The 54,193-nt window shown below is 67.2% G+C and carries 61 protein-coding genes and 1 pseudogene; 28 read left to right on the top strand and 34 right to left on the bottom strand.

The features are described 5' to 3' along the window. Positions 1 to 53: 53 nt before the first annotated feature. The 4 genes from K2X73_RS14205 to rpsF form a co-directional block, all read right to left on the bottom strand. Positions 54 to 494, bottom strand: coding sequence for a DMT family transporter (locus tag K2X73_RS14205; RefSeq protein WP_294111884.1), 441 nt, complete (start codon positions 492 to 494; stop codon positions 54 to 56). Positions 495 to 852: 358 nt separating this feature from the next. Next, positions 853 to 1,434: a 50S ribosomal protein L9 gene (rplI, locus tag K2X73_RS14200; RefSeq protein ID WP_294111882.1), complete on the bottom strand. Its 582-nt coding sequence runs from the start codon at positions 1,432 to 1,434 to the stop codon at positions 853 to 855. A 12-nt stretch (positions 1,435 to 1,446) separates the two neighbouring features. Next, positions 1,447 to 1,671, bottom strand: a complete 225-nt coding sequence (gene rpsR, locus K2X73_RS14195) for a 30S ribosomal protein S18 (protein WP_010543816.1) — start codon at positions 1,669 to 1,671, stop codon at positions 1,447 to 1,449. Positions 1,672 to 1,685: 14 nt separating this feature from the next. Continuing rightward, positions 1,686 to 2,084 (bottom strand): 30S ribosomal protein S6, encoded by a 399-nt coding sequence (gene rpsF / locus K2X73_RS14190; protein ID WP_294111912.1) that lies wholly within the window; start codon positions 2,082 to 2,084, stop codon positions 1,686 to 1,688. Positions 2,085 to 2,287: 203 nt separating this feature from the next. Here rpsF and fabD point away from each other — a divergent pair, with 203 nt between their 5' ends. From fabD to K2X73_RS14150, 8 genes are all read left to right on the top strand, one after another. Further along, the gene (gene fabD, locus K2X73_RS14185) at positions 2,288 to 3,220 is read left to right on the top strand and encodes an ACP S-malonyltransferase (protein WP_294111881.1); all 933 of its coding nucleotides are present in this window, start codon (positions 2,288 to 2,290) and stop codon (positions 3,218 to 3,220) included. Between the two features lie 35 nt (positions 3,221 to 3,255). Then, entirely contained in the window at positions 3,256 to 3,690 is a 435-nt protein-coding gene (locus tag K2X73_RS14180) for a GxxExxY protein (RefSeq protein ID WP_294111880.1), read from the top strand. Between the two features lie 2 nt (positions 3,691 to 3,692). After that, a complete protein-coding gene (fabG, locus tag K2X73_RS14175) occupies positions 3,693 to 4,430 on the top strand; it encodes a 3-oxoacyl-[acyl-carrier-protein] reductase (RefSeq protein ID WP_294111878.1) in 738 nt (245 codons plus the stop codon). A 93-nt stretch (positions 4,431 to 4,523) separates the two neighbouring features. Beyond that, positions 4,524 to 4,760, top strand: coding sequence for an acyl carrier protein (locus K2X73_RS14170; RefSeq protein WP_294111876.1), 237 nt, complete (start codon positions 4,524 to 4,526; stop codon positions 4,758 to 4,760). Between the two features lie 107 nt (positions 4,761 to 4,867). Then, positions 4,868 to 6,130, top strand: coding sequence for a beta-ketoacyl-ACP synthase II (gene fabF / locus K2X73_RS14165; RefSeq protein WP_294111874.1), 1,263 nt, complete (start codon positions 4,868 to 4,870; stop codon positions 6,128 to 6,130). 14 nt (positions 6,131 to 6,144) lie between these two features. After that, positions 6,145 to 7,110, top strand: coding sequence for an endolytic transglycosylase MltG (mltG, locus tag K2X73_RS14160; RefSeq protein WP_294111873.1), 966 nt, complete (start codon positions 6,145 to 6,147; stop codon positions 7,108 to 7,110). 71 nt (positions 7,111 to 7,181) lie between these two features. Beyond that, positions 7,182 to 7,421, top strand: coding sequence for a hypothetical protein (locus tag K2X73_RS14155; protein WP_294111872.1), 240 nt, complete (start codon positions 7,182 to 7,184; stop codon positions 7,419 to 7,421). A gap of 68 nt (positions 7,422 to 7,489) precedes the next feature. Beyond that, complete coding sequence (locus K2X73_RS14150) at positions 7,490 to 8,011, top strand: hypothetical protein (protein ID WP_294111871.1); 522 nt, start codon at positions 7,490 to 7,492, stop codon at positions 8,009 to 8,011. A gap of 36 nt (positions 8,012 to 8,047) precedes the next feature. On the opposite strand, the gene K2X73_RS14145 is transcribed toward K2X73_RS14150, so the two are convergent. The 9 genes from K2X73_RS14145 to K2X73_RS14105 all read right to left on the bottom strand — a co-directional run bounded on the left by K2X73_RS14145 (position 8,048) and on the right by K2X73_RS14105 (position 16,832). Further along, positions 8,048 to 9,457: an HWE histidine kinase domain-containing protein gene (locus K2X73_RS14145; RefSeq protein ID WP_294111870.1), complete on the bottom strand. Its 1,410-nt coding sequence runs from the start codon at positions 9,455 to 9,457 to the stop codon at positions 8,048 to 8,050. 77 nt (positions 9,458 to 9,534) lie between these two features. Then, a complete protein-coding gene (eda, locus tag K2X73_RS14140; protein ID WP_294111869.1) occupies positions 9,535 to 10,140 on the bottom strand; it encodes a bifunctional 4-hydroxy-2-oxoglutarate aldolase/2-dehydro-3-deoxy-phosphogluconate aldolase in 606 nt (201 codons plus the stop codon). Then, complete coding sequence (glk, locus tag K2X73_RS14135; protein ID WP_294111868.1) at positions 10,137 to 11,102, bottom strand: glucokinase; 966 nt, start codon at positions 11,100 to 11,102, stop codon at positions 10,137 to 10,139. The genes eda and glk overlap by 4 nt, the downstream gene beginning before the upstream one ends. A 157-nt stretch (positions 11,103 to 11,259) precedes the next feature. After that, positions 11,260 to 13,074: a phosphogluconate dehydratase gene (edd, locus tag K2X73_RS14130; protein ID WP_294111866.1), complete on the bottom strand. Its 1,815-nt coding sequence runs from the start codon at positions 13,072 to 13,074 to the stop codon at positions 11,260 to 11,262. Next, positions 13,074 to 13,778, bottom strand: a complete 705-nt coding sequence (gene pgl, locus K2X73_RS14125; protein ID WP_294111864.1) for a 6-phosphogluconolactonase — start codon at positions 13,776 to 13,778, stop codon at positions 13,074 to 13,076. The genes edd and pgl overlap by 1 nt, the downstream gene beginning before the upstream one ends. Positions 13,779 to 13,824: 46 nt before the next feature. Beyond that, entirely contained in the window at positions 13,825 to 15,282 is a 1,458-nt protein-coding gene (gene zwf / locus K2X73_RS14120) for a glucose-6-phosphate dehydrogenase (protein WP_294111862.1), read from the bottom strand. Further along, positions 15,279 to 16,202 carry an N-acetyl-gamma-glutamyl-phosphate reductase gene (argC, locus tag K2X73_RS14115; protein WP_294111860.1) on the bottom strand — a complete coding sequence of 308 codons (924 nt, stop codon included), beginning with the start codon at positions 16,200 to 16,202 and terminating at the stop codon, positions 15,279 to 15,281. Before argC ends, zwf begins: the two co-directional genes overlap by 4 nt. Continuing rightward, positions 16,199 to 16,498: an SH3 domain-containing protein gene (locus K2X73_RS14110; RefSeq protein ID WP_294111859.1), complete on the bottom strand. Its 300-nt coding sequence runs from the start codon at positions 16,496 to 16,498 to the stop codon at positions 16,199 to 16,201. Before K2X73_RS14110 ends, argC begins: the two co-directional genes overlap by 4 nt. A 7-nt stretch (positions 16,499 to 16,505) precedes the next feature. Next, a complete protein-coding gene (locus K2X73_RS14105; RefSeq protein ID WP_294111910.1) occupies positions 16,506 to 16,832 on the bottom strand; it encodes a MarR family transcriptional regulator in 327 nt (108 codons plus the stop codon). Between the two features lie 277 nt (positions 16,833 to 17,109). On the opposite strand from K2X73_RS14105, the gene secG reads away from it, so the two are divergent. Both secG and K2X73_RS14095 read left to right on the top strand, forming a co-directional pair. Next, complete coding sequence (secG, locus tag K2X73_RS14100) at positions 17,110 to 17,565, top strand: preprotein translocase subunit SecG (RefSeq protein ID WP_294111857.1); 456 nt, start codon at positions 17,110 to 17,112, stop codon at positions 17,563 to 17,565. 89 nt (positions 17,566 to 17,654) lie between these two features. Next, entirely contained in the window at positions 17,655 to 19,289 is a 1,635-nt protein-coding gene (locus K2X73_RS14095; RefSeq protein ID WP_294111855.1) for a CTP synthase, read from the top strand. A 220-nt stretch (positions 19,290 to 19,509) separates the two neighbouring features. Here the strand turns inward: K2X73_RS14095 and K2X73_RS14090 are convergent, their stop codons facing one another. After that, complete coding sequence (locus K2X73_RS14090) at positions 19,510 to 19,959, bottom strand: Hsp20 family protein (protein ID WP_294111853.1); 450 nt, start codon at positions 19,957 to 19,959, stop codon at positions 19,510 to 19,512. Between the two features lie 461 nt (positions 19,960 to 20,420). On the opposite strand from K2X73_RS14090, the gene K2X73_RS14085 reads away from it, so the two are divergent. Genes K2X73_RS14085 through K2X73_RS14070 form a run of 4 tightly spaced genes read left to right on the top strand, consistent with a single transcriptional unit; the run spans position 20,421 to position 23,401 of the window. Next, positions 20,421 to 21,671 (top strand): lipoprotein-releasing ABC transporter permease subunit, encoded by a 1,251-nt coding sequence (locus tag K2X73_RS14085; RefSeq protein WP_294111852.1) that lies wholly within the window; start codon positions 20,421 to 20,423, stop codon positions 21,669 to 21,671. Beyond that, complete coding sequence (locus K2X73_RS14080; RefSeq protein WP_294111848.1) at positions 21,664 to 22,335, top strand: ABC transporter ATP-binding protein; 672 nt, start codon at positions 21,664 to 21,666, stop codon at positions 22,333 to 22,335. The genes K2X73_RS14085 and K2X73_RS14080 overlap by 8 nt, the downstream gene beginning before the upstream one ends. After that, positions 22,332 to 22,931: a GNAT family protein gene (locus K2X73_RS14075; protein ID WP_294111846.1), complete on the top strand. Its 600-nt coding sequence runs from the start codon at positions 22,332 to 22,334 to the stop codon at positions 22,929 to 22,931. Before K2X73_RS14080 ends, K2X73_RS14075 begins: the two co-directional genes overlap by 4 nt. After that, positions 22,928 to 23,401 carry a glutathione peroxidase gene (locus K2X73_RS14070; RefSeq protein WP_294111844.1) on the top strand — a complete coding sequence of 158 codons (474 nt, stop codon included), beginning with the start codon at positions 22,928 to 22,930 and terminating at the stop codon, positions 23,399 to 23,401. Before K2X73_RS14075 ends, K2X73_RS14070 begins: the two co-directional genes overlap by 4 nt. A gap of 9 nt (positions 23,402 to 23,410) precedes the next feature. On the opposite strand, the gene K2X73_RS14065 is transcribed toward K2X73_RS14070, so the two are convergent. From K2X73_RS14065 to glmU, 7 genes are all read right to left on the bottom strand, one after another. Next, positions 23,411 to 23,842, bottom strand: a complete 432-nt coding sequence (locus tag K2X73_RS14065) for a DUF4112 domain-containing protein (protein ID WP_294111842.1) — start codon at positions 23,840 to 23,842, stop codon at positions 23,411 to 23,413. 5 nt (positions 23,843 to 23,847) lie between these two features. Continuing rightward, positions 23,848 to 25,308 carry an ABC transporter substrate-binding protein gene (locus K2X73_RS14060; RefSeq protein WP_294111839.1) on the bottom strand — a complete coding sequence of 487 codons (1,461 nt, stop codon included), beginning with the start codon at positions 25,306 to 25,308 and terminating at the stop codon, positions 23,848 to 23,850. Between the two features lie 68 nt (positions 25,309 to 25,376). After that, a complete protein-coding gene (locus K2X73_RS14055) occupies positions 25,377 to 27,482 on the bottom strand; it encodes a S9 family peptidase (RefSeq protein WP_294111838.1) in 2,106 nt (701 codons plus the stop codon). A gap of 74 nt (positions 27,483 to 27,556) precedes the next feature. Further along, a complete protein-coding gene (glmS, locus tag K2X73_RS14050; RefSeq protein ID WP_294111836.1) occupies positions 27,557 to 29,380 on the bottom strand; it encodes a glutamine--fructose-6-phosphate transaminase (isomerizing) in 1,824 nt (607 codons plus the stop codon). Positions 29,381 to 29,392: 12 nt separating this feature from the next. Further along, on the bottom strand, positions 29,393 to 29,767 hold the full coding sequence (locus K2X73_RS14045) for a type II toxin-antitoxin system VapC family toxin (protein WP_294111833.1): 375 nt from the start codon (positions 29,765 to 29,767) through the stop codon (positions 29,393 to 29,395). Next, on the bottom strand, positions 29,764 to 30,036 hold the full coding sequence (locus K2X73_RS14040) for a ribbon-helix-helix domain-containing protein (protein WP_294111831.1): 273 nt from the start codon (positions 30,034 to 30,036) through the stop codon (positions 29,764 to 29,766). Before K2X73_RS14040 ends, K2X73_RS14045 begins: the two co-directional genes overlap by 4 nt. Before the next feature lie 30 nt (positions 30,037 to 30,066). Next, positions 30,067 to 31,413 (bottom strand): bifunctional UDP-N-acetylglucosamine diphosphorylase/glucosamine-1-phosphate N-acetyltransferase GlmU, encoded by a 1,347-nt coding sequence (gene glmU / locus K2X73_RS14035; protein WP_294111829.1) that lies wholly within the window; start codon positions 31,411 to 31,413, stop codon positions 30,067 to 30,069. Between the two features lie 78 nt (positions 31,414 to 31,491). On the opposite strand from glmU, the gene gph reads away from it, so the two are divergent. Further along, positions 31,492 to 32,160, top strand: a complete 669-nt coding sequence (gph, locus tag K2X73_RS14030) for a phosphoglycolate phosphatase (protein ID WP_294111827.1) — start codon at positions 31,492 to 31,494, stop codon at positions 32,158 to 32,160. 1 nt (position 32,161) lies between these two features. Here gph and K2X73_RS14025 read toward each other — a convergent pair whose 3' ends face one another. Further along, positions 32,162 to 33,118 carry a CsgG/HfaB family protein gene (locus K2X73_RS14025; RefSeq protein ID WP_294111825.1) on the bottom strand — a complete coding sequence of 319 codons (957 nt, stop codon included), beginning with the start codon at positions 33,116 to 33,118 and terminating at the stop codon, positions 32,162 to 32,164. A gap of 155 nt (positions 33,119 to 33,273) precedes the next feature. On the opposite strand from K2X73_RS14025, the gene lepA reads away from it, so the two are divergent. The 5 genes from lepA (at position 33,274) to K2X73_RS14000 (ending at position 37,748) form a co-directional block, all read left to right on the top strand. Next, positions 33,274 to 35,082 carry a translation elongation factor 4 gene (gene lepA, locus K2X73_RS14020; RefSeq protein WP_294111823.1) on the top strand — a complete coding sequence of 603 codons (1,809 nt, stop codon included), beginning with the start codon at positions 33,274 to 33,276 and terminating at the stop codon, positions 35,080 to 35,082. Positions 35,083 to 35,156: 74 nt separating this feature from the next. After that, on the top strand, positions 35,157 to 35,516 hold the full coding sequence (locus K2X73_RS14015) for a phasin family protein (RefSeq protein WP_294111821.1): 360 nt from the start codon (positions 35,157 to 35,159) through the stop codon (positions 35,514 to 35,516). A 171-nt stretch (positions 35,517 to 35,687) separates the two neighbouring features. Then, positions 35,688 to 36,446 (top strand): molybdate ABC transporter substrate-binding protein, encoded by a 759-nt coding sequence (gene modA, locus K2X73_RS14010; protein WP_294111819.1) that lies wholly within the window; start codon positions 35,688 to 35,690, stop codon positions 36,444 to 36,446. Next, entirely contained in the window at positions 36,443 to 37,132 is a 690-nt protein-coding gene (modB, locus tag K2X73_RS14005) for a molybdate ABC transporter permease subunit (RefSeq protein WP_294111817.1), read from the top strand. Before modA ends, modB begins: the two co-directional genes overlap by 4 nt. After that, the gene (locus K2X73_RS14000) at positions 37,122 to 37,748 is read left to right on the top strand and encodes an ATP-binding cassette domain-containing protein (RefSeq protein ID WP_294111815.1); all 627 of its coding nucleotides are present in this window, start codon (positions 37,122 to 37,124) and stop codon (positions 37,746 to 37,748) included. The genes modB and K2X73_RS14000 overlap by 11 nt, the downstream gene beginning before the upstream one ends. A gap of 17 nt (positions 37,749 to 37,765) precedes the next feature. On the opposite strand, the gene K2X73_RS13995 is transcribed toward K2X73_RS14000, so the two are convergent. The 4 genes from K2X73_RS13995 to secB form a co-directional block, all read right to left on the bottom strand. Further along, the gene (locus K2X73_RS13995; protein ID WP_294111813.1) at positions 37,766 to 38,413 is read right to left on the bottom strand and encodes a DUF4136 domain-containing protein; all 648 of its coding nucleotides are present in this window, start codon (positions 38,411 to 38,413) and stop codon (positions 37,766 to 37,768) included. 133 nt (positions 38,414 to 38,546) lie between these two features. Further along, positions 38,547 to 39,554, bottom strand: a complete 1,008-nt coding sequence (trpS, locus tag K2X73_RS13990) for a tryptophan--tRNA ligase (protein ID WP_294111811.1) — start codon at positions 39,552 to 39,554, stop codon at positions 38,547 to 38,549. Positions 39,555 to 39,562: 8 nt separating this feature from the next. After that, positions 39,563 to 41,134, bottom strand: coding sequence for a murein biosynthesis integral membrane protein MurJ (gene murJ / locus K2X73_RS13985; RefSeq protein WP_294111809.1), 1,572 nt, complete (start codon positions 41,132 to 41,134; stop codon positions 39,563 to 39,565). Between the two features lie 179 nt (positions 41,135 to 41,313). Then, complete coding sequence (gene secB, locus K2X73_RS13980) at positions 41,314 to 41,829, bottom strand: protein-export chaperone SecB (protein WP_294111807.1); 516 nt, start codon at positions 41,827 to 41,829, stop codon at positions 41,314 to 41,316. A gap of 169 nt (positions 41,830 to 41,998) precedes the next feature. Here secB and K2X73_RS13975 point away from each other — a divergent pair, with 169 nt between their 5' ends. The 6 genes from K2X73_RS13975 to K2X73_RS13950 all read left to right on the top strand — a co-directional run bounded on the left by K2X73_RS13975 (position 41,999) and on the right by K2X73_RS13950 (position 47,939). After that, positions 41,999 to 42,643: a Tim44/TimA family putative adaptor protein gene (locus tag K2X73_RS13975; RefSeq protein ID WP_294111805.1), complete on the top strand. Its 645-nt coding sequence runs from the start codon at positions 41,999 to 42,001 to the stop codon at positions 42,641 to 42,643. 102 nt (positions 42,644 to 42,745) lie between these two features. Next, on the top strand, positions 42,746 to 43,987 hold the full coding sequence (locus K2X73_RS13970; protein ID WP_294111803.1) for a murein transglycosylase A: 1,242 nt from the start codon (positions 42,746 to 42,748) through the stop codon (positions 43,985 to 43,987). Continuing rightward, entirely contained in the window at positions 43,962 to 44,519 is a 558-nt protein-coding gene (locus K2X73_RS13965; RefSeq protein ID WP_294111801.1) for a Smr/MutS family protein, read from the top strand. Before K2X73_RS13970 ends, K2X73_RS13965 begins: the two co-directional genes overlap by 26 nt. A 71-nt stretch (positions 44,520 to 44,590) precedes the next feature. Then, positions 44,591 to 46,264 (top strand): EAL domain-containing protein, encoded by a 1,674-nt coding sequence (locus tag K2X73_RS13960; RefSeq protein ID WP_294111799.1) that lies wholly within the window; start codon positions 44,591 to 44,593, stop codon positions 46,262 to 46,264. Positions 46,265 to 46,302: 38 nt separating this feature from the next. Further along, on the top strand, positions 46,303 to 47,217 hold the full coding sequence (locus K2X73_RS13955) for an ATP-binding cassette domain-containing protein (protein ID WP_294111797.1): 915 nt from the start codon (positions 46,303 to 46,305) through the stop codon (positions 47,215 to 47,217). Then, positions 47,214 to 47,939 carry an ABC transporter permease gene (locus K2X73_RS13950; RefSeq protein ID WP_294111796.1) on the top strand — a complete coding sequence of 242 codons (726 nt, stop codon included), beginning with the start codon at positions 47,214 to 47,216 and terminating at the stop codon, positions 47,937 to 47,939. Before K2X73_RS13955 ends, K2X73_RS13950 begins: the two co-directional genes overlap by 4 nt. Here the strand turns inward: K2X73_RS13950 and dapE are convergent. Then, positions 47,908 to 49,062, bottom strand: a complete 1,155-nt coding sequence (dapE, locus tag K2X73_RS13945; protein ID WP_294111794.1) for a succinyl-diaminopimelate desuccinylase — start codon at positions 49,060 to 49,062, stop codon at positions 47,908 to 47,910. The two genes, K2X73_RS13950 and dapE, sit on opposite strands and share 32 nt — an antisense overlap. Before the next feature lie 12 nt (positions 49,063 to 49,074). Between dapE and K2X73_RS13940 the strand changes: the two genes are divergently transcribed. Beyond that, positions 49,075 to 49,539, top strand: coding sequence for a cupin domain-containing protein (locus tag K2X73_RS13940; protein WP_294111792.1), 465 nt, complete (start codon positions 49,075 to 49,077; stop codon positions 49,537 to 49,539). Here the strand turns inward: K2X73_RS13940 and K2X73_RS13935 are convergent. The 7 genes from K2X73_RS13935 to K2X73_RS13905 form a co-directional block, all read right to left on the bottom strand. Then, positions 49,536 to 50,201 (bottom strand): glutathione S-transferase family protein, encoded by a 666-nt coding sequence (locus tag K2X73_RS13935; protein ID WP_294111790.1) that lies wholly within the window; start codon positions 50,199 to 50,201, stop codon positions 49,536 to 49,538. The two genes, K2X73_RS13940 and K2X73_RS13935, sit on opposite strands and share 4 nt — an antisense overlap. A gap of 34 nt (positions 50,202 to 50,235) precedes the next feature. After that, on the bottom strand, positions 50,236 to 50,889 hold the full coding sequence (gene yihA / locus K2X73_RS13930; protein ID WP_294111788.1) for a ribosome biogenesis GTP-binding protein YihA/YsxC: 654 nt from the start codon (positions 50,887 to 50,889) through the stop codon (positions 50,236 to 50,238). Then, entirely contained in the window at positions 50,886 to 52,631 is a 1,746-nt protein-coding gene (gene yidC / locus K2X73_RS13925) for a membrane protein insertase YidC (RefSeq protein WP_294111787.1), read from the bottom strand. Before yidC ends, yihA begins: the two co-directional genes overlap by 4 nt. Before the next feature lie 21 nt (positions 52,632 to 52,652). Next, on the bottom strand, positions 52,653 to 52,862 hold the full coding sequence (gene yidD, locus K2X73_RS13920) for a membrane protein insertion efficiency factor YidD (protein ID WP_294111786.1): 210 nt from the start codon (positions 52,860 to 52,862) through the stop codon (positions 52,653 to 52,655). Further along, the gene (gene rnpA, locus K2X73_RS13915) at positions 52,859 to 53,185 is read right to left on the bottom strand and encodes a ribonuclease P protein component (RefSeq protein WP_294111908.1); all 327 of its coding nucleotides are present in this window, start codon (positions 53,183 to 53,185) and stop codon (positions 52,859 to 52,861) included. Before rnpA ends, yidD begins: the two co-directional genes overlap by 4 nt. Beyond that, positions 53,182 to 53,316 carry a 50S ribosomal protein L34 gene (gene rpmH / locus K2X73_RS13910; RefSeq protein ID WP_294101983.1) on the bottom strand — a complete coding sequence of 45 codons (135 nt, stop codon included), beginning with the start codon at positions 53,314 to 53,316 and terminating at the stop codon, positions 53,182 to 53,184. The genes rnpA and rpmH overlap by 4 nt, the downstream gene beginning before the upstream one ends. Before the next feature lie 78 nt (positions 53,317 to 53,394). Continuing rightward, positions 53,395 to 53,646, bottom strand: a complete 252-nt coding sequence (locus K2X73_RS13905) for a hypothetical protein (RefSeq protein ID WP_294111784.1) — start codon at positions 53,644 to 53,646, stop codon at positions 53,395 to 53,397. A gap of 104 nt (positions 53,647 to 53,750) precedes the next feature. On the opposite strand from K2X73_RS13905, the pseudogene K2X73_RS13900 reads away from it, so the two are divergent. Then, positions 53,751 to 54,131, top strand: a pseudogene (locus tag K2X73_RS13900) (magnesium chelatase domain-containing protein); the annotation flags it as partial. Between the last annotated feature and the right edge of the window lie 62 nt (positions 54,132 to 54,193).

The following is a 54,193-nucleotide window of genomic DNA, read 5'->3' as shown; positions in this document are numbered from 1 at the left end:
CGCGGGGAGCGGGGAGCGTGAACCGTAACTTCCGCGGCTGTGCCTGAATCCGATCAAACCCGCCGTGCGAGCAGCACCCCGCCCGCCATCATCGCAAGACCAGCCGCGCGCATCAGCGTGAGCGGCGTGCGCGGCGCGCCGAGCAGGCCGAAATGGTCGATCGTCGCCGCCGCCACGATCTGGCCGAGCAGCACCAGCAGCACCGCCGTCCCGATGCCAAGCCTTGGCCCCAGATAAGTGATCGACAGCAGATAGAAGGCGATCAGCAGCCCGCCGAAATAATAGGGCCAGGGCGCCGCGCCGAGCAGCGCGCGTTGCGGTCCGCCCGTCGCCCACGCGACCAGCAGCGCGACCGCGAGCGCCAGCGCGAACATGATCGCCGCCGCGCTCGCCGGGCTGCCGAGCCGCGCGCCGAGCAGCGCATTAGCGCTCGCCATGATGGGAATGCCGATGCCGGCGGCGAGCATGATCGGGGCGAAAAGCGCGTTGTTCATGGGCGGCGATGCTAGCGGCGGGCCGCGCCGCTGGCGAGCGGGGGAGGCGCATCGCCGCGCCAAGTCGGTATTTGCGTGGATTACGCAATGACCGCCCCTGGAAACCATCAGGCCGGCTTCGCATTTAACCAGCGATTAACCGCGCCAATGCGGTCGACCAAGGATTTCCACGATGGCGAACAAGCTTCTTCCAGTCATCTGCGCGCTGATTCCGTTCGCCGGATTGGTGACTGCGGTGCTGATCGTTCCCTGAGCATTTGCCCGCGCCGAGTTTAACGGGCTCATTGCCGCGTTGGACATAAGAAAAGGGGCCGTTCCATCGCCTGGAACAGCCCCTGATCTTTGCTCCGCGCCGGGCTCAGCCCTGGGCGTCGCTCGCGATTTCGCCGACTTCCAGGTTGGGATCGCGCTCTTCGGTGAAGCCGGTCTGTTCGCGGCCTTCCTCGAACACCTGCGCCATCACGTCGACGCCGGCGGCCTGCATCTCGGCCTCTTCGGGCGAGCGGGCGACGTTCACCTTCACCATCACCGGCACTTCCGGATGAAGCGCCACCTTCACCTCGTGCAGGCCGATCGTCTTGATCGGGCGGTCGAGCACGATCTGCGCCTTGCCGACCTTGTGGCCGAGCGCCTCGAACGCCTCGACCAGATCGCGCACCGCGACCGAGCCGTAAAGCTGGCCGGTGTTCGACGACTGGCGAATGAGCGTCAGCGTCACGCCGTCGATAGTCTTCGCGTCCTTCTCGGCGTCGGCGCGGCGGGCGGCGTTCTCCGCCACGATCCGCTCGCGATTGGCCTCGAACACGCGGCGGTTCGCCTCGTTCGCGCGCAGCGCCTTCTTGCGCGGCAACAGGTAGTTACGGGCGAACCCATCCTTCACCTTCACCACATCGCCGATACCGCCGAGCTTCTCGACGCGTTCCAGCAGGATCACATCCATCTGCTCAGCTCCTTACTTAACGATATAGGGCAGCAAGCCCAGGTGACGGGCGCGCTTGATCGCCTGGGCGAGTTCGCGCTGCTTCTTCGCGCTCACGCTGGTGATGCGCGAGGGGACGATCTTGCCGCGCTCCGAAACGAAGCCCTGCAGCAGGCGCACATCCTTGTAATCGATGCGCGGCGCGTCCTTGGCGGAGAAGGGGCAGCTCTTGCGGCGGCGGAAAAAGGGGCGTGCCATGGGTCTAGTCCTCCTTATTCGCCGTCGAAGCCATCGCGGTCGCGGCGCGGGCGATCACCGCCTTCACGCTCGCGGCGGCGGCCGTCGCGGTCGCCCTTGCGCATCATCGCGCTCGGGCCATTCTCATGCGCGTCGACGCGGATGGTGAGATAGCGGATGATGTCTTCATTGATGCGGATCTGCCGCTCGAGCTCGGCGACGACGCCGGCCGGGGCTTCGATTTCCAGCATGACATAATGTGCCTTGCGGTTCTTGGCGATCTTGTACGCCAGGCTGCGCAGGCCCCAGGTTTCGGTCTTGACGATCCGGCCCTGATTTTCCTCGATGATCTTGGTGGCCATTTCGGCCAGCTGGTCCACCTGCGCCTGTGCCAGATCCTGGCGCGCAAGGAAGACGTGCTCGTAAAGAGCCATGCCTTGTCCTTCATTTTGGCCGATCGCTGAGCATCCGCACCATGCGAAGGCCCCCTCCGGCTGTCGTCCACGGGTAAGCACGGCGGCGCAGGGCGCCACCGAAGGCGCGGCACATACAGCGATCGCCGCGAAATGCAAGGCTGCTTGCCAAGTGGCGCCCCGATTTCTACCGCGACCGCTTTCGGACAAGCAGGGGACAGGCAGTGCGCGCTTTCATCTTTCCGGGCCAGGGCAGCCAGGCGGTCGGCATGGGCGCGGCGCTGGCCGACGCAAGCGTGGCCGCGCGCGAGGTGTTCGAGGAGGTCGACGAGGCGATCGGCCAGCACCTGTTCCGCCTGATGAAGGAAGGCCCGGCCGAGGAACTCACTCTCACCGAGAACGCCCAGCCGGCGATCATGGCGAACGCCATCGCGACGCTGCGCGTGCTGGAGCGCGAGGGCGGGGTAGCGCTCGCCGAGAAGGCGGCGTTCGTCGCTGGCCATTCGCTCGGCGAATATAGCGCGCTGTGCGCGGCGGGCGCGCTCGACCTGGCGACGACCGCGCGGCTGCTGAAATTGCGCGGCCAGGCGATGCAATGGGCGGTGCCGGTCGGGGTCGGGGGCATGGCGGCGCTGCTCGGCGCGACCCTGGATCAGGCGCAAGCGGTCGCGGCGGCGGCGGCTGAAGGCGAGGTCTGCGCCGTCGCTAACGACAATGCCGAGGGGCAGGTGGTGCTTTCCGGTCATGCGGCGGCAATCGAGCGCGCGATTGGGCTGTGCAAGGAATTCGGCGTGAAGAAGGGCACGGCGCTGCCGGTCTCCGCGCCATTCCATTGCCCGCTGATGGCGCCGGCCGCCGAGGCGATGGCGGCAGCGTTGGAGGGCGCGCGGATCGTCGCGCCTTTCGTCCCGGTGTTCGCCAACGTCACCGCCGCCCCCGTAAGCGACCCGACCGAGATGCGCGCGCGGCTGGTCGAGCAGGTTACAGGCATGGTCCGCTGGCGCGAATCGCTGCTCGCGATGGAAGCGGCGGGCGTTGAGCAGTTCGTCGAATTCGGCGCGAAAGTGCTGAGCCCGATGGTGAAGCGCACCGTGAAGGCCGAGCCTGTGAGCGTGGTGACGATGGCGGACATCGAGGGGTTGGCGCACAGCCTTTAGATTTTTGGTTCACGCGGAGACGCGGAGGCGCAGAGATGCGGGACATTGACGCGGTATCGGGTGACATAATTGACGTCGCCTTGAAGTTGCACCGGGAACTAGGACCGGGGCTGCTGGAAAGCGTCTATGAAACGCTGCTCGCCGCCCGATTGATCAAGGACGGTTATGCCGTTGCCCGGCAGCGGGCGATCGACATTGAATTTGACGGCGTTCGTGTTGAAAACGCTTTTCGCATCGACCTGCTTGTGGATCATCGTCTTATCGTCGAGATCAAATCGGTTGACCAGCTGCTGCCAGTGCATGGCAAACAGCTCCTTACCAATTTGCGTCTCACCAAACAGCCCGTCGGGCTGTTGCTTAATTTCGGGGGCGCCACCTTGAAGGAAGGGATCAGGCGCGTCGTCAACGACCATTTCTCCGCGTCTCCGCGCCTCCGCGTGAACCAAGATTCTTCTTCGACAAAGGAGTGACCATGTTCGACCTTACAGGCATGACCGCGCTCGTCACCGGCGCTTCCGGGGGGATCGGCTCGGCGATCGCGCGGGGGCTCGCGGGGCAGGGGGCGCGGCTCGCGCTGTCGGGCTCCAACCCCGATAAGCTCGCCGCTTTCCAGGCCGAACTCGGCGGCGATCACGTCGCGCTCGCCTGCGATCTGGGCGATGGCGCCGCGGTCGACGGCCTCGTTCCGCGCGCGGTGGAGGCGCTCGGCAAGCTCGACATCCTTGTCAACAACGCCGGCGTCACTCGCGACAATCTGCTGATGCGGATGAAGGACGAGGAATGGGACCAGGTGATCCGCGTGAACCTGGAAGCCGCCTTCCGCCTCGCCCGCGCCGCCGCCAAGCCAATGATGAAAGCACGGTTCGGGCGGATCATTTCGATCACCTCGGTCGTCGGCGCGACGGGTAACCCCGGCCAGGCCAATTACGCGGCCTCCAAGGGCGCGCTGACGGCGATGACCAAGGCGATGGCGCAGGAACTGGCGAGCCGCGGCATCACCGCCAATTGCGTCGCGCCCGGCTTCATCCAGTCGGCGATGACCGACGTGCTGCCCGAGGCGCAGAAGACCGCTTTGCTCGGCCGTATCCCGGCGGGCGCGCTGGGGCAGGGGAGCGACGTGGCGGCGGCGGTCGTCTATCTCGCGAGCCGCGAGGCGGGCTATGTGACGGGGCAGACGCTGCACGTGAACGGCGGTATGGCGATGCTGTAAGCGCCTCCGCTTATTCGCGGCCTCTTGTCAGCCGGGGGCGCGCGTTCTACGGCTCCCCGCTGTTGAACCCCAATTGAAAGAGGGATGGAAAGCATGAGCGAGACCGCCGATCGCGTAAAGAAGATCGTCGTCGAGCATCTGGGTGTGGAAGCCGACAAGGTGACCGAGGATGCGAGCTTCATCGATGATCTGAGCGCGGACAGCCTCGACATCGTCGAATTGGTGATGGCTTTCGAGGAAGAATTCGGCGTCGAAATTCCCGACGATGCCGCCGAAAAGATCAGCACCGTGAAGGATGCGATCACTTATATCGACGAGCATCAGGGCTGATCGCCCTGTTCTTCCGGGGGTAAACCCCGCTCAAGCGGCTCCGCGCGCTCGGCATCAACCGGGGCGACGGAGCCGTTTCGATTTTGACGGTTTAGGAGAGTGGAACAATGCGTCGGGTTGTCGTCACGGGGCTGGGGCTGGTCACGCCGCTGGGCGCCGATGTCGAGACGAGCTGGGCGAATCTGATCGCGGCCAAATCGGGCGCGGGGCACATCACCCATTTCGACGCGACCGATTATGCCTGCCGCATCGCCTGCGAGGTGAAGCCCAAGGACCACGCCTGGGGCTTCGATCCCGGCAAGCGCGTCGATCACAAGGTGCAGCGCCAGGTCGATCCGTTCATCGTGTTCGGCATCGACGCCGCCGGCCAGGCGATCGAGGACGCCGGCCTGCTCGACATGAGCGAGGAAGAACGGTTCCGCGCTGGCTGCTCGATCGGCTCGGGCATTGGTGGCCTACCGGGCATCGAGAGCGAATCGCTGGTGCTGGAGCATAAGGGACCACGCCGCGTTTCGCCGCACTTCGTCCATGGCCGGCTGATCAACCTGATCTCGGGCCAGGTCTCGATCAAATACGGCCTGATGGGGCCGAACCACGCCGTCGTCACCGCTTGTTCGACCGGCGCGCACTCGATCGGCGACGCCGCGCGGATGATCGCGATGGACGATGCCGATGTGATGCTCGCGGGCGGCGCGGAAGCGGCGATCTGCCCGATCGGCATCGCCGGCTTCGCGCAGGCACGCGCGCTTTCGACCGGCTTCAACGACACGCCCGAACGCGGCAGCCGGCCGTATGACCAGGACCGCGATGGCTTCGTGATGGGCGAGGGCGCGGGCGTGGTCGTGCTCGAGGAATATGAGCGCGCCAAGCGGCGCGGCGCCAAGATTTACGCCGAAGTGGTGGGCTATGGCCTGTCGGGCGACGCCTATCACGTCACCGCGCCGCATCCCGAAGGATCGGGTGCCTTTCGATCGATGCAGATGGCGATGCGCAAGTCCGGGCTTTCGCTCGGCGACATCGACTATGTGAACGCGCACGGCACCTCCACCCCGCTTGGCGACGAGCTGGAACTGGGCGCGGTGCGGCGGCTGTTCGGCAACGCGATCGGCACGCTGTCGATGAGCTCGACCAAATCGGCGATCGGCCATCTGCTCGGCGGCGCCGGGGCGGTGGAGAGCATCTTCTGCATCCTGGCGATGCGCGACCAGATCGTGCCGCCGACGCTCAACCTAGACAATCCGAGCGAGAATTGCGCCGGCGTCGATCTGGTGCCGCATGTCGCCAAGCAGCGGCGGGTGAAGGCGGTGCTGAACAACAGCTTCGGCTTTGGCGGCACCAATGCCAGCCTGGTGATGAAGGCGATCGACTGAGAAGGGGGCGCGGGGTGCGCAGGCTTGGCTGGCTGCTGCTGATCGGGATCGTCGCGCTGGTCGGCGGGGCGCTGTTCGTGGCGCAGGACTGGGGCGGGCGCGGCCCTTCCGCCCGGGCGCTGAGCTTCGAAGTGCCCGAGGGTGCCTCGCTCGCCGCGACCGCCGAGCGGCTGGAACAGGCCGGGGCGATCCGCTCGGCCGCGCGCTTCAAGCTCTACGCCCGGCTGTTCGGCGCGGCCGATCCGATCAAATCGGGCGATTATCGCCTGCCGCGCGGGCTTTCCGCCGCCGACATCCTGAAGCTGCTCCAGGGCGGGCGGACGATCCAGCGTTTCGTTACCATTCCCGAAGGCTGGCCGGCGGTGCTGGTGCAGGAACGGCTGATCGCGACTCCCGGGCTCGAGGGCACGGTGCCGGTGCCCGTGGAAGGCAGCGTGCTCCCCGACAGCTACAGCTTCCAGCCCGGCGACACGCGCGAGAGCGTGGTCGATCGGATGCAGCAGGCGATGGTCGCCTATCTCGCCGCCGCCTGGGAACGACGCAAGCCGGGACTCGCGGTGAGCACCCCGCGCGAGGCGCTGATCCTCGCCTCGATCGTCGAGAAGGAAACCGGCAAGCCAAGCGAGCGGCGGCTGGTCGCGGCGGTCTATTCCAACCGGCTGAAGCGCGGGATGCCGCTCCAGGCCGATCCGACGACGATTTACCCCATCACCAAGGGCAAGCCGCTCGGCCGGCGCATCCTGCTGTCGGAACTGCGCGCCAAGAACGGGTACAACACCTATGCGATGAGCGGCCTGCCGAAGGGGCCGATCTGCAATCCCGGGCGCGCCTCGATCGACGCGGTGCTCGATCCCGCCGACTCGAGCGCGGTCTATTTCGTCGCGGATGGCAGCGGCGGGCACGTCTTCGCCGACACGCTCGACCAGCATAACCGCAACGTACAGAAATGGCGCGCTTTCCGCGCGGCACACGGTATCTGACAACGCTTGTCCTAGCGTCATCGCATGATACACTCCCGCGCATTACCAGCGTGGATATTGCCATGCGCGAGATGGAGAGCCTGATTGCCGCCCCGGGAGAGACGCATGATTGCGTCTGGCGCAATCTGCCGCTGCTGGTGCGCCTCGCCTCGATCACCGCTGCCGGCCTTGCCTGCCTGATTCTCGCTTATGGCGTGCTGGTGGCGCCGCTTGGCGAGCAGCTGCAATTGCTGTGCGTCGCCGCCTTCGCCACCGCCGCCGCGCTGCAAGTGAGCAGCTTTTTTTACGCCTGCTGGCGCGCCCAAGACTAGCCGCGCGGAACGGCTGCCCCGGCCTGTGGTTGTCCCTGCATCGGCGGGGGATCAGCCAGGAGGCCAAGATGCACACAGTTTCCGCGATGTTCGATAGCAGCGACGACGCCCAGCGAGCGATCGCGGCGCTACGGGACGCCGGCGCGCGCGACTCGGCGCTCTCCGTGATTGGTCGCGACGGCGAGACCCAGAGCACCACCGATCTCGACGAAGAGGATAACGGCGGCAGTATGATCCGCGGCCTGCTCGGCGGCGGCGCGCTCGGTGCCGGGCTGGGCGTGGCGGCGCTCGCGATTCCAGGCGTGGGGCCGCTCGCGGCGGCGGGCGCGATCGCGGCGGCGGCGGTCCCCAGCGCGCTGGGCATCGGCGCGGCGGCAGGCGCGGTCGCCGGCTCGCTCAACGAGGCGCTGATGGCGCACGGCGTGAGCCAGGACGATGCTCGCTATTATGAAGGCCGGCTCGGCCAGGGCGGCGTGTTCGTCTCGGTCGACACGCGTGAAGCCGGGATCGATCCGGAGACGGCGCTTGGCATCTTGCATCGCCATGGCGGGCATAACGCCAGCCGCCAGACCGCCGCGTCGGGCTACTGACCCATCCCGCCGGCGCGTGAACGGCGCGCCGGCGGTTCAGGCGGCGAGCAGGCGCGCGCTGGGCACCGAGAGCGTGGCGATCAGGCCGTCCGGTGCCCAATCCTTGCGCACCATGCCATCCAGGCTGCGCGTGACGCTCTGCTCGATCAGCCGGGAGCCGAAGCCGCGCCCGGCCGGCGGCACCACCGGCGGCCCGCCTTCCTCCTGCCAGCGGAGCACCAGCTGATCCTGATCGATCCGCCAGTCGATCCGCACCCGGCCACTGGTGACCGAAAGCGCGCCATATTTGGCGGCGTTGGTCGCGAGTTCGTGCAGCACCAGCGCGAACGCCTGCGCGGTTTCGGGGGCGAGCGCGACCGGCGGCCCGCTCGCCGTGCAGCGATCGGGGGTGGCGCCGGCATAGGGTTCCAGCTCTCGCGCGACGATTGCCGCCAGATCGACACTGCTCCATCCTGCCTGCGCCAGCAGCCCGTGCGCGCGGGCGAGCGCCTGGAGCCGGTTGCCGAGCGCTTCGCGATACGCCTCGATCGTCGGCGCGCGGGTGAGGGTGGCGAGCGACTGGACGATGCTCAGCAGGTTCTTGGCGCGGTGATCGACCTCGCGCGCAAGCAGCTTCTCGCGCGCCTCGGCCTGCTTGCGATCGGTGATGTCGATGATCGTGCCGAGAAAGCCGGTGATGTGGCGCCCGCCGTCACGTAACGGGCGATAGGCGACAAGCCAGCTTCGCTCCGCCTGCGCCACATCGTCCCAGCCAGTGATCTCGATACCGCCCACTTCCTCGCCGGCCAGCAAGCGTGGCTGCATCGCACGCAGCGCCTCGCAGGTCGCGGGCGGCAGGATTTCCTCGATGGCGCGGCCATAATGTGCCTCGGGCGGCAGGCCGTTGATCATCGCGAGCCGTGAGTTGATCCGCTTGAAGCGGAAATCGGTGTCGAACAGCACGATCCCCAGCGGCGCGGCCTCATAGACCGCCGCCGCCTCGTGTGTGTTTTCCAGCGCGCGCTCTTCGCTCGCACGGCGCATCGCCTCCAACCGTTGCGGACAGCGCAGCAGCTGCACCGTGCCCTCCAGCCGTACCGCCTGCCGCCCCTCGAAAGTGACGAAGCCGGTCGCGAGCACGGCTTGTTCCGGCCCGCCGTCGCGTGGCAATACGCGGTACTGCGCCTCGTACATATGCGGACCGTCGGGATCGAGCGCGACCGCGACACGAGCCTCCACCGCGGCGCGATCCTCGGGGTGGACCGCGGCGCTCCAACGATCATACGTCACTGGTTCGCCAGCAGGCAGGCCCCAGACCCGGTGCAGCAGTGGATCCCAGGTGATTTCGCCGGTGCGAACATCATAGCGGTGGATGCCGACGCCGCAGCGCTCGAGCAGTTCGGCGAGCGGTCGCTCGGCCAGGCGATCATCGGTCGATGGCGAAGCCGGCCGCGCCTGCTGCGTCATTGGTTCGTTCCTGTTCCGCCCCCGCGGCTCCCCTTCACCTATCAGTTTGTTTCGCTCGCCCCAAGTCCCTGCAAGGTCTAGTCGCGGGGCAGCGCGGCGGCAGCACGCGCCTGGCGCTCGACGCTGGCGAGATCGCCCTTGTCCACCCAGCTTCCGCCGACGCACAGCACCGCCGGCAGCGCGAGATAATCGGGTGCGGTTTCGGCGGTGATGCCGCCAGTGGGGCAGAAGCGTGCCTCATGGAAAGGCGCGGCGAGCGCCTTGAGCGCCTTCACCCCGCCCGATGCTTCGGCCGGGAAGAACTTGAAGTGGCGCAGGCCGAGCGCATAGCCGCGCATCAGGTCGCCCGCCGTCGCGACGCCGGGCAGGAAGGGCACGTCGCTCGCGATGATCGGCTCGGCGAGCGCCTCGGTGAGCCCGGGGGAGACGATGAACTCGGCGCCGGCCGCCATCGCCTGATCGAACTGATCGTGGCTGACGACCGTCCCCGCGCCGACGATCGCGCCCGGCACCTGCTTCATCGCCGCGATCGCGTCGAGCGCGGCGGGGGTGCGCAGCGTCACTTCCAGCACGCGAAGCCCGCCGGCGACGAGCGCCTCGGCGAGCGGCCGCGCGGTCGCGACGTCGTCGATCACCAGCACCGGGATCACCGGGCTGGTGCGCATGATCGCCTCGATCGTCATTGGGCATGCTCCTGGGCAAAGGCGGCGGCGGCGCCGAACAGGCCGGGTTGGGGGTGAGTGATCAGCTTCACCGGAATGTCTTCCATCAGCGATCGGAAGCGCCCCTTGGCGGCGAAGCGCTCGGCGAAGCCCGAACGGGCGAAATGGTCCTTCAGCCGCAGCCCGAGCCCGCCGGCGATCACCACGCCCTTCGCGCCTTGCGCGAGCGCGAGATCGCCCGCGACCGCGCCGAGGCTGAGGCAAAAGCGGTCGAGCGCGGCGAGCGCGAGGCTGTCGCTGCCTTCCAGCGCCATCGACCAGATCGCCTTGTCATCGAGCCGGGGCACCGCGCGTCCCTCGATCTCGGCGAGGGTTTCGTAGATCGCGATGATGCCGGGGCCGGCGCAGATGCGTTCGGCGGAGACGCGCGTGTAGGTCTTGCGCAGCCGCTTGAGCATCGTGTCCTCAAGCGCGTCGAGCGGGGCGAAATCCTGATGCCCGCCCTCGGTCTCGATGACGTGATAGCCCTGCGCGAAGCGGTGGACGATCGCGACGCCAAGCCCCGTGCCAGGGCCGCATACGGTGAGGCTGCCATTTTCGGGCAAGCGGACATTGGGGCCGCAGAGATGATCGAAATGTTCGGGGGCGAGCTGGGCGACGGCGTGCCCCACCGCGCCGAAATCGTTGATCAGAACGAAATCGTCGACCTCCAGCCGCTCGCGCACCAGCGCCGGGCGGATGATCCAGGGATTGTTGGTGAGCTTGATCAGCTCGCCCCCGACCGGCGAGGCGACCGCGATCGCGGCGGCGCGGGGCAGGGCGCCGACCTGCGCGCCGAATGCCTGCCACGCGGTCTGAAGGCTGGCATATTCGGCGGTCTTGAGCGTGACCGGCACGCCCAGCGCCACCACACGACCATTCGCCACCTCGGCGAGGGCGAAGCGGGCATGGGTTCCGCCGATATCGACTGCGACGACGTTCACTTGGTTGCCTCTCCGTTCGTCATTGTAGCCGAGGCGCGATACCAGGACCGGCCCCTCTCCCCGACCCTCTCCCCTGAAGGGGAGAGGGAGTAAAAGTTTCAGCCCTCTCCCCTTCAGGGGAGAGGGTTGGGAGAGGGGTGGATGCGAAGCACCACCCTCACAACCCCATCGCCGCCAGCAGCGGCGAGGCGCCGGCCTCTGCCTCGTTCGCCGCCTGGCGGAACAGCGCGAACAGCTCGCGGCCCGTGCCCGTCTGGTCGTGATGGCATTCCGCGAGCGGGCGCGCGGCCCATTCGGCGGCATCGACCTTCGCCTCGAGCACGCCGGCCTCGGCATCCAGCCGGATTACGTCGCCGTCGCACACCTTCGCCAGCGGCCCGCCGCCCAGCGCCTCGGGCGAGCAGTGGATCGCGCTCGGCACCTTGCCCGATGCGCCCGACATGCGGCCATCGGTCACCAGCGCGACGCGGAAGCCCCGGTTCTGGAGCACGCCGAGCACGGGGGTGAGCTTGTGCAGCTCGGGCATTCCGTTGGCGCGCGGGCCCTGGAAGCGGACGACGACGATCACGTCTCGCTCCAGCTCGCCGGCCTTGAACGCCTGCTGCACCGCCAGCTGATCGTCGAACACCCGCGCCGGCGCCTCGATCACCCAGCGCTCGCGCTCGACCGCCGAAACCTTGATGCACGCCCGGCCGAGATTGCCGGTGAGGATGCGGAAGCCACCCTCGGGGGAGAAGGGCGCGCTCGCCGGGCGGACGATGCTCTCGTCGCGGCTTTCGCCCGGATCGTGCCAGACGAGCTTGTCGTCCTCCAGCGTGGGGCGCTTCGCATAGGCGCCCATATCCTCGCCCGACACGGTCAGCAGATCGCGGTGGAGCAGCCCGGCGTCCAGCAATTCGCGCACGACGAAGCCGACCCCGCCCGCCGCCTCGAACTGGTTCACGTCCGCCGAGCCGTTGGGATAGACGCGCGCCAGCAGCGGCACCGCGCGCGAGAGCCGATCGAAATCCTCCCAGTCGATCATCACCCCGGCGGCGCGGGCGATGGCGGGCAGGTGGATCAGGTGGTTGGTCGAGCCGCCGGTCGCGAGCAGGCCGATGGCGGCGTTGACGATCGCCTTTTCATCGACGCAGTGGCCGATCGGGCGGTAATCCTGCCCCTTCCAGCTGATCTCGGCGAGCCGGTGGACGGCGGCGCGGGTGAGCTCCTGGCGCAGCTTGGTGCCGGGATTGACGAACGCGGCACCGGGGATGTGGAGCCCCATCAGCTCCATCATCATCTGGTTGGAGTTCGCCGTGCCATAGAAGGTGCAAGTGCCCTTCGAATGATAGGCGGCGATCTCGGCGTTGAGCAGTTCTTCCTTGCCGACTTTGCCTTCGGCGAACGCCTCGCGCACCTTGGCCTTGTCCTTGTTCGGCAGGCCCGATGCCATCGGCCCACCGGGCACCAGGATCATCGGCAAATGGCCGAAGCGCAACGCGCCGATCAGCAGCCCGGGCACGATCTTGTCGCAAATGCCGAGCAGGGCCGCGCTTTCGAACATGCCGTGGCTGAGTGCGACCGCGGTGGACAGCGCGATCGTGTCGCGGCTGAACAGCGACAGCTCCATGCCGGGATAGCCCTGGGTCACCCCGTCGCACATCGCCGGCACGCCACCGGCGACTTGCGCGGTCGCGCCGACTTCGCGAGCGAACACCTTCATTTGCTCGGGGTAGCGATAATAGGTCGCGTGCGCCGAGAGCATGTCGTTGTAAGCGGTGACGATGCCGATATTCACCGCGCCGCCCCGCAGCGCGTCGCGATCCTCCTCGGTGCCGGCATAGCCATGCGCCAGGTTCGCGCAGCCGAGCTTGGGGCGGTCGATGCCCTGGTCGCGCTCGCGCTCGATCAGCGCGAGATAGGCGGCGCGGGTCGGCCGCGAGCGCTCGATCACCCGGTCGGTGACGGCGGCGATGGCGGGGTGCAGCGACATCAGGCGCTCCAGTGAATGTCGACCGGCAGCTCGACATCGGCGAGCACCCGACCGATCGGATAGGGGGAGGCGGCGCCCTTCTTGATCGCCGCTTCGATCACATCGCGCTTGGCCTGGCCAGAAACCGCGATCATCAGCGCGCGCGACAAGCCGATGGCGTGCGCTGTGAGCGTCACGCGCGCGACCGGCGCTTCGGGCGGCAGCGGATCGGGCATCACCCCCACCGCGCGGCGTTCGCGCGGGCCGGCGACCGCTTCGTCGAAATCGGGACCACGAAAGATCGAGGCGGTGTGGCCATCGGCGCCGACGCCGAGCAGGCACAGGTCGAGCGGCCAATGCACATCGCGCAGCCGTGCGTCCGCCGCGCGCCCGGCGGCCTTGTAATCGGCCGCCGCCTCACTGGTGATCGGCAGCACCCGCGCGCCCTTGGGCATGAACTGCTTGGCGAGCGCGGTGACGTTTGACAGCGGATCGCCCATCGCCACCAGCCGGTCGTCGGTCGGGATGATCGTCACCCGCTTCCAATCGAGCTTCGCTTCGGCGAGGCGGTCATAGATCGGCAGCGGGGTCTTGCCGCCGGGCAGCGCGACTACCGCATTGCCGCGGGCATCGATCGCGCTTTCGATGATGAACTGCGCGTCCTGCGCGACGGCGCAGGCCATCTCATCGGCGCTGTCATAATCCCACCATTCGATCTCGGTCATCGCTGTTTCCTTTACTGGCGGGTGGTGGTGGAACGGATGGACCAGCTCAGCCTTCGTGCCAAGTAACACCGTCGCGCTCGGTGAGGGCGATCGCGGCGGAGGGGCCCCAGCTGCCGGCCGCATAGGGGCGCGGCTTCATCCCGTTTGCCGCCCAGCCGGCGCGAATCGCGTCGATCCATTCCCATTGTGCTTCCACCTCGTCGCGGCGGACGAACAGGGTCGGGTCGCCCTCGATCAGATCGAGCAGCAGCCGCTCATAGGCGATGCGCCGCCGCGTGCCCGCGAACTCGGTGTCGAGCGACAGATCGAGCGGCACCTCGCGCAGGCGCAGCCCCTCGCGGTCGAGCCCCGGCTCCTTCGCCATCACCAGCAGCCGCACATATTCCTCGGGCTGGAGGCGGATAATCAGCGTGTTGGGCTGAAGCTGCCCGCCGCGCGCCGCGAAGATCGAATGCGGCACCGGCTTGAACTGGACGACGATTTCGGACTGGCGCGCGGGCAGGCGCTTGCCGGTGCGCAGATAGAAAGGCACGCCCTGCCAGCGCCAGTTATCGACATGCGCCTTCAGCGCGACGAAGGTTTCGGTGGTCGACTCGCGCTCCAGCTCCTCGGCATAGCCGCGCACGATCTCGCCCTTCACCGCGCCGCCCGCATATTGGCCGGTGACGGTGAGGTGCGGCACCTCCGCCGGCGCCATCCGCCGCAGCGAGCGCAGCACCTTCACCTTCTCATCGCGGATCGCGGTGCCGTCGAAACGCGCGGGCGGCTCCATCGCGATCAGCGAGAGCAGCTGGAGCATGTGGTTCTGCACCATGTCGCGCAAAGCGCCCGAGCCGTCATAATAGCCCGCGCGCCCCTCCAGCCCCACCGTCTCGGAGATGGTGATCTGCACGTGATCGATGCCACGCGCGTTCCACACCGGCTCGAACAGCGCATTGCCGAAGCGCAGCGCGAGGATGTTCTGGACGGTTTCCTTGCCCAGATAATGGTCGATCCGGAAGGTACGGTCTTCGGGGAAAGCCTCGGCCACCGCGTCGTTGATCTCGCGGCTCGAGCCGAGATCGGTGCCGAGCGGTTTTTCCAGGCCGATCCGAACCCCGTCGCCGGCAAGCCCCGCGCCTTCCAGCCCGCGAATGGTGGGGCGGAACAGCGAGGGCGCGGTCGACAGGAAGATCGCGAGCCCGCCCTCACACCCGCCGACCTTCTGCGCGAGCGCGGCAAACCCGCCAGGGTTCGAGGCGTCGAGCGGCTGATAGCCGAGCCGGGCGAGGAAGCTTTCGATCTGCGCCGAATCGCGGCGATCGGCGGGCAGGAAGGTATCGAGCGCGTGCGCGGCGAAGGCGCGGTAGCTCGCATCGTCATGCTCGGAGCGCGCCGTGCCGGTGATGGATAGCGCAGCGGGCAGCAACCCATCGGCGTGGAGCCCGTAGAGCGAGGGCAGCAGCATCCGCTGCGCGAGATCGCCGGTCGCGCCGAACAGGAGCAATTTGGTCGCCGCGCTCATAATTTCAGCCCCGCCAGCGGATCGAGGCCCGCCATGATGTTGAGATTCTGCACCGCCGCGCCCGCCGCTCCCTTGCCGAGATTGTCGAGCGTGGCGATCAGCCGGACCTGATCGTCATGCCCGCATACCCGCAGCGTCAGCCGATCGGTGCCGGCATTTTCCTCGACGCGAACCAGGCTGGCGTCGCCCGGCGCGACGGTGACGAGCGGGGTGTCGGCATAAGCCTCGGAAAGCACCGCCTCGATCGCGGCGCGACCGGGGCGGCCGGGAAGTGCGTGCAGCGGCAGCGGCACCTCCACCACCATCCCACGATAGGTGCGCGCCACCGCCGGCATGAAGATCGGCGGGTGGGCAAGGCCGCCGTGGCGCTGCATCTCCGGCACATGCTTGTGGGCGAGGCCCAGGCCGTAGCCGCGAAACGCGGTCGCCTCGCTGCCATCCTCGAACTCGGCGATCATCGCCTTGCCGCCGCCCGAATAGCCCGACACGGCATTGACGCTTAGCGGCCAATCGGCGGGAACCAGCCCGGCCCGGACCAGCGGCGCGACGAGCGCGAGGAAGCCGGTCGGGTAACAGCCGGGATTGCTGACGAAGCGGGCGCCGGCGATCGCCGCTTGCCGGCCGGGCGCGAGCTCGGCCATGCCATAGGTCCAGTCCGCCGCGACGCGGTGCGCGGTGGAGGCGTCGATCACCCGCGTGTTCGGATTGTCGATCAGCGTGATCGCCTCGCGTGCGGCATCGTCAGGCAGACACAGGATCACGACATCGGCCGCGTTCAGCGCGTCGCGGCGCGCGGCGGCGTCCTTGCGCTGCGCCTCGTCGAGCGTGATCAGCGCGAGATCGTCCCGCCCGGCGAGCCGCTCCCGAATCTCCAGGCCGGTCGTTCCCGCAGCGCCGTCGATGAACAGCCGTGGCGTCACCGCGCTTCCTTGGTCGCGAGCGCATCCCGCGGGACATAACCCGGTCGTCCACCGGCAACGCCCCAGGCCTTGCCGTGCGCGAAATCCAGCGCCTCGAAAATCTCGCCGACCGCGAGCGTCGCCAAAATCGCCGCCTCCTCCTCCGGCCCGGCACGCAGCGGCGTGGGGGCGATCACCACCATAGGGAGCGGCGCGGCATAATGCGGCGCGAATACGTATTCGGCGAGCCGGACATCAGCCAGATCGCGCCGGACGGGGTGGCGCGATGGGTCGAGCGGCCGCGACGGGCCGCTCAAGCAAAAGCTACGCGGGGACTCGCTGGCGCTCGGCTTGGCCGTGCTGGTGGGTGCCGATGAACTGCCCGAATTCTTCAAGAAAATGTGCCCCCTCGGCCGTGCGCGCGACATAGATGTTGCGCTTGTCGCTATCGTCCCTTTGGCGGCGGAGATAGCCGAGCGCACCGAGCCTGTTCAAGGCGCGCGTGATCACCGGCTTGGAGACGTTGAGCGCGCGCGCCAGCCCACGCACGGTATGCGGCCCGGATTCGAGATAGACCAGCATGAGCAACGCCATCTGCCGGTTGGTGAGATCGGGCTCACCCGAGCGGACATAATCGATCAGCGCGCTCATCCAGTTGCCGAGCATCGGCGCGGCATGATGCGGATCGAGTTGGAACTGGCTAGCGGCCGGGGGAGGATTCATACGCGCAATACCTATCGTCGGTCGGAGTGACACATGGGTCGTAACGCTCACATTCCCCTACGGTTTCATGCGCTTGAAAAATTGTTTCGGCCGCGCTCGGGCGGGCGCGACGAGCCGTGGCGCGGGCGCGGTTGATCGCCGGGTAAGCCTCGCCTATGTGCCCGTCTTTGAATTTCCCCTCACGAACGGAAAATTTGGCACCGCCATGCTGTTTACCTTCCTGCTCGTCGTCCAGGCCATGATCGCCGCTGCGTTGGTGGGCGTTATCCTCATCCAGAAGTCGGAAGGGGGCGGGCTCGGGATGGGCGGCAGTCCCTCGGGGCTGATGTCGGCGCGTGGCGCGGCCGATTTCCTCACCCGCACCACCTCGATTCTGGCGGCGGTGTTCGTCGGCCTGTCGATCCTGCTCGCGGTGCTCGCGGCGACGCGCAACGCGACCAGCCGGGTCGAGGCGAGCGCGCCAGCGAGCGTTCCCGCCGCCGGCGCCCCGGCGGCGCCCCCGGTCGGCGGGCAGGGCGCGGCACCGTTCGCGCCGCAAAAGTCGGCGGCCGAACTCGCGGCCGAGGCGGCGGGCAACCAGTCGGCGCCCAAGGCCGACAACAGCGCCGCTCCCAGCAACAGTGCCGCTCCCAGCAACGGCGCGGTGCCGCTGCAACGCTGATCGCCCGCACAGGTCGATAAATTTCGCGCGCCCGAACCGGATTCGGGCGCTTGCCCACGGTATCGTTTCAACGCTAGGCGGTTCTTCCCATGGCGCGGTTCATTTTCATCACCGGCGGCGTGGTTTCCTCGCTCGGCAAGGGTCTCATGGCGGCGAGCTTGGCGGCTTTGCTGCAGGCGCGCGGCTATCGCGTGCGCATCCGCAAGTTCGATCCCTATCTGAACGTCGATCCCGGCACGATGTCGCCCTATCAGCACGGCGAAGTCTATGTGACCGACGATGGCGCCGAGACCGATCTGGATCTTGGCCATTATGAACGCTTTACCGGCGTTCCCGGCCGCCAGTCGGACAATATCACGACGGGCCGCATCTATCAGACGATCATCACCCGCGAGCGGCGCGGCGATTATCTGGGCGCGACGGTGCAGGTGATCCCGCACGTCACCGACGCGATCAAGGCCTTCGCCACCGCCCAGACCGACGATCTCGATTTCGTGCTGTGCGAAATCGGTGGCACCGTGGGCGACATCGAGTCTCTGCCGTTCATCGAATCGATTCGACAGCTTCGCAACGATCTGGGGCGCGGCCAATCGATCAGCATCCATGTGACGCTCGTGCCGTTCATCGCCGCGGCGGGCGAGCTGAAGACCAAGCCGACCCAGCATAGCGTGCGCGAACTGGCGGCCCTGGGCGTGCAGCCCGATGTGCTGGTGTGCCGCGCCGAACGCCCGCTGCCCGACAGCGAGCGCGCGAAGATCGCCTTGTTCTGCAACGTGCCCAAGGCGGCGGTGGTCCCCGCGCTCGACGCGCCGAGCATCTATGCGGTGCCCCTGCAATATCATGCCGAGGGGCTCGACCAGGCGGTGCTCGACGCGTTCGGCATTTCGGGCGCCCCGCAACCCAATCTCGGCCGTTGGCAGGAAATCGTCGACCGGCTGGAGAATCCGGAAGGCGAGGTGACGGTGGGCGTGGTCGGCAAATATGTCGGCCTGCCGGACGCCTATAAGTCATTGAACGAGGCGCTGGTGCATGGCGGCATCGCCAACCGCGTGCGCGTCAACATCCGCTGGATCGACGCCGAACTGTTCGAGCGGCCTGAGAGCGACATCGCCGCGAGTCTCGAACCGATGCACGCGATCCTCGTCCCCGGCGCGTTTGGCGAGCGCGGCGCGGAAGGCAAGATCGCGAGCGTCCGCTTCGCGCGCGAGCGGGGCGTGCCCTATTTCGGCATCTGCTTCGGGATGCAGATGGCCTGCATCGAGGGGATGCGGAACCTGGGCGGCGTGGCGGATGCCAGCTCGACCGAATTCGGCCCGACGCCCGAGCCGGTGGTGGGCCTCATCACCGAATGGATGAGCGCCGACGGGCTCCAGCAGCGCGCCGAGGGCGGCGACCTGGGCGGCACGATGCGGCTGGGCGCCTATACCGCCCGGCTCGATGGCAACAGCGTCGTCGCCTCGATCTATGGCAGCGAAGAGATCAGCGAGCGCCACCGCCACCGCTATGAAGTGAACACCGCCTATCGCGAGCGGCTTGAGAAGAACGGCCTCGTCTTCTCGGGTATGTCGCCCGACGGGATGCTGCCCGAGATCGTCGAGCGGCCCGATCATCCGTGGTTCGTCGGCGTGCAGTTCCACCCCGAGCTGAAGAGCAAGCCGTTCGATCCGCACCCGCTGTTCAAGAGCTTCATCGAGGCGGCGGTGCGGCAGAGCCGGCTGGTTTAGGGAGTCTCTTAGGGGCGGTGCGCTGGGCTTCGACCCACCCCCGACCCCTCCCTTGCAGGGAGGGAAGTGGCGACCACTCGCCTATGAAAGCCCCTCCCTGGAAGGGAGGGGTTGGGGTGGGTGGAAGCGGCACGCGCCGCCCCACCAAGATCAGTGCCGAAAAAAAGAGCGCCCGGACCCATCGGCCCGGACGCCCCTGTCGCTCTTCAGGATCAAGCGGTTACGCCGGCTGCGCCTCCAGCACCGGGGCGGCGCCCGTCTTGATCTCGATCGTTTTCGGCTTCATCGCCTCGGGTACTTCGCGCACCAGGTCGATCACCAGCAGGCCGTCGGCGAGCCGCGCTTCCTCCACCCGCACGAAATCGGCGAGCTCGAAGCGCCGCTCGAAGCTGCGCGCGGCGATGCCCAGGTGCAGGAACGCGCCCTGCGGTGCCTGATCGTCCTTCTTGCCCTTCACCAGCAGCAGGTTCTGCTGCGCCGTCACCTCGATCTCGCTCGACTGAAAACCGGCGACTGCGAGAGTGATGCGATAGTGATTCTCCGCCAGCCGTTCGAGGTTGAACGGCGGATAATTTTCGGACTGCGCCTGGCGGGCGCTCGTCTCCAGCATGTCGAACAAACGGTCGAAGCCGATCGCCGAGCGGCGATAGGGGGACAGATCGATACGCATATAAACTCCTCCAAATGAGCGTGTTTATGACTGGCCCGCATGAAGCGCGGCCGGTATCGCGGCCCGCATGGCACCGCGATGCGCCAAAGTTAGGAAGCGCCGAAAGCCGATCAAGAGGGGAACGAAGCGGGGTGAAACAGCAAGCGCCCGGATCGCGGTTCAACGCAACCCGGGCGCCCTGCGTGACGATCGCTCGTCAGCCCCCTAGTGAACCGTTGCCACCGCCGTGTCCCTGCGTCGGTGGTAACTCCCCGAACCACGGCCATTTGCCTGTGTCTCAGTAGCGTTGTTGCTAAGCCCAACGGCGCGGCTTGTCATCGTTCCACGATGTTCCCGTGCGCGATTGCCGCACGCCTGTGGCCTATTGGCAACAACGCTGGCGGCAGTTGCCAGCGCGGTCCGCTCGCTCTACCTCGGCGGCCACGCCCAACTCGGGCGAGCGGGGGGCCGCGGAGACAAGCATGTTCCTGTCGCGCTATGAGCGGATGATCGCGCGCCGCTATTTGCTGCCCGGCAAGGGCGAGGGGTTCATCTTCCTCGTCGCCGGGATCAGCCTGAGCGCGGTGATGCTCGGCGTCGCGGCGCTCGTCATCGTGATGAGCGTGATGAACGGCTTCCGCGCCGAACTGTTCGACAAGATCGTGGGGCTGAACGGCCATGCCGTGATCCAGGGCTATGGCGGCCAGATCCGCGACTGGCGCGAGCTGGTCGCGCAAGCCAGGACGACCCCCGGCGTGACCGAGGCGACCCCGCTGATCGAGCAGCCGCTCTTTTCCAGCTACAACGGCCGCGCCGAACCCGTGCTGCTGCGTGGCCTCAGCCCCGCCGATCTGCTGGGCAACAAGGAAATCCGCGCCGGGGTGCTGAACGGCGATCTGCGCGGCATCACCCCCGGCAGCAACCGCATCGCGATCGGATCGCGCCTCGCCCAGGCGCTCGGCGCCGATGTCGGCAGCGAGATTTCGCTAATCAGCCCGCAGGGGCAGACGACGCCGTTCGGCACGGTGCCGCGGATCGTGTCGTACACGGTCGGCGCGATCTTCGAGGTCGGCGTCTATGATTATGACAAGGCCTATGTGCTGATGCCGCTGGCCGACGCGCAGACCTTGCTGATGCTGGGCGACAGCGTCGGCGTGATCGAACTGCGCACCACCGACGCGGACCGGGTGCAGCAAATCCTGGCGCCGCTGGTGCAGAAGGTCGGTCGCCGCGCGGTGCTGTCCGACTGGCGCCAGCTCAACTCGCAGCTGTTCGAGGCGCTGGAGGTGGAGCGCGTCGCGATGTTCACCGTGCTGTCGATCATCATCGTCGTCGCGGTGTTCAACATCCTGTCGTCGCTGATCATGCTGGTGCGCGCCAAGACGCGCGACATCGCGATCCTGCGGACAATGGGCGCGACACGTGCCGGGCTGCTGCGCATCTTCGTGACGGTGGGCACCGTGATCGGGGTGCTTGGCCTGATCGCGGGGGTGGCGCTGGGGTTCGTGTTCCTCGCCTTCCGCCAGAATGTGGTGGTCGCGATCCAGATGCTGACCGGGCAAAATCTGTGGGACCCGCAGATCCGCTTCCTCACCGAGCTGCCCTCCAAACCCAATCCGATCGAGGTGATCGTGATCGCGCTGATGGCGCTGGTGCTGAGTTTCCTCGCGACGCTTTACCCGGCGTTCAAGGCGGCGAACACCGATCCGGTGCAGGTGCTGCGCTATGAGTGACGTGTTGCGCGTCGCGGGGCTGACCCGCAGCTTCACCCAGGGCGGGGTGACGATCGAGGTGCTGCGCGGCGTCGATCTGGCGGTGGCCGCCGGTGAGATCGTCGCGCTGCTCGGCCCCTCGGGATCGGGCAAATCGACGCTGCTCCAGGCGGTCGGCCTGCTCGAGGGCGGCTTTGGCGGCTCGATCATGATCGCGGGCGAGGAGGCGAGCCAGCTCGACGCGCATGGCCGTACCATCCTGCGGCGCGACCGGCTGGGGTTCGTCTATCAGTTCCACCACCTGCTCCCCGATTTCAGCGCGGCGGAGAATGTCGTGCTGCCGCAGCTGATCGGCGGAGTTCTGCCGGCCGAGGCCGAGGCACGGGCGGCCGATCTGCTCGCCAAGCTCGGGCTCGGGCACCGGCTGACGCACCGGCCAAGCCAGCTTTCGGGCGGCGAGCAGCAGCGCGTCGCGGTCGCCCGCGCGCTCGCCAACCGCCCGGCGCTGGTGCTCGCCGACGAGCCCACCGGCAATCTCGACGAGGCGACCGCCGACATCGTCCTCGCCGAACTGCTGCGGCTGGTGCGCGAGCAGGGATCGGCCGCGCTGATCGCCACGCACAATGAACGGCTGGCGGCCCAGATGGACCGGGTGGTGCGGCTGCACGAGGGGAGATTGGCATGAGCTGGACCGACACGCCGACGCTGACCGGGCGCCACGTGACACTGCGCCCGCTCCAGATCGAGGACGCGCCCGCGCTCGGCGCCGCCGCCGCCGATGGCGGACTGACCGAGCTGTTCTTCGCCAATGTGATGACCTTCAACGATCCGCCCACGGCGGTCGCGGCGATGCTGAAGGAGCGCGATCACGGCCGCGCGATGCCCTTCACCGTCGAAACCCCGGCCGGGGCCGTGGTTGGCTGCACCCGGTTCATGCGGATGAGCCAGCAGCACAGGCGCGTCGAGATCGGCGGTACTTTCTATGCCGGCTCGGTGCAGCGCACGGGGCTCAATACCGAGGCGAAGCTGCTGCTCCTCACCCACGCGTTCGAGGTGCTGGGGTGCAATGTCGTCCAGATCCGCACCGATTGGTTCAACAAGCGCAGCCAGCGCGCGATCGAGCGGCTGGGCGCCAAGCGCGACGGGGTGCTGCGCAACCATCAGCTGATGCCCGACGGGCGCTTGCGCGATCTCGTCGTTTATTCGATCATCGCCAGCGAATGGTCGGGGGTGCGGCAGAACCTTCAGTTCCTGCTGGCCCGCGCCGAGGGGGAGCGATGATCGCGACGCACCAAGTCCGCCGCCCGGATGGCAGCCTGCAGCGGCTGGCCGATTATGCGGGCCAGGTGCTGCTGATCGTCAACACCGCGTCGCAATGCGGCTTCACTCCGCAATATGCCGGGCTCGAAGCGCTGTGGCGGCGCTACCGCGAGCGCGGCTTCGCGGTGCTGGGCTTCCCGTGCAACCAGTTCGGCGCGCAGGAGCCGGGATCGGCCGAGGAAATCGCGAGCTTCTGCTCGCTGACCTACGACGTCAGCTTCCCGCTGTTCGCCAAGATCGAGGTGAACGGGGCGGGGGCGGACCCGTTGTACAAGGCACTGAAGGCGGCGGCGCCGGGGCTGCTCGGCAGCCGATCGATCAAGTGGAACTTCACCAAGTTCCTGGTCGATCGCGAGGGCAAGGTCGTGCGCCGCTATGGCCCGCAGGTGAAGCCCGAAACGCTGGAACAAGACATCGAGGCGCTGCTCTAACGGCGCCCTTCAGCCCGTCACCACCGCGCCCGCCGGGTGATTCTTGTCGAGATGGCGCTTGATGATCCGCAGGTTGCGGGTGTTCGATCGGAAGAAGAAATCGGGGATCGCGCCGACGAACGGGATCAGCCCGAGCCCGAAATCGAGCCCGACATTGCCCATCATCCGCGCGATCTGGAAGCGCGACATGCCAAGGTTGCGCGCCTCCCACACGATCCAGCCGCCGAGCAGCGCCGCGACGACATCGCCGGCGACGGGCACGAAATCGAGCAGCACATCCAGGCCAATGGGCCGGTTGATGCCGGGGATCACCACCAGCCGTTCGAGCACGCGCTCCATCCCCTCGACGCGCGCGCGCACCGCCGCGGGATCGCGCGACAGGTTGGCGGCGGTGGCGAAGCGGTCGAACAATTCGGGGTCGATGCGGGCTTGGCGGGGCATGGCTGTTATCTCGGTTCGCGTCTCAGCTGGTTCAACGGGTGCCAGCCGCGCGCGTTCCCCTGCCAGCGCGCCAGACGCAACGATACCGCCGCCCAGCGCAGCGGCCGGGCGATCGGGATGAAGCACTGGTCGGCGGCGATCAGCCCGTCGGCCGCCGCGATCTCCGCCGCGCGGCTGGACATGTCGTTCGCGTCGCGCGCCGCGATCAGCCGGGCGGCCGCCTCGTCGCTCGTCACCGGGCAGGCGGTCGAAAGATACCAGCGCGCGCTATCGTAAGGGGCGATTGCGTCGATCAGTTGCAGATCGGTCGGGGCGGTGGCGGGCACGCGCACCAGCGTCACCCCGATCGCGCGCAGCGATGCGCCGACAAAGCCGAACAGCAGGTTCGCCCCCGGCCCCTGCGGCAAAGCGATCCGCACCACCGGCGCCTCCCCGCCATGGGCCGCACGCCAGGCGGCGACGCGCTGGCGTGCCTCGGCGCGCCGCGCGCCCGCATCGGTCACCGCCCAGCTGGCGAGCGCCGGCGGGTTCGCCGAGTCGAGTCGATCGGGCAGGATTTGCTCGGCCGGCGCCCAATCGTCGGCGAAGGCGGCGGTGAAGGCGGCGCGGTCGATCCCCTCGGCGAGCGCGGCACGGTTGGCGGCCTCGCTCAGAAACCCCTCGCGCGAGACGATGGCGAGGCCGAACAGCCCGGCGGGGAGATCGAGCCGGAAATTGGCGGGCGCGATCCCCGCCGCGCGCGCGATCGGCAGATCGAGGAAGCTGCCGCCCGTCACCAGATCGGACTGGCCGGCGCGGAACCGGGCGAGCGCGCGCGCGGCCCGTTCCCCGGTCAGCAGCACATTCTCCTCGGGGCTCGGCGTATCGCCATCGGCGGCGCGCACCGGATCGAACACCGGCTTCAACAGCACGAAGCCGCCGCCCGCGCGGCTGGCGCGATAGGGGCCGGTGCCGCCGGGCGGCCGCTGGCGGACAATGCCGAGTTCGGGCTGAGCGAACAGATTGAGCAGATCGGGGCGCGGCCGCTTCAGCCGCACCTCGATCACCTGCGGCGTCATCTCGACGATCTCGTCGATCGCGGTGAGATACGGGGCGAGCGGGTTGCGCGAGCCGGGCGCGCGCTGGCGATCTAGTGCGGCGATCACCTCGGCGGCGGTGATGCGCTTGCCACCCGGCCATTCGGCCTCGCGCAGGCGGAAGACATAGCTCGCGCCATCGTCGAGCACGGTCCAGCGCTCGGCGAGCCCCGGAGCGACGCGGCCCTGCGCGTCGAAGCGCACCAGCCCTTGCGCGATCGAATCGCGGAGCAAGCGCGCCGGCATGTCGAGGGGACGGCGGGCGGGGTCGATCAGTTCGGGCGCGCCGCCGATCGCGCTCACCACCACCGGCCCCTGATCGGGCCGCCGGTTGCACCCGCCGAGCAGGGCAAGGCCGGCGAGGCAGGCGAACGTCAGCGAGCGCGGCATGGCCGCCTTATGGCAAGCGGGCGGGGCGGGGGCCAGCCTCCTTTGCGCCGCCCCGCGCGCCGCGCGGCTCAGTTCACCCCAAGCTGCTGGAGCAGGAACGCCTGCCATTCGGCATTCTGGCGATAACGCTCGAACCGGCCGGACTTGCCGCCATGCCCGGCCTCCATGTTCACGCGGAAGACGAGCGGGTTGCTGTCGGTCTTCAGCTCGCGAAGTTTCGCGACCCATTTGGTCGGCTCATAATATTGCACCTGGCTGTCCCACAGGCCGGTGCCGACATAGAGCGCGGGATAAGCCTTCGCGGTTACGTTGTCGTAAGGCGAATAGCTCAGCATGTAATCATAATATTGCTTCTGCGCCGGGTTACCCCATTCGTCATATTCGAAGGTGGTGAGCGGGATCGACGCATCGAGCATCGTCGTCACCACATCGACGAACGGCACCTGGGCGATGATCACCTTGTAATCCTCGGGCGCCATATTGGCGACGCCGCCCATCAACAGCCCCCCGGCGCTGCCGCCGAGCGCCGCGACCCGGCCCTTTGCCGCATATTTGTTGGCGACCAGGAAGCGCGTCACGTCGATGAAATCGGTGAAGCTGTTGCGCTTGTTCAGCAAATGCCCGTCATCATACCAGCCGCGGCCCATTTCCTGGCCGCCGCGGATATGCGCGATCGCATAGACGACGCCGCGATCGAGCAGCCCGATCCGTCCCGGATCGACCGCCGGATCGGTCGAGATGCCATAGCTGCCATAGGCATATTGGAAGAGCGGGGCGGTGCCGTCGCGCTTCACGCCCTTGGCATAGACGATCGAGACCGGAATCCGGGTGCCGTCGCGCGCTGTCGCCCACAGCCTTTCGGTGGTGTATTTGGTGGGATCATAACCCGGCACCGGCGCCACCTTCAGCACTCGCCGCTCGCCGGTGCGGGCGTTGACTTCATAGGTGGTGGTGGGCGTCACGAGCGAGGCATAGGTGTAGCGCACCCAATCGGTCTTGGCCTCGGCATTGATGCTGAGCGCCATCTGATAGGCGGGCTCGTCGGCCTTCACCGGCACCGACCTGCCGGCATCGGTCAGCAGGCGGATCATCCGGTTGCCGCCCTCGCGCTGATCGATCGCGATGAACCCTTCGAACGGCTGGAAGTTCTGGATGAACACGCTGTCGCTCGCCGGCGTCAGATCGCGCCACGCCGCCGGTCCCTTGCCGAGCGCGGCGTCGGCGACCGTCACCAGCTTATAGTTCTTCGCGCCGCGATTGGTGCGGATCACCCAGTGATCGCCGATATGATCGGCGTCGTATCGGAATTCGCGCGCGCGCGGGGCGATCACGGTGAACTGGGTGGGATTGGCGGTGGGGGCGCAGCGCTGCTCGTCACTGACCGTGCTCGAGATCGCGATGCAGATCCAGCGCTCGTCGGCGGTCTTCAACAGGCGCATGTTGAAGGTATCGTCCTTCTCCTCATAGAGGAGCCGGTCGGCGCTCGCCGGCGTGCCGAGCTGGTGCGCCTTCACCCGGAAGCCGCGCAGCGTGACGGGGTCTTTCTCGATATAGAGCAACGTCCGGTTGTCACCCGCCCAGACGAGGTTGGGCTCGATATTGGTGATGGTGTCGCCGGCGACCTCGCCGGTCGCGAGGCTCTTCACCTTCAGCGTATATTGGCGCCGGCCGACGACATCTTCCGCCCAGGCGACGCGCTGGTTGTCGGGGCTGACGTCCCAATCGCCCAGCGCGAAGAAGTTATGGCCCCGCGCCATCGCCGGCTGATCGAACATCGTCTCCGCGGGCGCGCCGAGCTCGCCCTTGCGGCGTTCGATGATCGGGTAATCGGCGCCGGTCGCGAACCGCGTGCCGTACCAATAGCCGTTCTTGCGGAACGGCACCGAGGCATCGTCCTGCTTGATATGGCTCACGGTCTCTTCGTACAGCTTGGCCTGGAGCGGCTTCAGCGGCGCGAGCTGCGCATCGGCATAGGCGTTCTCGGCCGCGAGATAGGCGAGCATCTCGGGGTTCTTGCGGGTGTCGTCGCGCAGCCAATAATAGCTGTCCTCGCGCGTGCCATTGGGCGATTGCACCTGGTGCGGGCGTTTGGCCGCCTTGGGCGGCGCGGCCGTCTGCGCCATCGCCATCGCCGGCAGACCTGCCGCCATCGCCGCCGCCAACCATCCGCGCATCGTCGCCTCCCCCTTGTGCTGACGCGCGGTTCTGGCACGCCCGCCGGCACAAGGAAAGACGATCCGACAGGCGGTTATTCGACCGTCACCGACTTCGCCAGGTTGCGCGGCTGATCGACATCGGTGCCCTTGGCGACCGCGACATGGTACGCCAGCAGCTGCACCGGCACCGCATAGATGATCGGCGCGATCAGCGGGTGGACCTTGGGCATCTCGATCGTCGCGAGGCAGCCTTCGCCCGCCTCGGCGAGCCCTTCGGCATCGGAGATCAGCACGATCTTCCCGCCCCGCGCGCGCACTTCCTGCATGTTGCTGACGGTCTTTTCGAACAGCGGGCCGGACGGGGCGAGCACGATCACCGGCACCGCCTCGTCGATCAGCGCGATCGGGCCGTGCTTCATCTCGCCACTGGCATAGCCTTCGGCGTGGATATAGCTGATTTCCTTGAGCTTCAGCGCGCCTTCCAGCGCGAGCGGATAATCTGGCCCGCGCCCCAGATAGAGCACGTCGCGCGCCGGGGCGATCAGCGGCGCCATCGCGGCGATCGCGCCATCGAAGGCGAGTGCTGCGTTGAGCGCGGCGGGGGTTTCGGTGAGGTGGCGGACGATCTCGCGCTCTTCCTCGCGGTCGATCCGTCCGCGCTTCACCGCCAGATGCGCGGCGAGCACCGCCAGCACCGAAAGCTGGCAGGTGAACGCCTTGGTGGAAGCGACGCCGATCTCCGGCCCGGCGTGAGTGGGGAGCAACAGATCGGCCTCGCGCGCCATGCTGCTCGTCGGCACGTTCACGACGACGGCGATTTTCTGCCCCTCCGCGCGGGCATGGCGCAAAGCGGCGAGCGTGTCCGCCGTTTCGCCCGATTGCGAGATGAACAGCGCGAGGCCGCCCGGCTCCAGCACCGGGTTGCGATAGCGGAACTCGCTCGCGACATCGATGTCGACCGGCACGCGCGCGAACTGCTCGAACCAGTATTTGGCGACCATCCCGGCATAGAAGCTGGTGCCGCAGGCAACGATCGTCACGCGCTTCACGGTCGAAAGGTCAAAGTCCATCTGCGGCAGCGCGACCGCCTGCTCGACCGGGCGGATATACGAGCGCAACGTCTGCGCGACGACGATCGGTTGCTCGAAAATCTCCTTCTGCATGAAGTGGCGATACGGCCCTTTCTCGACCGCCGCCGCCGACACGCCCGAGCTGACGACCTCGCGCGAGACCTGCCGGTTCTCGGCATCGAACACCTGCGCGCCCTCGCGGGTGATCACCAGCCAGTCGCCCTCGTCGAGATAGGCGATGCGCTGGGTAAGGGGGGCGAGCGCCAGCGCGTCCGAGCCCAGGAACATCTCGCCCTCGCCATAGCCGAGCACCAAGGGCGAGCCGAGCCGCGCACCGATCAGCAGATCGGGATGCTGGCGGAAGGCGATGGCGAGCGCGAAGGCGCCGCGTAGCATCGGCAGCACCGCCTTCACCGCGTCCTGTGGGCTGTCCCCCGCCTCGATCCGCTCGCTCACCAGATGGGCGACGACCTCGGTATCGGTCTCGCTCTCGATTCTGCGCCCGCGCGCGAGCAGGCCGTCGCGCAGCGGCTTGAAATTCTCGATGATGCCGTTGTGAACCAGCGCGACCTCGCCGGTCGCATGGGGGTGGGCGTTGTTCGCGGTCGGCGCGCCGTGGGTCGCCCAGCGGGTATGGGCGATGCCGATCGTGCCAGGGGCGGGGTTGGTGCCGAGTTCCTGCACCAGATTGGCGAGCTTGCCCGGCGCCCGCCGGCGGATCAGCGCGCCGCCATCGATCGTGCAGACGCCGGCTGAATCATAGCCGCGATATTCCATCCGCTTCAGCCCTTCGACGAGCCGATCCGCGACGCTGTCCTTGCCGACGATACCGATGATGCCACACATGGGGAGGGGCCTTTAGTTCTTGAGCTGATAGGGAACGCGGATGCCAGGCATTTCCGCCGGGAAATCCTTCGTGTTGCGGGTGACGAGAATGCGCCCCGAAACCTGTGCCGAGGCGAGAATGATAGCATCGGGCGATTTGAGCGACTTGCGTTGATGCCGCAGCGCGGCGGCGCGGCGGGCAATTTCTTCGTTGATCTCGCTCATCGCGAACAGGCGGAGAAACTCCTCGGTCTCCGAAGCGGCCTCATCGGGTACGCCCGACATGACCTCGATCCAGGTCATCCGGCTGATCCAAGCCCGTGTGACGTTACGGACTTCGGCCCATGCTGCCGGACGATTGTGGAGCATGTCGATCACGATGTTGGTATCGAAAAAACGCTCGCTCACGCGGCGTCGTTCTTTTTGTGTGGCGGGTCGAAAGCGCCAACATCGGGCCATTCGCCGCGCAGCTTGCGCTCATAATCCAGGCCATCAACCGTCGAGCCATAGCGTTCCCACAAGCCGAAATAACGCTCGAAACCCTGTTTCGATTCGGCCGCGAGATACTCTGCGACGGCTTCACGGAGCACGGCCGCGCGCGACTTGCCCTCCGCCCGCGCGATCGAATCGAGGCGATTGATGTCTTCTTCAGGGATATCGACGAGGAAGCGCGCCATGATATGGTGATATCATATCTTGATATCAAATCAAGCGCCGCGCTTCTTGCGCGCCATCGCTTCGTGGAAGCGCGTCGCCCAGCCGGGCTTGGCGGATTGCTCGGGGCGGACCAGCCGCAGCTCGCCTTCGCCGACATCCTTGGTGACGGTGCTGCCCGCGCCCACGATCGCCTCCGCGCCAATGCTCACCGGCGCCACCAAAGCGCTGTTCGATCCGATGAAGGCGCGCTCCCCGATCACGGTCTTATACTTGAAATAGCCATCATAATTGCAGGTGATCGTGCCCGCGCCGATATTCGCGCCCGCGCCCACCTCGGCATCGCCCAGATAGGTGAGGTGGTTGGCCTTGGCGCCCGCGCCGAGCACCGCTTTCTTCGTCTCGACGAAATTGCCGATCTTGGCCTTTTCGCCCAGCACCGTGCCGGGGCGGAGCCGGGCGAAGGGGCCGATTTCGCAGCCCGCGCCGATCACCGCGCCTTCGATATGGCAGTTGGCGCGGATCGTTACCCGGTCCGCCACCCGCGCGCCGGGGCCGAAGAACACATTGGGTTCGATCGTCACGTCACGCCCCAGCACGGTGTCATGCGCGAACCACACCGTCTCCGGCGCGATCAGCGTCACGCCATCCGCCATCGCCTGCGCGCGGCGGCGTGCCTGCCACGCGCCCTCCAGCGCGGCGAGTTCGGCGCGGCTGTTCACGCCCGCCACTTCATAAGGATCGGTCGTCACCACCGCGCAAGGCCGCCCATCGGCGCTCGCGATGTTGACGATATCGACCAGATAATATTCGCCCGCCGCATTGTTATTGCCGACGCGCGCGAGCAGCGCGAACAGATCGCCCGCGCGCGCCGCCATCAGCCCGGAATTGCACAGCCGCACCGCGCGCTCTTCCTCGGTCGCGTCCTTATGCTCGACCATCTTCACGATCCGGTCGCCCTCGGCGATCACCCGGCCATAGCGCAGCGTGTCCTCGGGCTCGAAGGCGAGCACCACCACGGCGGGCGCATCGGGGGCGTGCAGCCGCTCGATCATCCGCCGCATCGTTTCCGCCGAGACGAGCGGCACGTCGCCATAAAGGATCAGCACATCGCCCTCGAACCCCGCGAGCGGCGTTTCCGCCTGCTGCACCGCATGGCCGGTGCCGAGCTGTGGCTCCTGCACCGTCAGCTCCGCCGCGCCGCCGAGCGCCGCCTCGAGCTGATCGCGCCCGCTGCCGACCACCACCACCTGCCGCGCGGGCGCGAGTTCGCCGACGCTCGCCAGCAGATGCATCAGCATCGGCCGGCCCGCGATCGGGTGGAGCACCTTGTGCCGGTCAGACTTCATCCGCGTGCCCTTGCCGGCGGCGAGGATGATCGCGGCGAGCGGTGTCGTCATGCTGGTGCCCCTGTCCGTTTCGCGCGCCCCTGCCACGAAGCGCTTGCCATTTCCACCGCTTTGCGCAGAGGCGCAGGCATGGCCTTTCCCTTCGCGATTATCGGCTTCGATCTCGACGGTACGTTGATCGATACCAGCCCCGATCTCACCGCCGCCGTGAACCACGCGCTCGCGCTCGCCGGGCGCGCGCCGCTGTCGGTCGAGCAGGTCGAGACGATGATCGGCGGCGGCGCCAAGCATATGCTGGCGCAGGCGCTGGACGCGAGCGGCGGGATCGAGGCCGAGGCGTTCCGCCCGCTTTATAAGGAGATGCTGCGCTATTACGCGGCGCATGTCGCCGATGGCTCGCGGCCGTTCCCCGGCGCGATCGAGGCGGTCGACGCGCTGCGCGGCGAAGGCGTGCGCGTCGGCATCGTCACCAACAAGTTCGAGGCGCTGGCGGTGAAGCTGCTGAGCGAACTCGGCCTGCGCGACCGGTTCGAGTGCGTGATCGGTGGCGACACGCTCGGCACCGCGCTCGCCAAGCCGCACCCGGCGGGCATCCAGGCGATGATCGAGCGGCTGGGCGGCGGCCGCGCGGCATTCGTCGGCGATTCGATCTATGACATGGAGGCGGCGCGGGGCGCGGGTATTCCCGCGATCGCGGTGCGCTTCGGCTTCCTGCTTGGCCCGGTTGAGGAACTGGGCGCGGACGCGGTGATCGACGCTTATCCCGAGCTGATCCCGGCGCTCGCCGCGCTCGGCTGACTCATTGCGATGGCGCGAGCTTCGTATTCAGCACCCAGCCGATATTGTCGTTCTCGTCCGCCACTTCCCACCACAGGCCGTTCTTGTTGCCGGTGGGGTAGAGGATCGCCCCCGCCGGCAGCGTACGGATCACCTTGGCGGTCCCTGTCGGCGTCGCGCGCAATTGCACCGGGCCTTGCGCGGTGAAGGTTTTCGCGGGGGCGGCCTCGGCGGTGCCGGCGTCCCCCGGCTGCACCAGCCCGAGCGAGTTCACCATCTTCGCATAGGCCTGGATGAACGATAGCGTTACGATCCGGCCGATATCGGTATTGTCATAACCGCCGCCGACCGCCCCCGCGACCGCGAAAAAGCCGCCCGCGCCGAACGACAGGTTGTTCTTCGCCGCATAGCCTTCTTCGGTGGCGAGCGTTTCGGTGGTGCGCACGTTGACCAGCGTCAGCACCGTGTTCGCTTCGAGCTTTTTGGAGCGGATGCCGCCGATCAACCCGCCCAGGCTGCCGCCAACAATCCCGCCCACGCCCGCCGCGACGCCCGACCCGGACACATTGCTGTTCGCGCCCTGGATCTCGGCGACCAGCACATAATCCGCCGCCTTGATCTGCCCCTGGCCGACATTGGAGCGCCGCTGCAGCCCCAGATCGCGGCCGATGTCGCGTTCCTGCTGCGCGGCGTTGAGCCCCGCGCCGCGATCGACCAGATTGACGCAGCCCGATCGCGCGATCAGCACCTTCAGCAGCTTGGAAGGCGGGGCGAGGCTGTTCTGGGTCCACGGGATCGGATCGTCGCCATCGCGCACCGAGATCGTGCCGAGCTTGCGCGTGCATTTGGGCACGTCGTTCGACAGCTGCTCCTGCAACCGCTGCCCGCCCGAGGGCTTGGCGAGCTTCTGCGCCGCCGCCGGTTGCGGCACGAGCGCGAGCGTGGCGAGGCTGATCGCGGACACGAACGGCTTGAACATGGCGTCCCCCCTTGGTCGCTTGATTGCCGGCAGCATAGCCCAGCCTGGCGCTGTCGCGAAACGATTCTTGACCGCGCCCCAGCGTCCGCGCACGGCCTTTGTCAGTTCGGCGCGCGCCTGCTATGCGCCCGCGATCCTTTCCCACAGAGACGCCCGTGACCCCGCTTTCGAAGATCCGCAATTTCTCGATCATCGCCCATATCGACCATGGCAAGTCGACGCTCGCCGATCGCCTGATCCAGCGCACCGGGGGGCTTAGCGATCGTGAAATGTCCGAGCAGGTGCTCGACAACATGGACATCGAGAAAGAGCGCGGCATCACGATCAAGGCGCAGACCGTGCGGCTCGATTACAAGGCGCAGGACGGCGAAACCTATGTCCTGAACCTGATGGACACGCCCGGCCATGTCGACTTCGCCTATGAAGTCAGCCGCAGTCTGGCGGCGTGCGAGGGCGCGTTGCTGGTAGTCGACGCGGCGCAGGGGGTTGAGGCGCAGACGCTCGCCAACGTCTATCAGTCGATCGAGCACGACCACGAAATCGTGCCGGTGATCAACAAGATCGATCTCCCCGCCGCCGAGCCCGAAAAGGTGAAGGCCGAGATCGAGGAAGTGATCGGGCTCGATGCGAGCGAGGCGGTGCTCACCAGCGCCAAATCGGGCATCGGGATTGATGATGTGCTGGAGGCGATCGTCAAGCGCATCCCCGGGCCGAAGGGCGATCCCGCCGCGCCGTTGAAGGCGATGCTCGTCGATAGCTGGTACGACCCCTATCTCGGCGTCGTCATCCTTGTGCGGGTGATGGACGGGGTGCTGAAAAAGGGCCAGCAGATCAAGTTCATGCAGGCCGGCACCGAGCATCTGGTCGATCGCGTCGGTTGCTTCCGCCCCAAGATCGAGCAATTGGGTGAGCTTGGCCCCGGCGAAGTCGGCTTCATCACCGCGCAGATCAAGGAAATCGCGCAGGCCCGCGTCGGCGACACGCTGACCGACGCGAAGAAGCCCGCCAACGCCCCGCTGCCGGGCTTCAAGGAAGTGCAGCCGGTGGTGTTCTGCGGGCTGTTCCCGGTCGACGCCAACGACTTCGAGAAACTGCGCGATTCGATCGGCAAGCTGCGGCTGAACGACGCTAGCTTCAGCTTCGAGATGGAGACCTCCGCCGCGCTCGGCTTCGGCTTCCGCTGCGGCTTCCTGGGGCTGCTCCACCTGGAGATCATCCAGGAGCGGCTGACGCGCGAATACGACCTCGATCTCATCACCACCGCGCCCTCGGTGGTCTATAAGCTGCAGCTCACCCATGACGGTGGCGAGGCGGAGCTGCACAACCCCGCCGACATGCCCGATCCCAACCGGATCGAAGAAATCGCCGAGCCGTGGATCGAGGCGACCATCTATGTGCCCGACGAGCATCTCGGCGCGATCCTGAAGCTCTGCCAGGATCGCCGCGGCATCCAGAAGAACCTGACCTATGTCGGCGGGCGCGCGCAGGTGACTTATGAGCTGCCGCTCAACGAAGTCGTGTTCGATTTCTACGATCGGCTGAAGTCGATCAGTCGCGGCTATGCGAGCTTCGATTATCACCAGATCGGCTATCGCGAGGGCGATCTGGTGAAGATGTCGATCCTGGTGAACAACGAGCCGGTCGACGCGCTCAGCATGATCGTCCACCGCTCCGCCGCCGAGGCGCGCGGGCGGCATATGTGCGAGCGGCTGAAGGATCTGATCCCGCGCCATCTGTTCAAGATTCCGATCCAGGCGGCGATCGGTGGCAAGGTGATCGCGCGCGAGACGATCGCCGCGCTGCGCAAGGACGTTACCGCCAAATGCTATGGCGGCGACGCGACCCGTAAGCGCAAGCTTCTGGAAAAACAGAAGGAAGGCAAGAAGCGGATGCGCGAGTACGGCTCGGTGAGCATCCCGCAAGAGGCTTTCATCGCGGCACTGCGGATGGGCGACGCCGCCTGACGACGCTTCCGCGTTGGCGGCCGCGCTGCTATCGTCCGCCGCGCGGGCGGCACGACTCCAACGAGGAACAGTTCATGGCGACCGACACGAACCAGACGATCAACGAAGGCTTGCACGCCGCGCAGGGGGCGGGCGAGCAGATCGGCGCCCAGATGCGCGCGGCGGGCGAGCAGATGCGCGCCTCGGGCGAGCGCATGGCCGCGGCGGGCAGCGAGCTCGGGATGCGGCTGCTCGATCAGGCCGAGGAGAATACCCGGCAGGCCTTCGCGGCGATGCGCGCGGCGGCGCAAGCCAAGGATGTGGGCGAAGTGCTGCGCATCCAGGCCGATTTCCTGCGGGAACAAGGCAGCCGCGCGGTGGATCAGGCGCGCCAGATCGGCGAGCTGATCACCAATTACGGCCGCGACGCGATGGACAAGATCGGCAAGAAATGAAGGTGAAGCGGCCGCGCGCGATGCGTGGCCGCTTCCCCCGAGGGACGACCGGATGGCGAGGCCGGTGGCGACGCGCGGCTTGCATCGGGTCGCCGATCGCGGTGCCGGGTTAGTCTGGTCGCCCTCATTCGCTGTGCTATATCGCGGTGGATATATGCACGCGGAGGAACGATGCTTCGGCTGATCTTGGGCCTGCTCGCCTGGCTGGCGCTTGCCGCGCCCGTCGTCGCGGCGCCGGCGGACGACCCGCCGCTGGTGCTCGCCGCCGCCAGCCTTCAGGAGGTGTTGAACGACGCCGCCGATCGTTGGGCGGCGGCGGGTCATGCGCGGCCGGTGCTGTCGTTCGCCGCTTCCTCGGCGCTCGCGCGGCAGGCCGCGAGCGGGGCGCGCGCCGATCTGTTCGTCTCGGCCGATAGCGACTGGATGGATTGGCTCGCGCGGCGCGGTGCGATCGAACCGGAAAGCCGGGCGACGCTGGCGGGCAATATGCTGGTGCTGATCGCGCCGCGCGCCAACCGGGACCGGCTGGCGATCGGGCAGACGGGGGCGCTCGCGGCGCTGGTCGGCGGCGGGCCGCTCGCCATCGCCGACCCCAGCGGCGTGCCGGCAGGGCGCTATGCCCAGCAGGCGCTCGAATCGCTCGGCGCGTGGCGCGCGGTCGAGCGCGGGGTGGTGCGGGCCGAGAATGTGCGCGCGGCGCTGGCGCTGGTCGAACGCGGGGCGGCGCGCTTCGGCATCGTCTATGCGACCGACGCCCGCGCCTCGCGCGCGGTGCGCGTGCTCGCGACCTTTCCGCCGGGCAGCCATGCGCCGATTTTCTACCCCGTCGCCCGGCTGAAGGGCGCGCGGGCGAGCGCGGAGGGCTTTCGCCGTTATCTGTTGAGCGCCGAGGGGCGGGCGCTGTTCCGGGCGCGCGGCTTCTCGCTTTGAACGCTACGGGGGGCGAGGCGGCGATCGTCGCGCTGACGCTGCAGGTGGGCGCGGCGGCGATGGCGGTGGCGTTGCCGGTGGCGTTCCTGCTGGCGTGGTTGCTGGCGCGCGGGCGCTTTCCCGGCAAGATCGTGCTCGACGCGCTGGTGCATCTGCCGCTGGTGCTGCCGCCGGTCGTCACCGGCTGGCTGCTGCTGATCGCCTTCGCGCCTGATGGACCACTGGGCGCGCTGCTCGCCCGCGTCGGCGTGAGCCTGATTTTCCGTTGGACCGGCGCCGCCCTCGCCGCCGCCGTGATGGCGCTGCCGCTGATGGTGCGCGCGATCCGCCTCTCGATCGAGGCGGTCGATCCCCGGCTGGAAGCGGCGGCGCGCACCCTGGGCGCCGGGCGCTGGCGGGTGTTCTGGACGATCACCGTGCCGCTCAGCCTGCCCGGCGTGCTCGCCGCGCTGGTGCTGGGCTTCGCCCGCTCGATCGGCGAGTTCGGCGCGACGATCACCTTTGTCGGCAATGTGCCCGGCGAGACGCAGACGCTGCCGCTCGCCATCTATTCGGCGCTGCAATCGCCGGACGGGGAAGGGGCGGTGACGCGGCTGGCGGTGGCGTCCATCGCGCTGGCGCTCGCGGCGTTGGTCGCGGCCGAGTGGCTCGCGCGGCGCCAGGGGCGGGGGCGGCATGGCGTCTGATCCTGTCTTCGCGGTCGATGTGCGGACCGTGCTCGGCGAGCGCGAGATCGCGGTGCGCTTCGCAAGCGGACCCGGCATCACGGTTGTGTTCGGGCCGTCGGGCGCGGGCAAAACGACGCTGCTTAACATGGTCGCGGGGCTGCACCGGCCTGCCGCGGGCCGCGTCGAGGTTGCGCGGGAGGTGTTTTTCGATGCCGGAGAGGGGATCGACATTGCCCCGGAGCGGCGCCGCGCGGGCTATGTGTTCCAGGATGCACGGCTGTTTCCCCATCTGCGGGTGCGCGGCAACCTGGCCTATGGCCGCCGCATGGGGGAGGGGCTAGACCCGCGGCTGGTGCTGGATCTGCTCGGCATCGGCCATCTGCTCGATCGCTGGCCGCGCTCGCTTTCGGGCGGCGAGGCGCGGCGCGTGGCGATTGGTCGCGCGTTGCTCTCGGGTCCGCGCTTTTTGCTGCTGGATGAACCGCTTAGCTTCCTCGACGCGGCTCGCCGCGCCGAGATCATGACGCTGATCGAGCGGCTGCGCGACGTGCTGGCGCTGCCGATCCTGATGGTAACGCACGACGCCGCCGAAGCCGAACGGCTCGCGACGGCGATCGTGCGTGTGGGTGATTAATCCCGCTTTTTCAGGGCTTAAGCCGCCCGTTTTTGGGGAGCGACAGTGATCTTCACCGTCTGCCCCGAATTGCCGGGGAACCCGGTGAACATTGCTTCGACCAGATTGGGCACGAGCTTGGTCAAATCATCGGTGTCCGACTGGGCGCGCGCGGTGCCCTCGAACAGGCGCTGGCCCGAATCGGCGCGGTCGATTTCCAGCCGCAACTCGCTGGTGAACACGGTGTAGCTGCGCACGTCCGATCCGCCAAAGCCGCCAAACTCGCCGAGTCCCGGCCCATAGAAGAACGGATCATAAAAGCCGTAAACGAACGCCCGGCGTCCGTAAAAGCCGCCATAGGGATAGCCATAACCATAGCCGAACCCCGGCGACGACACGACCTTTTCTCGCCCGCGATCAACGCCGTAGCGGAACTTCACGACCAGTTCGGCGCCCGTCGGGTCCGCAGCCTGGCGATAGCCTTGCCGGGTCAGTTCGGCGGCGACCAGATTGGCGTATTGGCTGAATTCCAGCCCGCCCTGAAGCGCCGGATCGGCGGCCTGAACATAGAAGCTTTGCCCCTGCGGCGCGGGCAGTTGCTGGAAGCGCGACACGCGCGCGCTGAAGGGTTCGGCACAGCCGGCAAGGGCCAGAGCGGCTGCGGCGGCGATCACAAATTTCTTCATCGCGACAAGGTCCTAGCTGACCGGGCGCTGAACACGCCGGTGCGTCTGCCCGCACGCATCGCACGGGCTAACTGAATAGTGCTTGAACGCGCGGCGAAATCCAGTTGTTTCCATGTTAAACTCGCGGTGGCCGCTACACTTGCAGGCCAACGGCCGCTTGCGCGGCGAGCAGGGTTGGCCGGGCGATCGCCTCGGCACGCTCGGCGCCAGTTACCAGTGCCCGCGCCACGGCGGCGCGGTCTTCGCGCAGGGCCAAAAGTCGTGAGCGGATCGGGGCGAGCACCGCCACGGCCAGATCGGCGAGCGCGGGCTTGAACGACCCGAATCCCTGGCCAGCGAAGCGCGCGATCACGGCCTCCGGGCGTTCGTCGGCAAGCGCGGCGTAGATCGTCACCAAATTGCGCGCCTCGGGCCGCTGAGCCAGCGCTTCGAGCGATTCCGGCAAGGGCTCGGGATCGGTTTTGGCCTTCTTGATCTTCTGCGCGATCGCATCGTCATCGTCGATCAGATTGATCCGTGAGGCGTCGGAGGGATCGGACTTCGACATTTTGGCGCTGCCATCGCGCAGGCTCATGATGCGCGGTGCCGCCTCGCTGACGAGCGGTTCGGGCAGCGGGAACAGCTCGACCGCGAAATCAGCGTTGAACTTGGTCGCGATGTCGCGCGCGAGTTCCAGATGCTGCTTCTGGTCCTCGCCCACGGGAACATGCGTCGCCTGATAGACGAGCACATCGGCCGCTTGCAGCACGGGATAGGTAAACAAGCCGACACTCGCGCCCTCGCGGTTTTTGCCGGCCTTGTCTTTCCATTGCGTCATACGATTGAGCCAGCCCATCCGCGCGGTGCCGCCCAAGATCCAGGCGAGTTCCGAGTGAGCGGGTACGCGCGCTTGATTGAACAGGATCGCCTTCGCCGGATCGATCCCGCAGGCAATCAGCGTCGCCGCCATGTCGATCGTATTGGCGGCAAGCTCGGCGGCGATCACCGGCTGGGTGAGCGCGTGGAGGTCAGCCAGGAAAAACAGGCATTCGCCGCCTTGCGCGGCCACCGCGTCCTGCATCGCCACCCATTGCTTGATCGCGCCAAGGTAATTGCCAAGGTGGAGATTGCCGGTGGGCTGAATGCCGGAGACGACGCGCATGGGGCTCCTTAGGATTTGGCGCGGCGCGGGCGCAGCGCCGCTTTGAGATCGCTGGGCAGATAGGCCCGGGTGACGAAACAGGCGACGGCATAGACCAAGCCGCCGAGCGCGACCAGCAGCGCCATCGCGCCCCAGCGGGTGAGACTCGGACCCGTCGTGTAAGGCAGGAAAAGCGCGTTGAGCGGCCACAGCGCCGCGCCCATGATGAGCGCGGCGACCGCGAGCCGCCAGGCGCGGCGTTGCAGCTGTATATCGGGCTCGAAATGTCCGCGCCGCCGAAGCGTCCAGTAGAGCAGGGCGACATTGGCGCTGCTCGACAGCGCGGTCGCGAGTGGCGGCCCCATATGCTTAAGCGGGATGATCAGCGCTAGGTTGAAGACGATGTTGAGGCCAATCGCCCAGGTCGCGAACTTCACCGGCGTCTTGGTGTCATGCCGGGCATAAAAGCCTGGGGTGAGCACTTTCACGAGGATGTAGCTCGGCAGGCCGACCGAGAAAGCGGCCAGCGCTTGCGCGGTGGCGACCGTATCGGCAGGGGTGAACTTGCCGTGCTGGTAGAGCGTCGCCGCGATCGGCAGGCCACAGACGATCAGCGCGACGGTCGCGGGCAGGGTGAAGAACAACGCAAGTTCAAGGCCGCGGTTCTGCGTATCCATCGCGGCGGCTTCCTCGCCACCGCCCAATTGGCGCGAGATCGTTGGCAGCAGCACCGTGCCAAGCCCGATGCCGACCAACCCGAGCGGCAGCTGGTTCAGCCGATCGGCCAGATAGATGTATGTCACCGACCCGGCTGGCAGCAGCCGCGCCGCGAGTGCGGTCGAGATGACGAGATTGATCTGTACCGCGCCCGCGCCCGCCGCCGCCGGTCCGATCAGCGCGAGCAGCCGTTTGACATCCGCCGTCCAGCGCGGTCGCTTGAGCTTCAGCACGACCTTCGCCCGGGCGCAGGCCCAGACGAGCCAAGCGAGCTGGAGCGCACCCGACACGGTCACCGCAATTGCCTGATTGCGCGTGGTGATAAGGGGCAGGTCGCTGTGGAAGAGGAGGAGCGCCGCGATCAGCGTCGCATTGAGCAGGATGGGTGCTGCGGCATTGACCCAGAATTTCTGGAGCGAGTTCAAGATGCCGCCAAACAGCGAGACGAGTGAGATCAGCAGCAGATAGGGCAGGGTCAGCCGCGACAGGCCGACCGCGTAATCGAATTGCGCCGGGCTCACATCGCCGAACCCGCCCGAAAGCAGGAAGGTGACCGGCCACGCCGCCAGCTCCAGCAGCAGCAGCATGGCGATCAGTACCGGTAGCAGTACCGACAATGCATCCTCGGCAAAGGCGAGCCCCGCCTTCAGCCCGCCGCCTTCCTCCGCGACGCGCTTGTTAAACATCGGGATGAACGCCGCGCTGAACGCCCCTTCGGCGAACAGGGCGCGGAACATGTTGGGCAGGCGGAACGCGATCAGGAACGCGTCCGACGCGAACCCCGCGCCGACGAAGCGCGCGAACAACGAGTCGCGCACCAGCCCGAGCACGCGGCTCGCGAGCGTCAGGCCGCCGACCGATCCAAGGGCACGGGCGAGGTTCATCCGGTTTGGACTACCCGCACGCTGGCGCCCCAGCCTCGCCAACCTCCTCGCCCGGCGAAGGCCGAGGTCCAGCGGCGGCGAGGGCCATCAGGAAGCGCTATAGTTGGGTGCGGCATGATGCTGAGCCCGGGCCTCTGCCAGGGAAGCAGCGCGTTAGACGGGCGTCGCCAGGACAGCCCTCAGGCATGGCCAACCGGCGTGCCGCCGTCGCCTTCGATCTGGCCCTGCGCCTGCTGCATGTACAGCGCGCCGAAATCGATCGGATCGAGCATTAGCGGCGGGAAGCCGCCGTCGCGCACCGCGTCCGCCAGCACGCGGCGGGCGAACGGGAAGATCAACCGCGGCGCTTCGGCCAGCATGAAGGGCTGAAGATGCTCGGCCGGGATGTTGCGCACCGCGAACAGCCCCGCATAAGCAAGGTCGACCACGAACGCGACCTTGCCGTCGATCTCCGAACGCGCGTCGATCTTCAGCACCACTTCATGCACATCGTCCCCCACTTGTTGTGCGGCGATGTTGAACTGCACGTCGATGCGCGGCTGGCCCTGCGTCTGGAAAATGGCCGGCGCATTGGGGTTTTCGAACGAGAGATCCTTCACATATTGCGAAATGATCCCGACCACCGGCATATCCTCGGCGCCCAGTTCGCCATTGCCCGTCGCCGCGCCGCCGAAGCCGGCCGTATCTTCACTCATCAAAAACCCTTTTCTCTGATTATGGCGGATCAAGCCCGCCGCGTGTGGCGAGCGCCGTAGCAGCGCCGCTTGCACAGTTCAACGCCAGCGGGCAACATCACGGCTTGGCCTATTTGAAACCGGGGCCAAGGCGCCTATGTTGGCGGTTCCTGCGATGCCTGGAGGCCCAGTGGTTTACCTTGTCCTGCTGATCATGGTCGCTGCCTTTCTTGCGCTGCGCCTCTACATGGTGCTCGGCAAGCGGACTGGCCACGAGCAGCCGCTGCCAAAACCCGCCGAGGAGCGTCGCGCGCCGCTGCCGCTTGCTCGCGCGCCCGAGCCGTTGGGCGAAGCACGCGATTCGGGGCCGCGCACGATCGAGGGTGGCGCCGAGCAGGGCTTGCGCGCGATCATCGCCGCTGATCCCAGCTTCGATGTGTCGCGGTTCCTCGATGGCGCGAAGGGTGCCTATGGCATGATCCTCGATGCCTATTGGAAAGGTGATCGCGAGACGCTCGACTGGCTTTGCGAGTCCGAGGTACGCGACAGCTTCATCGCCGCGATCGATGAGCGCGAAGCGGCGGGGCAGGTGCTGGACAACCGGCTGGTTACAATCGAGCGCGCGTTGATAACCAATGCCCGTCTCGATGGGCGGGTAGCGCGGATCGCCGTGCGGATCGACGCCGACATTGCCGCTGTCACCCGCGACAAGGACGGCAATGTGGTCGCCGGCTCGCTGTCGGACGCGGTAACGACGCATGAGCTGTGGACCTTCATGCGCACGCTGCGTGGCAACGATCCAAACTGGAAGCTCGCCGAAACCGACGAGGTCTAAGCGCGGAGGGACGATTGCTCCCCCGGGGTCGGGGCCTATCGCGCCAAGAGACGTGGGAACCATCGTGACGAAGCTGTTGGGCTTGGCTAAGCCCGAAGCATGATGATCCGCCTGTCCCCCATTGTCATGGCCGGTTTCTTGGCCGGTTGTGCCGCGCAAATCGTGCCGCCAGCGCCGGTTTCCCGCCCTTCCGTCGGGCGGGTGGCCAAGCCAATTCCCGCGACGCCGCTGCCGCCGGTTCCAGCGCCAGCGCCTGGAGCCGGGGTCGCGAGCGCCGTTGCTGCTGGGCTGCTCGCCGGCCCGTCGCTTTCAACACTCACGCTTGATCCCGCGCAAGCAGCGCGCGCGCTCGCGGCCTTTCGGACCAGTTGCCCAGCGCTGGCTCGCCGCACGGATGCGAGTGGCTTGACCCGCCCCGACGACTGGCAAGCAGCCTGTGCCGCGGCCGGCACTGCGCGCGACACCGAGGCAGTGAACTTCTTCGCCACACAATTCGAGGCGGTGCAGGTTGGCGATGGCAAGGCGTTCGCGACCGGCTATTACGAACCCGAGATCGCCGGCGCGCGGAAACCCCAGCCTGGCTATGTTCCGATCTATGGCCGCCCGCGCGACTTGATCGAGGTCGATCTTGGTCAGTTCAGCGATGCGCTCGTCGGTAAGCGCATCCGTGGCCGCGTCGACGGCACACGCTTCGTCCCCTATTTTGAGCGCGGCGAGATCGAGGATGGTGCGATCGAAACGCGCGCGCCGATCATCGCCTGGGCGGCCGATCCTATCGAGCTGTTTTTCCTGCAGGTGCAGGGATCGGGCCGCTTGCGCCTGCCCGACGGCGGCATCGTACGGCTGGGCTATGAAACGCAGAACGGCCGCGACTATACCGGCATCGGCGCCAAATTGCGCGAGCGCGGACTGCTCGCGCCAGGTCAGGCCTCGATGCAGGGGATCATCGGGTGGCTCCGCGCCAATCCAGAGCAGGGCCGGGCGCTGATGCGCGAGAATAAGAGCTATGTGTTCTTCCGCGAACAGTCCGGTCCGCCCCAGGGTGCGCTCGGCTATCCCGTGTTGGCGCGGGCAAGCGTCGCCGCCGATCCGCGCTTCATTCCCCTGGGTGCGCCAATTTTGCTGTCGCTCGATCGTGCCGAGGCGAGTGGCATTTGGATCGCGCAAGATACGGGAGGCGCGATCAAGGGCGCTAACCGGGTCGATACCTATTGGGGCGCGGGCGAGGAAGCACGCGCGATCGCCGGCGGGATGAGCGCGCGGGGAACCGCATGGCTGCTTCTGCCCAAGGGCGCACTCGCGCGGAACGGAGGTTCGCTTGGCGGGGCGACGCCTCAGCGCTGAGGAAGCGGCGCTATGGCGGCGCGTGATCGCCAGCGTGCGCCCGCTGGCGCCGACGCCCCCGCTCGTACCGGAAGTCGCGGCGGTGCCTTCATCCGCCAGTCGCGCTGCGTCACCACCGCCTGCAGCGACTCCGGTCCGACATGCCAAGCCCGTCCCCCCACGCGCGCCCGCGCCCGGCACCACGCTTGACGCGAGCTGGGACCGCCGCCTCGCGCGAGGCCTGGTCGCGCCCGATAGCAGCATCGATCTTCACGGCCATACGCTCGACAGCGCTTATCACGCTCTCGATCAAGCACTCGCGCGGGCGATCCTACGCGGTGATCGCCTGCTGCTGCTTGTTACCGGCCGCCCGCCCCGCCCGGAGAGCGAGCGTCCCCATGCGCGCGGGCGCATCCGTGCCGCGGTCGGAGACTGGCTCGCCGCATCGCGCCACGCCGGGTCGATTGCCGCGGTGCGCGCGGCGCATCCCCGCCACGGCGGTGCCGGCGCGCTCTATCTGGTGCTGCGACGTCCCAAAGGGACGAATTGTTAACCTGTTTCGGGCAGCACGGGGAGGCAAGTGACGTGCATCAAGCCCGCGCTTGGTAAGGTTTCTGTCGATCGATGGCTGGTGCGTCGCTCAAAGGCCGAGCTTTTACGTTCGCGCTCTGCGCGGGGCTTGTCGCCTTCGTGCTGGCTCTGGCGGCGACGTTTGACGGCCAGCTCGACCGCGAGAGCATCGCCCACGCGCTGATCCCCGCCATCGTATGTGCTACCTTCTGCTGGGCCTCGGCACAGCGCCAGCTGGCGAGTGTTGCAGAGGCGATCGATGCCGCGATCGCGCGGCTCGAACGTGCCGGCCATGGCGATCTGGACTCGCCCTTGCCCCGGCTGGTCGGGGAACGCGTGCCGAAGCTCGGCAACGCGATCGACGTGCTATTCCGTCAGGTCGCCGCCAATCTCGAGAGCGTCCATCGGCTGGCGATGTTCGACCCGGTGACGGGGCTGCCAAACCGCACCCATTTTCGTCGCGGCGCCGAGCGGCTGCTCTGCGACGTGACCGCTGACCAGCGGGCTGCGCTACTGTTCGTCGATCTCGATCGCTTCAAGTCGGTAAACGATACCCTCGGCCACGCGATGGGCGACATGCTGCTCGCCATGGTCGCCAACCGCCTGCGGGCGGTCGCCGAGCGCTTCGCCGTGGAGGGAGCACCCGCGCCGTTGCTCGGCCGGCTGGCGGGGGACGAGTTCACCCTGTTCCTGCCGCAGCTCGCCGACAAACTGGCCGCCGAACGCGTCGCGCGCGGCGTTCTCTTCGCGCTGTCCGAGAGTTTCGAGCTGGCCGATACCGACGTGTCGATCGGGGCCTCGATCGGCGTGGCCTGGCGGCCGGACCATGGCGCGAACCTAACCGATCTGATGCGCGCGGCCGATGCCGCGATGTACGAAGCAAAAGCCCGCGGTCGCGGACGGGTCGAAATGTTCAGCGATAAGCTGGCGCACGAGCTTGCCGAACGTGCCCAGCTCGAGGCTGATCTGCGCGCCGCGATCGACCGGCGCGAATTCTCGCTCGCTTTCCAGCCACAGGTTGCCGCAGCCACGGGCGAGATCGTTGCTGCTGAAGCACTGCTGCGCTGGCAGCATCCGCGCTTAGGGCTGACACTGCCCGGCAGCTTCATCAAGCGCGCTGAGGAAACCGGTCTGATCTTGGAGATCGGCGAATGGGTGATCGAAACGATCGCTGAAACCATTGCCCGCTGGGGACGGATGGGGATCGAGCAGCGCCTCGCGATCAACATTTCGGCGCGCCAACTTGATCAATCGCAGTTCTTCCACCAGCTGCGCGCGGCGATGCGCGCCGCCGACGCGCCCGCGCGGCTGCTCGAGCTGGAGATCACCGAGACGCTGGCGATGCATTGCGGTGACGAGACGCTCGCCGCGATCACCGCGCTGCGCGACGACGGGGCGCGGATCGCAATCGACGATTTTGGCACCGGCTATTCGAATCTCGCGCGGCTCAGTAGCTTGCCGGTCGATCGGGTAAAGCTCGATCGAAGCCTGATCGAGCCGATTACCGAACAGCCCCAGGCACGCGCGATCGTGCAGGCAATGATCGGGCTGATCCATGGCCTTGGCTGCGAGGCGGTGGCCGAAGGCATCGAGACGCTGGACCAAGCCGAGATGCTACGGCTGATGGGCTGTGACGTGATCCAGGGCTATGCCATCGCGCGGCCCATGCCGGAGGAGGCGTTCATTACTTGGAGCCAGGGCTCCAAGCGTTGGGCGCTCGCGGGGTAGGACTGGCCGCCCCGCGCTAGCTTGATTAGAGCGGCGTAATGTTCGCCATTGAAACGGACAGCCTGACCAAGCGATTCGGCGCGCGGATAGGTGTTTTTGACTTGGCCCTGCGGGTGCCGACCGGAAGCATCTATGGCTTTCTCGGCCCAAATGGGGCGGGCAAGACGACGACGATGCGGCTGCTGTTGGGGCTGTTGCGGCCAGATGCGGGCGACGTGCGGCTGCTGGGGCGAAGCTTGGCGCGCGAACGCCGTGGCGCCTTGAGCGGCGTGGGTGCGTTTGTGGAAAGCCCCAGCCTTTACGATCACCTTTCCGGGGAAACGAACCTCGACATGACGCGCCGGTTGCTTGGCCTGCCGAAGCGCGAGGTGGCTCGTGTGCTCGAGATTGTCGGTCTGCGTGCGGCCGCGTCGCGGCGGGTGGGCGGCTATTCGTTGGGGATGAAGCAACGGCTGGCGCTGGCCCGCGCGCTGCTTGGCACACCGCAACTACTCCTGCTGGACGAGCCGACCAACGGGCTCGATCCCGACGGCATCATCGCTATGCGCGATCTGGTCCAATCGCTGCCCGATCGGGTTGGTGCGACAGTGTTCGTCTCCAGCCACTTGCTGGCCGAGGTGGAGCGTGTCGCAACCGTGGTTGGCTTGATGCGCGGCGGGCGGCTGGTGCTCCAGGCCGAAATCGGCGCGCTGCAGGCGGGTGGTCGCCGGGTGCGTATCGAGCTCGACGATGCCGCGCGGGGCGTCGCGGTCTTGCAGGGTCTGGGAATGGAGGCGGTCGCGGCGGGAGCGGGCGCGCTTCACCTGCATTGCCCAGGGGCTGACCAGGTAGCGGTGCTCACGTCGCGCGCCAACGTTGCGCTGGTTGGCGCAGGCATCGCCGTGTTTGCGCTCGTGCCCGAGCCCTGGACGCTCGAGCAGGTTTATCGCGAGAGCGAGGCGCTGGCGGCATGATCGCGCTGCTGCGCACCGAATGGCGCAAGCTCGGCGGTTCCCTCGCGCTGTTGTTCGCTTTGTGCGCGCCGGCGCTGCCGGGTCTGCTCGCGGCGTTGGCGATGGCGACTAATCAACGTGCGCCCGCCTGGGCGAGCATCATCGGCCAGTTCGCGCTACCGCTATGGACGCTGTTCCTGTTGCCGATGTGTCTCGCGGTGTTCAGCACGCTGGTGGCACAGATCGAATATCGCGGTCGGGGCTGGGATCATCTGCTCGCGCTGCCGATCGCGCGCTGGCGGGTGTTCACTGCAAAGGCCTTGGTCGTGCTTGCGGCGGTGGCGTTGATGAGCGTGCTAATGATTGTGTTCGCGCTCGTCGGGGCAAGCGCCGGGGGGCTATTGAGTGGCAGGATGCCGGTGGGGCCACTGCTATGGGCGAGTTGGGCCACGCACCTGGGCCAGGTGCTTGTAGCGGGGTTGCTCATGACAGCATTGCAACTCTGGGCGGCGATGCGCTTTGCCAACTTCGTCGTGCCGCTCGGAGTCGGCGTAGGCGGCACCTTGGTCGCGCTCGCTGTCGCGATCACGCAGACGGATCAGGCGGATTGGTTTCCTTGGGTGCTGCCGTTCCGAGTTGCGGTGGCACGCGATCCGTCGGCAGCGGTGGCGTTCGGCGGGGGCGCCGGGCTCGTCGTCCTGGTTGCGATGGTCATTGATCTGTCGCGGCGGAGCTTTCGCTGAGCGCGGCGGCGGCGATATCGGCGTAAATGTCTGTAAGCACCCGCAGATCGTCGATCGCCACCGCCTCGTCGAGCTTGTGCATCGTTGCATTGACCAGCCCGAACTCGACCACGGGGCATAACGCCGACAGGAAACGCGCGTCGGAGGTGCCTCCAGTGGTCGAGAGTTCGGGCGCGATGCCGGTGCGCTGCTCGATGGCGCGAGCAACCAGCGTGGAGAGCGCTCCGGGCGGCGTAAGGAACGCCTCGCCCGAGACGCGCGGGATGATGACGGCCTCTGGCGCGTGCTCTCGCACGATCGCCGCTACCCGGTCGGCCAGGGCATCGCCCCGGTGGCGGTCGTTGAAGCGGATCGACAGCCGCGCCTTGGCGCGGGCCGGTATCACATTGGTCGCGGGATTGCCCACCTCCAGCTCGGTGATCTCTAGATTGGAGGGCTGAAACCACGCGGTCCCTTCGTCGAGCACCAGCGCGTCGAGCGCGGCGAGCGCACGCACGAGCTTCGGGACCGGATTGTCCGCCAGATGCGGATAGGCGACATGGCCCTGGCGGCCGGGCACGTCGATCCAGATGTTCACCGATCCGCGCCGGCCGATCTTGATCATGTCGCCCAGCCGGTCGACCGAGGTCGGCTCGCCGACCAGGCAGGCATCGGGTTTTAGGCCGCGTTCCGCCATGCGCGCCATCAGCGCGCGCGTGCCGAACACAGCCGGGCCTTCCTCATCGCCGGTGATGATCAGCGAAAGCGTCCCAGCCTCGACCGGTACGCGCGCCGCCGCGGCGACGAAGGCGGCGATCGCGCCCTTCATGTCGACCGCACCGCGCCCGTAGAGCAATCCGCCCGTTTCGACCGGCTCGAACGCGCCGTGAGTCCAGCCTTGGCCCGGCGGCACCACGTCGAGATGCCCGGCGAAGGCGAAGTGTCGCCCGCCGCCACCGCGCACCGCGAGTAAATTCTCGACCGGCCCGTCCGGCACCTCCCCCGCCACGAAACGCTCGACCGCGAAGCCGAGCGGGGCGAGCGCGGCTTCGAGCACGTCAAACACAGGTCCGCGCGCGGGGGTGACGCTCTCACACGCGATCAGGGCCTTGGTGAGTTCGATGGGATCGGGCAGACTGGACATAGGAGGTGTCCCTTGCCCAAGCTCGACCTCGCATCAATCCCCCAAAGCAACGCGACCGGTTATCCGCCGCCTTTCGACGCGCCCGTCGCGGGCCGCTGGTGGCGCCGCCTGGCGCCCGCAGGCGGGCTCACCGAGTTCGGCGTGAGCCATGTCGTGCTCAAGCCCGGCGCCTGGTCGTCGCAGCGCCATTGGCACGCGGCTGAGGACGAGCTGGTGGCGATGCTGGCGGGCGAGGCGGTGCTGATCGAGGATGGCGGCGAGACGTTGCTTCGCGCGGGCGATGTCGCGGTCTGGCCCAAGGGGGTGGCGAACGGTCACCATCTGGTGAACCGGAGCGCCGACGACGCCGTGTTCATCGCCATTTCGGCGGGCGACCGGGATGGCAGAGGAAGCTATTCGGACATCGATATGACGTTCAGCGCGGACGGCCATTTCCACAAGGATGGGACGCCCTATCCGACGAAACGGCTGCGCTAGGTCCGTGCTGGCGTCTCATATTGTTCGATTACCCACTCCTCTTCCTGCGCGGCGGCGATCCAGTCTTGAAGGAAGGGGTGGTGCAGAACCGCGTCGATATATGCGGGCGCGAAGCGGGCTACGGGCAGCGACCAAGTGACGATGCGCGTGCAGACGGGCGCGAACATAATGTCGGCCGCGCCAAACGCGCCGAACAGGAAATCGCCGTCGCCGCCGAACCGGGCGCGGGCTTGTGCCCAAAGCTCCATGATCCGCTGAAGATCGGCAAGCACTTCGGGCTTCTGCTCGCGCGGGGGAAAGGCCTGGCGGATGTTCATCGGGCATTCCCGGCGCAAAGCGCCGAAACCCGAATGCATCTCCGCCGCCATCGATCGCGCCATCGCCCGCGCCGCCGCGTCTTGCGGCCAGAATTTGTCGCCGCCCGATTTCTCGTTGAGATATTCGACGATGGCGAGGCTGTCCCACACCACCACCTCGCCATCCCACAGCACCGGCACCTTGCCGCTGGAGGGGGCGAATTCGTCGCCCTGGCGGCGCTGGTCCCAATCGGCGTCAAACAGCGGCACCACCGCTTCCTCGAAAGGCAGCGCGGATTGCTTGCACGCGAGCCAGCCGCGCAGCGACCAGGAAGAATAGGCCTTGTTGCCGATGATGAGCTTCATGGGCCGCAGGCTTAGCCGGGCGGATCGAGCCGCGCTAGCCCAGCAACGCGGGATCGACCGCCTCGAGCACCGCCGCGCGCAGTTCGGCGATGCCCATGCCCTTTTCGCTGGAGGTGGCGAGGATCTCGGGATGTGCGGCCGGGCGCGCGCGCGCTTCGGCGGCGGTGGCGCGGAACACCGCGTCGAGCTCGCTCGCCTTGATTTTGTCGGCTTTGGTCAGCACCAGCCGGTAGCTCACCGCCGCCTTGTCGAGCATGTCGAGCATCTCGCGGTCGACCGGCTTCACCCCGTGGCGCGCGTCGATTAGCACCAGCGTGCGTTTCAGCACCGCGCGGCCGCGCAAGAAATCGTTCACCAGATAGCGCCACCTCTTCACGATCGCTGGGGGCGCCTTGGCGAAGCCATAGCCGGGCATATCGACCAGCCGCAGCAGCGGCGGCTCACCGCCGACATCGAAGAAGTTCAACTCCTGCGTGCGGCCCGGCGTGTTCGAAGTGCGCGCAAGGGCATTGCGGCCGCATAGCGCGTTGAGCAGCGAGGATTTACCGACATTCGATCGGCCTGCGAAGGCGATCTCCGGCGCCACCGGATCGGGCAGGAATTCCAGGCTCGGCGCGGAGCGAAGGAAACCGATCGGCCCGGCGAAAATCTTGCGCGCTGCCTCAAGCGCTTCGTCCGACATGCTCATTTGGCGGGCGCCAGCATCTCCGGATGCCGCGCATAGAGCAGCCGCTGCTGGAGGATGGTAAGGACGTTCGACGTGATCCAGTACAGTTGCAGCCCCACCGCGAACGGCGCCATCACGAACATCAGCATCCAAGGCATGATCGCGAAGACCTGCTTCTGCGCTTCGTCCATCGGCGCGGGGTTGAGCTTGAATTGGAAGTACATCGAGATGCCGAGCAGCACTGGGATCACGCCGATCGCCAGAAACGGTGGCAGGCTATAGCCAAAGGTACCGAAGCCATTGAGGATCGTCGCTGGGTCGGGCGCCGACAGATCGTGAATCCACAGCGCGAAAGGCTGATGGCGCATTTCGATCGTCAGCAGCAGCACCTTGTAGAGCGCGTACATGATCGGAATTTGCAGCAGCACCGGCAGGCAACCAGCCAGCGGGTTCACGCCTTCGGCCTTATAGAGCGCCATGATCTCCTGCTGCTGGCGTGCCTTGTCGTCGGCGAAGCGCTCCTGGATCGCCTTCTGCTTGGGCTGGATCGCCTTCATCTTCGCCATCGAGGCGAACTGGCGCTGGGCGATCGGGAAGAGCAGGCCACGCACCGTGATCGTCAGCGCGATGATCGCCACGCCGAAATTGCCGATCAGTTTCGACAGCAGATCAAGATAATAGAAGATCGGTTTTTCTATGATCCGGAACCAACCCCAGTCGATCGCCTTGTCGAAATTTTCGATCCCGCCCTTGTCTTGATAGCCGTCGATCAGTTCGACTTCCTTGGCGCCAGCGAAGAAGCGGCTGGTCTGCATCGCTACGCGGCCTGCGGGAACGGTTATCGGGTTCTGCGTGTAATCGGCCTGGAACGTTTCGCCCGCGCCTTTGAATCCGGCATGGACCTGCGCTCCCTGGTCGGGGATCAGCGCGGTGAGCCAATAAATGTCGCCAAACCCCAGCCAACCGCCTTGGTGATCGAAATAATTCTCGCCCGCCTTGGCATTCGACCCAAAGATGCGGCCCCAAAAGCTGGGGCTCTGGCCTTGGAGGTTGGGGTAAGTGATGTCGTAATTGGCGCCACGCCCGAACACGCCGACCGGGCCGACATGATTGGTCCATGTGTCAAGCTCATGTGGCAACCCGTTGCGCGAGATCAGCGCATAGGGGCGCAGCTTCACCGCCTGGGCGCTGGGATTGGCGACCGACTGGCGGACGCTGAACATGTAATTCGCGTCGACCGCGAATTGCAGCTGGAAGCGTACCCCTTGCGGGTTTGTATAGGTGAGCGTCACCGGCTTTTGCGGGGTGAGTACCGTCGAGTCCGCCGTCCAAACAGTGTCTCGGCCCGGCACGGTCACCCCGTCGCCGCCCCAGCCCCAGCTCGCGAAATAGGCGCGCGGCGCGCCCGAGGGTGAGAGCAGGCGGACAAAGGGTGAATTCTTGGCGATCGTCTCGCGGTGGCGCAGCAGCACCAGGTCATCGAGCCGCGCGCCGCGCAGGTTGAGCGAGCCCTTGAGCGAGGGCGTATCGATCCGCACCCGCGGAGTCTCGCTTAAAACTGCCTCGCGGCTTTTCGCGGCGGCGGCGCTGTCGGCTGCCGGATCGGTCGCGGCGCTTTTCACTATCTTGGTCTGGCCCGCCTCGATCTTGGTAACCGGTGGACGCGCGGGTGGCAGGAAGCGGGTGACGACGAACTGCCACCCGATCAGGATCAGGCCGGCGATCACGATGAAAAGCACCAGATTGCGTTGATCGTCTTTCACTCGAACGTCCCCAGCCAGCGCCTACGGCACCGGATCATAGCCATGCCCGCCCCATGGGTGGCAGCGCAGGATGCGCCGCGCCGCCAACCACGAGCCTTTGCGCGCGCCATAGCGGCGAAGCGCGGTGATTGCATAGGCCGAACAAGAAGGTGTGTAGCGGCAGCTGGGCGGCAGAATGACCGACGGCCCGAGCTGCCACAGGCGGACAAGAAGGATGAGGAGCCGGCTCACCGCGCCAGCTTTCCAAGCGCCTTCACCAGCTCGGCGCGGAGCAGCGCATAATCGCGTTCCACTCCGTCCTGTCGGCCAATCAGCACATGATCATGGCCCGCGAGGCCGCGCTCGGGTAGCACCTCGCGGGCGAGCGCGCGCAGGCGGCGCTTAAGGCGATTGCGGACTACCGCGCCGCCGATTTTCTTGGTTACGGTGAACCCCACTCGTATCGCTGGATCGGCATCGCGCCGATCAAGAGCGAGCAATACGAAGCCGGGCATCGGCGCGCGCTTGCCCTGGTTCGCCGAGAGGAAATCGCGGCGTTTGGTGAGCGTTGTCAGGCTGACAGCTTCTTGCGGCCACGGGCGCGGCGGGCACGCAACACGTTGCGGCCGCCCACCGTCGCCATCCGCGCGCGGAAGCCGTGGCGACGGGCACGCACCAGATTGCTCGGCTGAAAGGTCCGCTTCATCACTCATTCCCTAAATCGAAAAAGCCGCCTCATGGGCGGCAAATTAGGCGCGCCGCATAGCTGGGGTGGCGTGCCAAGTCAATCGGCGGTCTCGCTTTCCTTCGCCTTGGCCCGCCGGCGCTTGGCCGAACCGCGCCGTAGCCCCAGGTCGGCAAGCTCCCCGAGCTTAGGCCAGCGTCGCTTAGCGCGAACGAACAGCCGCTTCGCGCGGTCCGAATTTTTTAGTGCAAGCGCAAGCCCCGCTGCGAACACCGGGATGCCGCCGGGTCCGGGGATGATCCCAACGACAGGCGACAACACGATCAGCGCGACTCCGGTGCCGGTCAACACGGTTCGGGTGGTAGGGCTGCTTCGGGCGCGTGGCATAAACTCTCGAAAGGCTTTCGCTTGGGCTTACGCCATGGTTATGAACGACTGCTGAGCAGGGGGGCATCGTGGTCGCGATCGTATCGACCGTCGCTTATCTGGGGTTGGAGGCTCGCTCCGTCGAGGTGCAGGTGCAATTGGCGCCGGGCCTGCCGGCCTTTTTCATTGTGGGGCTGGCGGATAAGGCGGTGGCCGAAAGCCGCGAGCGGGTGCGTGCCGCCGTCGCCGCGCTCGGCCTCGCGCTGCCACCCAAACGGATCACCGTGAACCTGTCGCCAGCTGACCTGCCCAAGGAGGGATCGCATTACGACCTGCCGGTCGCGCTCGGGTTGCTCGCGGCGATGGGCGTCATCGATGCCGAGCAGCTCGCCGATTATGTCGTGGTGGGCGAGCTGGGGCTCGACGCACGGATCGCGCCGTCTCCTGGTGTGCTGCTGAGCAGCCCCCACCGGGTGGTCCGGGTATATAGTTAGTGCATTGTCGTCTCCGCCGCCATTGCCGGTCGGAGGTG

This window comes from Sphingomonas sp. (assembly GCF_019746665.1).
Taxonomy (GTDB): domain Bacteria; phylum Pseudomonadota; class Alphaproteobacteria; order Sphingomonadales; family Sphingomonadaceae; genus Sphingomonas.
This window is presented reverse-complemented; position numbering and strand designations above follow the sequence as displayed.

What these genes read in the sequence shown, in the direction of transcription:
- modA (WP_294111819.1), top strand. Translation starts at nt 35,688, where the DNA reads ATGCTTCGGCTGATCTTGGGCCTGCTCGCCTGGCTGGCGCTTGCCGCG.
- murJ (WP_294111809.1), bottom strand. Translation starts at nt 41,134, where the DNA reads ATGAACCTCGCCCGTGCCCTTGGATCGGTCGGCGGCCTGACGCTCGCG.
- fabF (WP_294111874.1), top strand. Translation starts at nt 4,868, where the DNA reads ATGCGTCGGGTTGTCGTCACGGGGCTGGGGCTGGTCACGCCGCTGGGC.
- dapE (WP_294111794.1), bottom strand. Translation starts at nt 49,062, where the DNA reads ATGTCCAGTCTGCCCGATCCCATCGAACTCACCAAGGCCCTGATCGCG.
- K2X73_RS14060 (WP_294111839.1), bottom strand. Translation starts at nt 25,308, where the DNA reads ATGCCGCGCTCGCTGACGTTCGCCTGCCTCGCCGGCCTTGCCCTGCTC.
- K2X73_RS14090 (WP_294111853.1), bottom strand. Translation starts at nt 19,959, where the DNA reads ATGCGTATCGATCTGTCCCCCTATCGCCGCTCGGCGATCGGCTTCGAC.
- glmU (WP_294111829.1), bottom strand. Translation starts at nt 31,413, where the DNA reads ATGACGACACCGCTCGCCGCGATCATCCTCGCCGCCGGCAAGGGCACG.
- pgl (WP_294111864.1), bottom strand. Translation starts at nt 13,778, where the DNA reads ATGACCGAGATCGAATGGTGGGATTATGACAGCGCCGATGAGATGGCC.
- K2X73_RS14085 (WP_294111852.1), top strand. Translation starts at nt 20,421, where the DNA reads ATGTTCCTGTCGCGCTATGAGCGGATGATCGCGCGCCGCTATTTGCTG.
- K2X73_RS13970 (WP_294111803.1), top strand. Translation starts at nt 42,746, where the DNA reads ATGATCCGCCTGTCCCCCATTGTCATGGCCGGTTTCTTGGCCGGTTGT.
- K2X73_RS14080 (WP_294111848.1), top strand. Translation starts at nt 21,664, where the DNA reads ATGAGTGACGTGTTGCGCGTCGCGGGGCTGACCCGCAGCTTCACCCAG.
- K2X73_RS13935 (WP_294111790.1), bottom strand. Translation starts at nt 50,201, where the DNA reads ATGAAGCTCATCATCGGCAACAAGGCCTATTCTTCCTGGTCGCTGCGC.
- secG (WP_294111857.1), top strand. Translation starts at nt 17,110, where the DNA reads ATGCTGTTTACCTTCCTGCTCGTCGTCCAGGCCATGATCGCCGCTGCG.
- rpsF (WP_294111912.1), bottom strand. Translation starts at nt 2,084, where the DNA reads ATGGCTCTTTACGAGCACGTCTTCCTTGCGCGCCAGGATCTGGCACAG.
- K2X73_RS13960 (WP_294111799.1), top strand. Translation starts at nt 44,591, where the DNA reads ATGGCTGGTGCGTCGCTCAAAGGCCGAGCTTTTACGTTCGCGCTCTGC.
- K2X73_RS14000 (WP_294111815.1), top strand. Translation starts at nt 37,122, where the DNA reads ATGGCGTCTGATCCTGTCTTCGCGGTCGATGTGCGGACCGTGCTCGGC.
- K2X73_RS13950 (WP_294111796.1), top strand. Translation starts at nt 47,214, where the DNA reads ATGATCGCGCTGCTGCGCACCGAATGGCGCAAGCTCGGCGGTTCCCTC.
- K2X73_RS14170 (WP_294111876.1), top strand. Translation starts at nt 4,524, where the DNA reads ATGAGCGAGACCGCCGATCGCGTAAAGAAGATCGTCGTCGAGCATCTG.
- eda (WP_294111869.1), bottom strand. Translation starts at nt 10,140, where the DNA reads ATGACGATCGAGGCGATCATGCGCACCAGCCCGGTGATCCCGGTGCTG.
- K2X73_RS13955 (WP_294111797.1), top strand. Translation starts at nt 46,303, where the DNA reads ATGTTCGCCATTGAAACGGACAGCCTGACCAAGCGATTCGGCGCGCGG.
- rpmH (WP_294101983.1), bottom strand. Translation starts at nt 53,316, where the DNA reads ATGAAGCGGACCTTTCAGCCGAGCAATCTGGTGCGTGCCCGTCGCCAC.
- K2X73_RS14205 (WP_294111884.1), bottom strand. Translation starts at nt 494, where the DNA reads ATGAACAACGCGCTTTTCGCCCCGATCATGCTCGCCGCCGGCATCGGC.
- gph (WP_294111827.1), top strand. Translation starts at nt 31,492, where the DNA reads ATGGCCTTTCCCTTCGCGATTATCGGCTTCGATCTCGACGGTACGTTG.
- trpS (WP_294111811.1), bottom strand. Translation starts at nt 39,554, where the DNA reads ATGCGCGTCGTCTCCGGCATTCAGCCCACCGGCAATCTCCACCTTGGC.
- K2X73_RS14070 (WP_294111844.1), top strand. Translation starts at nt 22,928, where the DNA reads ATGATCGCGACGCACCAAGTCCGCCGCCCGGATGGCAGCCTGCAGCGG.
- K2X73_RS14075 (WP_294111846.1), top strand. Translation starts at nt 22,332, where the DNA reads ATGAGCTGGACCGACACGCCGACGCTGACCGGGCGCCACGTGACACTG.
- zwf (WP_294111862.1), bottom strand. Translation starts at nt 15,282, where the DNA reads ATGAGCGCGGCGACCAAATTGCTCCTGTTCGGCGCGACCGGCGATCTC.
- K2X73_RS14015 (WP_294111821.1), top strand. Translation starts at nt 35,157, where the DNA reads ATGGCGACCGACACGAACCAGACGATCAACGAAGGCTTGCACGCCGCG.
- K2X73_RS14150 (WP_294111871.1), top strand. Translation starts at nt 7,490, where the DNA reads ATGCACACAGTTTCCGCGATGTTCGATAGCAGCGACGACGCCCAGCGA.
- rplI (WP_294111882.1), bottom strand. Translation starts at nt 1,434, where the DNA reads ATGGATGTGATCCTGCTGGAACGCGTCGAGAAGCTCGGCGGTATCGGC.
- K2X73_RS13995 (WP_294111813.1), bottom strand. Translation starts at nt 38,413, where the DNA reads ATGAAGAAATTTGTGATCGCCGCCGCAGCCGCTCTGGCCCTTGCCGGC.
- K2X73_RS14180 (WP_294111880.1), top strand. Translation starts at nt 3,256, where the DNA reads ATGCGGGACATTGACGCGGTATCGGGTGACATAATTGACGTCGCCTTG.
- K2X73_RS14040 (WP_294111831.1), bottom strand. Translation starts at nt 30,036, where the DNA reads ATGGCGCGCTTCCTCGTCGATATCCCTGAAGAAGACATCAATCGCCTC.
- glmS (WP_294111836.1), bottom strand. Translation starts at nt 29,380, where the DNA reads ATGTGTGGCATCATCGGTATCGTCGGCAAGGACAGCGTCGCGGATCGG.
- K2X73_RS14055 (WP_294111838.1), bottom strand. Translation starts at nt 27,482, where the DNA reads ATGCGCGGATGGTTGGCGGCGGCGATGGCGGCAGGTCTGCCGGCGATG.
- K2X73_RS14025 (WP_294111825.1), bottom strand. Translation starts at nt 33,118, where the DNA reads ATGTTCAAGCCGTTCGTGTCCGCGATCAGCCTCGCCACGCTCGCGCTC.
- fabG (WP_294111878.1), top strand. Translation starts at nt 3,693, where the DNA reads ATGTTCGACCTTACAGGCATGACCGCGCTCGTCACCGGCGCTTCCGGG.
- K2X73_RS14145 (WP_294111870.1), bottom strand. Translation starts at nt 9,457, where the DNA reads ATGACGCAGCAGGCGCGGCCGGCTTCGCCATCGACCGATGATCGCCTG.
- rpsR (WP_010543816.1), bottom strand. Translation starts at nt 1,671, where the DNA reads ATGGCACGCCCCTTTTTCCGCCGCCGCAAGAGCTGCCCCTTCTCCGCC.
- K2X73_RS14105 (WP_294111910.1), bottom strand. Translation starts at nt 16,832, where the DNA reads ATGAGCGCGCTGATCGATTATGTCCGCTCGGGTGAGCCCGATCTCACC.
- yihA (WP_294111788.1), bottom strand. Translation starts at nt 50,889, where the DNA reads ATGAGCATGTCGGACGAAGCGCTTGAGGCAGCGCGCAAGATTTTCGCC.
- secB (WP_294111807.1), bottom strand. Translation starts at nt 41,829, where the DNA reads ATGAGTGAAGATACGGCCGGCTTCGGCGGCGCGGCGACGGGCAATGGC.
- K2X73_RS14065 (WP_294111842.1), bottom strand. Translation starts at nt 23,842, where the DNA reads ATGCCCCGCCAAGCCCGCATCGACCCCGAATTGTTCGACCGCTTCGCC.
- edd (WP_294111866.1), bottom strand. Translation starts at nt 13,074, where the DNA reads ATGTCGCTGCACCCCGCCATCGCCGCCGTCACCGACCGGGTGATCGAG.
- K2X73_RS14155 (WP_294111872.1), top strand. Translation starts at nt 7,182, where the DNA reads ATGGAGAGCCTGATTGCCGCCCCGGGAGAGACGCATGATTGCGTCTGG.
- K2X73_RS14095 (WP_294111855.1), top strand. Translation starts at nt 17,655, where the DNA reads ATGGCGCGGTTCATTTTCATCACCGGCGGCGTGGTTTCCTCGCTCGGC.